This is a genomic window from Pseudomaricurvus alcaniphilus (genome assembly GCF_011440395.1).
Lineage (GTDB): Bacteria > Pseudomonadota > Gammaproteobacteria > Pseudomonadales > Cellvibrionaceae > Pseudomaricurvus > Pseudomaricurvus alcaniphilus.
Genome location: NZ_JAAOIX010000006.1, coordinates 230,686 through 288,356 on the forward strand (window position 1 = coordinate 230,686; position 57,671 = coordinate 288,356).

Annotated in this window: 41 protein-coding genes and 1 tRNA gene (2 of these 42 only partly in view); 28 read left to right on the plus strand and 14 right to left on the minus strand. The window is 56.6% G+C overall.

Annotated elements, in window-relative coordinates; genetic code table 11:
• The 4 genes from G8764_RS13675 to G8764_RS13690 form a co-directional block, all read left to right on the plus strand.
• Positions 1-360 carry the 3' portion of an aspartate kinase gene (locus G8764_RS13675; protein ID WP_166165208.1) on the plus strand. It extends 864 nt beyond the left edge of the window, so only the last 360 of its 1,224 coding nucleotides appear in the window; the start codon falls outside the window, past its left edge; it ends in the stop codon at positions 358-360.
• A 133-nt stretch (positions 361-493) separates the two neighbouring features.
• A complete protein-coding gene (gene csrA / locus G8764_RS13680) occupies positions 494-682 on the plus strand; it encodes a carbon storage regulator CsrA (RefSeq protein ID WP_166165209.1) in 189 nt (62 codons plus the stop codon).
• 140 nt (positions 683-822) lie between these two features.
• Positions 823-912, plus strand: a tRNA-Ser gene (locus G8764_RS13685).
• Between the two features lie 279 nt (positions 913-1,191).
• Positions 1,192-1,899 (plus strand): alpha/beta fold hydrolase, encoded by a 708-nt coding sequence (locus tag G8764_RS13690; protein ID WP_207951886.1) that lies wholly within the window; start codon positions 1,192-1,194, stop codon positions 1,897-1,899.
• Between the two features lie 103 nt (positions 1,900-2,002).
• Here the strand turns inward: G8764_RS13690 and secD are convergent, their stop codons facing one another.
• The 5 genes from secD to G8764_RS13715 form a co-directional block, all read right to left on the minus strand.
• Positions 2,003-4,543, minus strand: coding sequence for a protein translocase subunit SecD (gene secD / locus G8764_RS13695; RefSeq protein WP_166165210.1), 2,541 nt, complete (start codon positions 4,541-4,543; stop codon positions 2,003-2,005).
• A gap of 77 nt (positions 4,544-4,620) precedes the next feature.
• Entirely contained in the window at positions 4,621-5,019 is a 399-nt protein-coding gene (locus G8764_RS13700) for a hypothetical protein (protein ID WP_166165211.1), read from the minus strand.
• A 174-nt stretch (positions 5,020-5,193) separates the two neighbouring features.
• A complete protein-coding gene (locus tag G8764_RS13705; RefSeq protein ID WP_166165212.1) occupies positions 5,194-6,369 on the minus strand; it encodes a hypothetical protein in 1,176 nt (391 codons plus the stop codon).
• A 497-nt stretch (positions 6,370-6,866) separates the two neighbouring features.
• On the minus strand, positions 6,867-7,208 hold the full coding sequence (locus G8764_RS13710) for a DMT family transporter (protein WP_166165213.1): 342 nt from the start codon (positions 7,206-7,208) through the stop codon (positions 6,867-6,869).
• Positions 7,209-7,272: 64 nt separating this feature from the next.
• Entirely contained in the window at positions 7,273-7,896 is a 624-nt protein-coding gene (locus G8764_RS13715) for a c-type cytochrome (protein ID WP_166165214.1), read from the minus strand.
• A 522-nt stretch (positions 7,897-8,418) separates the two neighbouring features.
• On the opposite strand from G8764_RS13715, the gene G8764_RS13720 reads away from it, so the two are divergent.
• A complete protein-coding gene (locus G8764_RS13720) occupies positions 8,419-9,450 on the plus strand; it encodes a tetratricopeptide repeat protein (RefSeq protein ID WP_166165215.1) in 1,032 nt (343 codons plus the stop codon).
• A 49-nt stretch (positions 9,451-9,499) separates the two neighbouring features.
• On the opposite strand, the gene G8764_RS13725 is transcribed toward G8764_RS13720, so the two are convergent.
• From G8764_RS13725 to G8764_RS13735, 3 genes are all read right to left on the minus strand, one after another.
• Positions 9,500-10,234 carry a glutamine amidotransferase-related protein gene (locus tag G8764_RS13725; RefSeq protein WP_166165216.1) on the minus strand — a complete coding sequence of 245 codons (735 nt, stop codon included), beginning with the start codon at positions 10,232-10,234 and terminating at the stop codon, positions 9,500-9,502.
• 112 nt (positions 10,235-10,346) lie between these two features.
• Positions 10,347-11,744, minus strand: coding sequence for an aminotransferase (locus tag G8764_RS13730; RefSeq protein WP_166165217.1), 1,398 nt, complete (start codon positions 11,742-11,744; stop codon positions 10,347-10,349).
• Between the two features lie 10 nt (positions 11,745-11,754).
• The gene (locus G8764_RS13735) at positions 11,755-13,176 is read right to left on the minus strand and encodes an aldehyde dehydrogenase family protein (RefSeq protein ID WP_166165218.1); all 1,422 of its coding nucleotides are present in this window, start codon (positions 13,174-13,176) and stop codon (positions 11,755-11,757) included.
• 235 nt (positions 13,177-13,411) lie between these two features.
• Here G8764_RS13735 and G8764_RS13740 point away from each other — a divergent pair, with 235 nt between their 5' ends.
• The 3 genes from G8764_RS13740 (at position 13,412) to G8764_RS13750 (ending at position 20,003) form a co-directional block, all read left to right on the plus strand.
• The gene (locus G8764_RS13740) at positions 13,412-14,776 is read left to right on the plus strand and encodes a glutamine synthetase family protein (protein ID WP_166165219.1); all 1,365 of its coding nucleotides are present in this window, start codon (positions 13,412-13,414) and stop codon (positions 14,774-14,776) included.
• A gap of 275 nt (positions 14,777-15,051) precedes the next feature.
• A complete protein-coding gene (locus tag G8764_RS13745; RefSeq protein WP_166165220.1) occupies positions 15,052-16,308 on the plus strand; it encodes an exonuclease SbcCD subunit D C-terminal domain-containing protein in 1,257 nt (418 codons plus the stop codon).
• Between the two features lie 11 nt (positions 16,309-16,319).
• Positions 16,320-20,003, plus strand: a complete 3,684-nt coding sequence (locus G8764_RS13750) for an AAA family ATPase (protein ID WP_166165221.1) — start codon at positions 16,320-16,322, stop codon at positions 20,001-20,003.
• Positions 20,004-20,016: 13 nt separating this feature from the next.
• On the opposite strand, the gene G8764_RS13755 is transcribed toward G8764_RS13750, so the two are convergent.
• Complete coding sequence (locus tag G8764_RS13755) at positions 20,017-20,472, minus strand: Fic family protein (protein ID WP_207951887.1); 456 nt, start codon at positions 20,470-20,472, stop codon at positions 20,017-20,019.
• Between the two features lie 190 nt (positions 20,473-20,662).
• Entirely contained in the window at positions 20,663-21,196 is a 534-nt protein-coding gene (locus tag G8764_RS13760) for a hypothetical protein (protein WP_166165222.1), read from the minus strand.
• 691 nt (positions 21,197-21,887) lie between these two features.
• Here G8764_RS13760 and G8764_RS13765 point away from each other — a divergent pair.
• From G8764_RS13765 to aldA, 4 genes are read left to right on the plus strand one after another with little or no spacing between them, the layout of a single operon-like run.
• Complete coding sequence (locus G8764_RS13765) at positions 21,888-23,027, plus strand: mandelate racemase/muconate lactonizing enzyme family protein (protein ID WP_243748799.1); 1,140 nt, start codon at positions 21,888-21,890, stop codon at positions 23,025-23,027.
• Between the two features lie 13 nt (positions 23,028-23,040).
• Complete coding sequence (locus G8764_RS13770) at positions 23,041-24,066, plus strand: zinc-dependent alcohol dehydrogenase (protein WP_166165223.1); 1,026 nt, start codon at positions 23,041-23,043, stop codon at positions 24,064-24,066.
• Positions 24,067-24,078: 12 nt separating this feature from the next.
• A complete protein-coding gene (locus tag G8764_RS13775) occupies positions 24,079-24,843 on the plus strand; it encodes an SDR family oxidoreductase (RefSeq protein WP_166165224.1) in 765 nt (254 codons plus the stop codon).
• Positions 24,844-24,845: 2 nt separating this feature from the next.
• The gene (gene aldA, locus G8764_RS13780) at positions 24,846-26,294 is read left to right on the plus strand and encodes an aldehyde dehydrogenase (protein WP_166165225.1); all 1,449 of its coding nucleotides are present in this window, start codon (positions 24,846-24,848) and stop codon (positions 26,292-26,294) included.
• Positions 26,295-26,410: 116 nt separating this feature from the next.
• Here aldA and G8764_RS13785 read toward each other — a convergent pair whose 3' ends face one another.
• Complete coding sequence (locus G8764_RS13785) at positions 26,411-27,019, minus strand: GntR family transcriptional regulator (protein ID WP_166165226.1); 609 nt, start codon at positions 27,017-27,019, stop codon at positions 26,411-26,413.
• Positions 27,020-27,155: 136 nt separating this feature from the next.
• On the opposite strand from G8764_RS13785, the gene G8764_RS13790 reads away from it, so the two are divergent.
• The gene (locus tag G8764_RS13790; RefSeq protein ID WP_166165227.1) at positions 27,156-28,082 is read left to right on the plus strand and encodes a 2-dehydro-3-deoxygalactonokinase; all 927 of its coding nucleotides are present in this window, start codon (positions 27,156-27,158) and stop codon (positions 28,080-28,082) included.
• Here G8764_RS13790 and G8764_RS13795 read toward each other — a convergent pair.
• Positions 28,079-28,981 (minus strand): SMP-30/gluconolactonase/LRE family protein, encoded by a 903-nt coding sequence (locus G8764_RS13795; protein WP_166165228.1) that lies wholly within the window; start codon positions 28,979-28,981, stop codon positions 28,079-28,081. The genes G8764_RS13790 and G8764_RS13795 overlap by 4 nt on opposite strands.
• Positions 28,982-29,288: 307 nt before the next feature.
• On the opposite strand from G8764_RS13795, the gene G8764_RS13800 reads away from it, so the two are divergent.
• From G8764_RS13800 to G8764_RS13835, 8 genes are all read left to right on the plus strand, one after another.
• Complete coding sequence (locus tag G8764_RS13800; protein WP_166165229.1) at positions 29,289-32,069, plus strand: TonB-dependent receptor; 2,781 nt, start codon at positions 29,289-29,291, stop codon at positions 32,067-32,069.
• A gap of 73 nt (positions 32,070-32,142) precedes the next feature.
• On the plus strand, positions 32,143-33,696 hold the full coding sequence (locus G8764_RS13805; RefSeq protein ID WP_166165230.1) for a tryptophan halogenase family protein: 1,554 nt from the start codon (positions 32,143-32,145) through the stop codon (positions 33,694-33,696).
• Positions 33,697-33,755: 59 nt separating this feature from the next.
• Entirely contained in the window at positions 33,756-34,469 is a 714-nt protein-coding gene (locus G8764_RS13810) for a SapC family protein (protein WP_166165231.1), read from the plus strand.
• 671 nt (positions 34,470-35,140) lie between these two features.
• Positions 35,141-36,517 (plus strand): MFS transporter, encoded by a 1,377-nt coding sequence (locus G8764_RS13815; RefSeq protein WP_207951888.1) that lies wholly within the window; start codon positions 35,141-35,143, stop codon positions 36,515-36,517.
• A gap of 189 nt (positions 36,518-36,706) precedes the next feature.
• Positions 36,707-38,311, plus strand: a complete 1,605-nt coding sequence (locus G8764_RS13820; RefSeq protein WP_166165233.1) for a sugar porter family MFS transporter — start codon at positions 36,707-36,709, stop codon at positions 38,309-38,311.
• Positions 38,308-39,087 carry an SDR family NAD(P)-dependent oxidoreductase gene (locus tag G8764_RS13825; protein WP_166165234.1) on the plus strand — a complete coding sequence of 260 codons (780 nt, stop codon included), beginning with the start codon at positions 38,308-38,310 and terminating at the stop codon, positions 39,085-39,087. The genes G8764_RS13820 and G8764_RS13825 overlap by 4 nt, the downstream gene beginning before the upstream one ends.
• A 15-nt stretch (positions 39,088-39,102) precedes the next feature.
• Complete coding sequence (locus G8764_RS13830) at positions 39,103-40,257, plus strand: mandelate racemase/muconate lactonizing enzyme family protein (protein ID WP_166165235.1); 1,155 nt, start codon at positions 39,103-39,105, stop codon at positions 40,255-40,257.
• A 45-nt stretch (positions 40,258-40,302) separates the two neighbouring features.
• The gene (locus tag G8764_RS13835) at positions 40,303-42,660 is read left to right on the plus strand and encodes an alkaline phosphatase D family protein (RefSeq protein ID WP_166165236.1); all 2,358 of its coding nucleotides are present in this window, start codon (positions 40,303-40,305) and stop codon (positions 42,658-42,660) included.
• Between the two features lie 63 nt (positions 42,661-42,723).
• Here G8764_RS13835 and G8764_RS13840 read toward each other — a convergent pair whose 3' ends face one another.
• Both G8764_RS13840 and G8764_RS22800 read right to left on the minus strand, forming a co-directional pair.
• Positions 42,724-43,152, minus strand: coding sequence for a helix-turn-helix domain-containing protein (locus G8764_RS13840; RefSeq protein ID WP_166165237.1), 429 nt, complete (start codon positions 43,150-43,152; stop codon positions 42,724-42,726).
• Positions 43,149-43,463 carry a type II toxin-antitoxin system HigB family toxin gene (locus tag G8764_RS22800; RefSeq protein ID WP_166165238.1) on the minus strand — a complete coding sequence of 105 codons (315 nt, stop codon included), beginning with the start codon at positions 43,461-43,463 and terminating at the stop codon, positions 43,149-43,151. Before G8764_RS22800 ends, G8764_RS13840 begins: the two co-directional genes overlap by 4 nt.
• A gap of 410 nt (positions 43,464-43,873) precedes the next feature.
• Here G8764_RS22800 and G8764_RS13850 point away from each other — a divergent pair, with 410 nt between their 5' ends.
• The 7 genes from G8764_RS13850 to G8764_RS13875 all read left to right on the plus strand — a co-directional run.
• The gene (locus G8764_RS13850) at positions 43,874-46,264 is read left to right on the plus strand and encodes an agarase (protein ID WP_166165239.1); all 2,391 of its coding nucleotides are present in this window, start codon (positions 43,874-43,876) and stop codon (positions 46,262-46,264) included.
• A 53-nt stretch (positions 46,265-46,317) separates the two neighbouring features.
• Complete coding sequence (locus tag G8764_RS13855) at positions 46,318-47,814, plus strand: tryptophan halogenase family protein (RefSeq protein ID WP_166165240.1); 1,497 nt, start codon at positions 46,318-46,320, stop codon at positions 47,812-47,814.
• Between the two features lie 322 nt (positions 47,815-48,136).
• Positions 48,137-51,652, plus strand: a complete 3,516-nt coding sequence (locus tag G8764_RS13860; protein WP_166165241.1) for a TonB-dependent receptor — start codon at positions 48,137-48,139, stop codon at positions 51,650-51,652.
• A 334-nt stretch (positions 51,653-51,986) separates the two neighbouring features.
• Positions 51,987-54,215: an agarase gene (locus G8764_RS13865; protein ID WP_243748800.1), complete on the plus strand. Its 2,229-nt coding sequence runs from the start codon at positions 51,987-51,989 to the stop codon at positions 54,213-54,215.
• 35 nt (positions 54,216-54,250) lie between these two features.
• On the plus strand, positions 54,251-54,379 hold the full coding sequence (locus G8764_RS22805; protein WP_279538454.1) for a hypothetical protein: 129 nt from the start codon (positions 54,251-54,253) through the stop codon (positions 54,377-54,379).
• Positions 54,380-54,401: 22 nt separating this feature from the next.
• Positions 54,402-55,868: a sulfatase family protein gene (locus tag G8764_RS13870; RefSeq protein ID WP_243748801.1), complete on the plus strand. Its 1,467-nt coding sequence runs from the start codon at positions 54,402-54,404 to the stop codon at positions 55,866-55,868.
• Between the two features lie 170 nt (positions 55,869-56,038).
• A protein-coding gene (locus G8764_RS13875; protein ID WP_166165243.1) for a beta-galactosidase crosses the window boundary here: on the plus strand, positions 56,039-57,671 show its 5' portion. Its footprint extends 683 nt past the window's final position; only the first 1,633 of its 2,316 coding nucleotides appear in the window; it begins with the start codon at positions 56,039-56,041; its stop codon lies off the right edge, out of view.

Genomic DNA, 57,671 nt, shown 5'->3' on the forward strand with positions numbered 1-57,671 from the left:
AATATTGAAATCGATGTTATTGTGCAGAACGTCGCGGCAGATGCCACCACTGACATGACCTTTACCGTTCATCGCAACGATATGGAAAAGGCCAAAAAGGTGCTGGAGAAGGTCGCCAGGGAAATCGGCGCTCGTGAAGTGCTCACTGACGACAAAATCGCCAAGGTCTCTATTGTCGGCGTAGGTATGCGTTCCCACGCAGGTGTGGCATCAAAAATGTTCACCGCTTTGGCGGAAGACAATATCAATATTCAAATGATTACCACCAGTGAAATTAAAATTGCGGTAATCATTGAAGAGCGTTATCTGGAGCTGGCGGTACGCAGCTTGCACAAAGCGTTTGGCCTGGACAAGGTCTAAAACAAACCGGGGCCGGGGCTACATTGATAGCGCCGGTCTATTAAACAGCGCAACGAATATTGATCAGGTTCAGTAACTACGACGCTATCCTGGTGTCTATGTTGTTGAAGGGATGCTCCAAGGAGATATAAAAATGTTAATCTTAACTCGTCGCATAGGTGAGACCCTGATGGTCGGGGATGATGTCACGGTAACCGTGCTGGGTGTCAAGGGCAACCAGGTGCGCATAGGCGTCAATGCCCCCAAAGAAATAGCGGTGCACCGGGAAGAAATTTACCAGCGCATTCAGCGGGAAAAGGACGACGACGAAGAGACCAAATAACAAAGTCTCCAAACTCTCATCTTTATCGCGATTCCAGGCAATTTATTTTTATCCAAGTCTTTGATTATCAGAAGAATATGGTATTATGCCGCTCCGTTACCGAAGGGCATTTAAAGTCCTGAGCAAGCTGGTAACAACCGGGAGAAGTGGCCGAGTGGCTGAAGGCGTGCCCCTGCTAAGGGTATATATCTTAACGGGTATCGAGGGTTCGAATCCCTCCTTCTCCGCCATATAGCGAAAAGGGTCTACCTGCGAGGGTAGGCCCTTTTTTCGTTGTGCGCCAAACATGGCGCGTAGCGCCGACTCTACCCCATTTCGGGCCATGCCAAGAGCGTTCGTCAAGCAGTAACCTCAGATATCCGCGCAACAGTTGATTAATAGTAGAGAGTAAAAAAGTAAAAGCGGGCGCTTCTTCCACCTACACCCACCCGTCATTGACACTCGAGTAGCGGGGTCTACTATTAACCATAGCTCCAGATTCCATAAAAACTAATAAAGGAATGACCGCTATGCCAAGTCAATATCGAGTCTTGCGTGTTTTTCTATTATTCATTGTTACTGCATTGATGGGGCAGAAAGTTGTCGCCCAATATTGCGTCGACAACGTTGTGCTTGTGCATGGCAACGGATCTTCACCGTCAAGTTGGGATAATACTGTCGACAAGTTGTTGTGGAGCGGCTACCAGCAAGCACAAATTTTCGCGCCAGCCTGGGGCGTGTCCAATCCGGCGATCAATAATCACTACGGCCGGGAAGAGGTGCCAGTGCGGGAGGCAATCGTTGCTGCGATCGAAAGTTCTTGCACCGGTAAAATCGACATTATCGCCCATTCCATGGGCGTGACCCTCGCTGCTCAGCAGGTGATAAAGCTTGGCGCTGACGATCTGGTGGAGAGCTTTGTGGGTATCGCCGGGGCTTACCGGGGCGTTTGGACTTGCGGGGTATACCCCTTTAACGTGTGGACTTCTACCTGCGGCAAGTGGGGTTCTTCCATCGGCAGTCCGTTCCTGCAATGGCTGTACGGTAAGCCCATAGCGCAGCGGGTGTTCAGCATGAAAAGCTGGATCGACCAGGTTGTCTGTGCCTGGGGCACCTGCATGGTCAATGGCAGGCACACCAGCCAGATTGAGGGTGAACAAGACAGCTACACCTACTACTACGGTCACTTTGGATTGCAGAAATACACCGCGGATGACCAACTGATGCTGATTTACTGAGGTGCAAACCAGCAACTTGATCGCCTTGGTGCATTGAGTTTGTGCGGATAACAGTCCAGCGCCAGTAGCAATGGTAAACACCCCCGGCGAGGCCGGGGGGATATTACGGGAGCTGAGCCAGTTGACTGTCGATTTCGGCAGCCGTTGGTCTCAACTGCGCCAGGCCTCTGTCTCGCCGCCGCTGCCCCAGGTAATAGATAATGGGTGCGGCGATAAACACCGACGAACTGGTGCCAATAACAATGCCAAACAGCATCGGCAGCGCGAAGCTGGAAACCGCCATGCCCCCGGCAATTGCCATCGGCAGTAGCGCCAGGAACGAGGTAAAGGACGTAAACAGTGTGCGCGACAGGGTCGCGGTGATGCTGTCGTTGAGCAGTTCCAGCAGGGGTTGCTCGGGGGTTGCACGCAGGTTCTCCCGGATGCGGTCGAACACCACCACCTTGTCGTTGATCGAATAGCCGATCAATGCCAGCAATGCCGCCACTGCGGTGAGATTGAATTCGACGCCGGCGAGCACAAAGAAGCCGATGGTCTTGGTCAGGTCCAGGGCAATGGTAAGGGCGGCGGCCAGGGCAAAATGGGTCTCAAAGCGGATCCACAGGTAAGCCACCAGGCCAGCGGCCGCCAGCAGCAGCGCCAGTATGGTGTCGTCACTGAATTGACCGCTGACTTTAGGGCCCACCAGGTCAACCCGTTCAAATTGTGCCTGCGGCGACAATTGCAACACCGCTAGCTTGACCGTTTGCAGCACCGTGCCCGAGGCTACGTCCTGGTTGCCCTGTTCGCCGGACGCAACCGGAACGCGCAGCAAATACTCGTCGCTGCCACCGAACTCCTGCAGCGCGATGTCCGCCAGGCCCTGCTGTGCCAGTCCGGTTCGCAAGGCCTCGAGGGACACGCCTGGCGCCCTGACTTCTGCGACTACGCCACCGCTGAAATCGACGCCATATTGCAGCCCCGGTTGGATAAACAGCGCAATCGAGGCGAGCGACAGCAGCGCCGATACCCCCAGCCCGATGACCCGCCCGCGCATGACGTTGAGAGGCTGGTGCCAGAGTGCGTCGAGCCAGCGTGGCCGGGCAAGGCGCAAGGGCTTCTGCTCGCCGCGGCCGCGCTGTTGCACCCGCCACTCCATAATCAGGCGAGTGACCGCAACCGCCGTAAACAGCGAGGTCAGGAGTCCGATGCCGATGGTGACGGCAAAGCCGCGCACGGGACCACTGCCAAACAGGAACAACAGGCTGACGGTAATCAGGGTGGTGGCGTTGGCGTCGAGAATGGTGCCGTAGGCGCGACTGAAGCCCTCCTGCACCGCCAGGCGCGCCGATCGGCCCCGGCGCAGTTCCTCGCGAATGCGCTCGTTGATAAGAATATTGGCGTCGACCGCCATGCCCAGGGTGAGGATGATGCCGGCGATTCCCGGCAAGGTCAGTGTGGCGCCGAGCAGGCTCAGTACGCCAAACACCAGGGTCACGTTGATGGCCAGCCCGAAGCAGGCGATTAAACCCCAGCTACCATAGGCTGCCACCATAAAGGCCAGTACCAGCAGCGCACCCAGCACACCGGTGACAAGGCCCATTTGGATCGAGTCGTTGCCGAGATCCGGTCCCACGGTGCGTTCTTCAATTACTTGCAGTTTTGCCGGCAGGGCGCCGGCACGCAGCAACAGTGCCAGGTTGCTCGCTTCAGATACACTGAACGCACCGCTGATCTCGCCGCTGCCACCGCCAATCACGCTGCGAATGACCGGCGCCGTAATGACGCGGCCGTCGAGCACCACCGCCAGCGGACGACCTATATTATTGCGCGTCATCTCGGCAAACTGGCGGGCACCGGCAGTGTCGAGCCGAAACGTAACCACCGGCTCACCGGTTTGTTGTTGAAAGGCAAGCTGGGCATCGTGAATGTGGGTGCCGCTGAGTGCCACCCGTTGCTCCAGGCGAAAGGTCTCGCCGAGGTCATCTTTGCGTACCATGGCAGGCCCAGCGGCGCGGTGCTGGGCGGAGACAACCCAGTGAAAGGTCATCTGCGCTGTAGTGCCGAGAATCTTGCGGATCGCCTGTGGATCCTCAACGCCCGGCAGTTGCACCAGGATGCCATCGCCACCCTGGCGGCTGATACTCGGTTCCACCAGCCCGGTTTCATTGAGGCGCTTGCGCAATACCTCGAGGCTGCGCTCGATGGCGTCGTCTGCCAGCGACTGTCGGGCATGGTCCTGCAGTTCGAGGCGCAACTCGGTACCCTGCTGTCGCAGCCGGTACTGGCTCGGGCTATCCCCGGTCTTCAGGGTTTGCCGTACAACCCCGGCTGCGGCGTCTGTGGTACTGGCAGCGCGCGTACTGAAACGTATGTCCGCCGCAGCCACTTGCGCTGGGCTGTGGGCCAAGCCAGCGCTGCGCAGGGCCTGGCTGATGTTGTCGGCAATCTGCTCATTGTGGGCGCTGAACAGTGCATCGCGATCGATTTCCAGCAGCAGGTGGGAACCACCGCGTAAATCCAGGCCGAGGCTAAACTGACTGTTGCTGTACCAGCCGGGCAGGGCCGCCGACATCGACGCAGGTAAAAAGCTGGGCAGTGCGCAGAGCACGCCCAGCACAACGACCAGGCTGTAGACCACAGCCCGGGACTTGAATGATTTCATGGCTAATCCTCTGCCGCCCGTACCCGCAGCCAGGGAGCGGCTAATTGATCCTAAAATGTGTTTGTAGAGTTACAGGATCAGGCGAGGGGTGGGGCGCGGGCCGGTGGCAGCCGGTAATGGCGCGCCAGCAGAGTTGCCGCTGTTGGCAGTGCCTGCAGTGGCGAAGTGGCGACCAGCGCGACGGGCAGCTGCGGCGCTGCGCCGAGCGCGTCTGGCGACGAAGGTTCGGAGGAATTATCGGCCCCGGGGTCTTGCTTTTGACCCGTCAACGCCGTGCGCAGGTGGTCGTAACCGCTGGCGAGACTGAGTCGCTCGCCCAGGGTTTGAGCCTGTGGCGCTGCCCCACTGGTGTGGGCCGACGACAGGGTCACCCCGTTCAGCACCACGCACAGCAGTAGCGCAAGCAGCTGCTGCCACGGCGCAATGGAGGCGCGCTGTGGTGCGGGGCTTAGCGGTCGGCTGTGAGCAAGGGGCATAGGAACCGTTATTGGGCAATGTGTTACTGCAGGAATAAGATGGGTTCGAATCCGAACCGGCGCCAGTTTATAGCGTTTACCGGGTACAGGCCACGGATTTTTTGACCTGTTGGTTGGCTCAACAGAAGGTGCAGAAGTGCTAAATCCTGGATCGTACTTTACTGCTCAACCCTATCACTCGATTGCCCACAAGCGTTTGTACAGCTTGTACAGCAGCCACCAGAACAGCAGTGGCAAAACCAGGGTTTTCAATAACATCAGCGCCATCAACTCGATCATTGTGCCAATTTTGTCTTCCGCCGCTTCCAGCGTGTTTTTCACATTGTCCGTTACCCGCTGTACAGCGCCCCCCAGCCCCACGTTCTTGTTGAACCAGTCCGAGATCGAACAGCTGCCGCCTTCAGCTTGGGTTTTGCGGCACTCAATTTCTTCGTTCAATGCGCTGCGCTGTTCTTCCAGGGATTCAATCCTGCTTAACCGTTGGTCGATGTCTTGTTGCAGGCTCGCCATTTTGCGTCGCGCACTGGCGATGGTTGGATTGTCGTCGCCAAAGACATTCAGTTTTTCCATCAGGCTGTATTTGTTGCGCTCTTGTTCGATGGATTCGGCATGGCCTTTTATTTGAGCGAGCCGTGCAGCAACCTCCGCGTTCAAGGCCAGAATGCGCGCGTTTATGGCATTGATTTCAGCCTGCAGTTGGTTGTTTTCCTCCTCGTTCAGGCGGTTTTTGTCCGCTTGTTTGATGGCGTCGGACGCCTGGCTAAGGTTGTCTTGCAAGCTTTGCAGTTGCCGTTGGTTGGCGCGGACTTGCTCGGCGAGGAACAGGTTGTCCACCAGGGTATTGCCGAGGATGATAAAGACGATGGAGGCGCGCAGAATAAGCAGGCTGAAAAACACCTTTTTACTCGTCTCTGAATACCGTTGCCATACAACCAGTGTGGCAACCGCGGCAGCGGCGGAAATGGTCAGCAAAATATTAAAGATGTTATTGCTGGTAATGTACAAGAGTATTTTTTGCAGTGCCAAAGAGCCCAGCGCGTAGGTCATGGCCGCTGAGAAGCGCTCGACAATATCGTTTAGCGGGTCGAGAATTTCAAAGGGTGAGGTGGTGGCAAAGACAATACTTATTTCGATTTCCTGCAACACGGAAATGGTGCCATTTAAAACCCGGGCAGTAGCGTAAATAATACCCGCCCCCAGCAGGGCGTCATCCACCATTTTTTCGGCTTGATGGTCCAGTACGCCGGACCAGAAGACAAATAAAGCGAGAATCACCAGTGCTACGAAACCGGCCTGACGTTGCTTGAGTGAAAACAGCCGGGCTTCGGCGGGGTGTTTGATCGCTGGCATGTCAGCTTTCCTGTCGGGCAATGAGATGAGTTTGGGGTAAGTGTGCTAAAGCGGTCGTTCACTTATTCTATCGCTATAACCTGGCGGAATAACGGGGTGGGGCTCTACCCCATGTTCCGGCCTGGGCATCAATATAACGGGTGTAGTTGATTCTACAGGTTTTGGCTCTAGTCCAGTGGTCGTAGTCGGGCATTTCTGCGGCATGCGCTATAATCTGGCAATAAATCGACAACCGGCAGGGATGTAGACGGTGGATTATTATGGCTATTTTCTTCCCTAACCTGTGGGTCGCAGTTGCGAGGGGGCGGTCTGGAGAACATTGCTCTTTATCGACATGATCCGGGCCATGCACAAGCTGCTGATTACCAGCTGCCGCAATGATTATCGTGCTGGGCAATTGCGCACTACCGCCAGGGCGCTGACGGGTTGATGTGACGGAAGTGCAGGCGCTATAGCCAGCTTCGCCCGGGGGCTACAGAGCACGTCACCTGACTAGGTTAGCCTCCGCTGGCGTCTGTAATTTTAGAAAACAGATTGATTACGGCCACTCCAGCCACGATCAGGCATATGCCCATAATGGCCGGCCAATCGAGTTTTTGCCCGAAAAATATATAACCTGCTAAGACTATCAGAGCGGTTCCGGCTCCAGCCCATACGGCGTAGGCGATACCCACCGGAATGGCTTTTAAGGAGATCGAGAGAAAATAGAATGATATGACATAGGAGACAATAACCACCGCAGATGGGACCAGTCGAGTTAAGCCTTCAGAGCTCTTTAGAAAAGAAGTGCCGATGACCTCTGTAACAATTGCAATGGACAGATAGAACCAATGTGACATGTGAGTTTCTCCATCGTATGGCTGGCCCCACACGCCATACGGCTCCGGGTTCTGGCATTTTAGATCAATGTTTGTTGCTATAGACGCCAAAGTGAATGTACATCTCCCGGGCCTTGCGGCCCTCGGCAACGTTAGCCGGAACCTGGTGTGACACCGGGTCCAGGCTGCGCAAGTAGGCGACGATAGCGCCGGCGTCAGCGTCCTTCAGCCGGGTGTAGGCGGGAAATGGCATAACCGCCAGGCCCCTGTTGCCGTGGCGGTCGACACCGTGGCGAATCATGTTCAGTAACTCGGTGTCACTCCATGCACCGATGCCGGTGTTAACGTCGGGAGTCAGGTTGGGCGCATATAATACGCCCGGGTTTTTTACCAGCAGGGGGTTGGAGTAGGCGATACCAACCCGGGAACCCGCCAGGCGGCGTGCGCTGTTGGGCATCCCGATAAGCGCGCCATCGGTATGGCAACTGCCACAGCCCAGTAATTCAACCAGGTATTTGCCTTGCTCGACCTGTGCCACAGGGTACGCCGCCAAAACCTTGTTGCCGGGTGCCGGCGCCTCCATGATCGTGGTGGGCGTGTGCGCTTTGAAATCTGCCAGTGGGTCGGGTGGGGTGGCACAGGATTGCAGTGCCAGAATGATTGCGGGGCACAAGAGTGGATGTAATAGTTTTATCTTTGTTTTCCACATCCGCGTGCACTCCATTATCTTTGAGTAACTCAATGATAATGATATCACTGGCTACTCTATACAAGTTGATTGACATCAAGAGGCGGTGCTGAATCCGGCTGCAGTGACAGCCACAGAGCCAATAGCCAGCGTCAAGCCGCGCTTTGTATTAGTCTGTTTATAATAAACCGTCCTAAACAGCTTGTTCTTTACTAACTTTTTGATCCTTGCCCTGGCACACTTTGGCAGTGTGGAGGTGGTATAGTGAAATCAGCCCCAAACTTTGAACAGTGACATAATAATCAAGGTGGGCATTATCAAGGAAGGACTGCAAGAACTGTGGATTGACGTGATATTAACCGCGGAGATTCAGGTGGTTGTCCTATGTACAGTTGTTCTATGTTCAGTTGCCCTACGTGGAATAGCCAGCAACTTAAAAGTATAGCTATTGCTGTCATCTTTCTTCTTGGCACGCTGCCAGCGCAGTCGGGTTTTGCCAAGGGGTTGGAGTCTGTCCCGAAGCAACTGCCGGTAGAGCCCCGGTTGGTCGACCCTCGGCAGATCGAGGATGTCGCACTGCTGGAGTTGGATCAAAACACCAAAGCCATCCTCGACAAGGCTCTGGGGCATGTCAAAGGTACTGAGACGCTGGCCAGGAGCCTGCACCTGTTTCTGTTTGGCAAGGGCTTTTACGATATCCGCTACAATTTTGCCGTCACCGGTTCAGCGCAACAGACATTCGATGCCGGTTACGGCAATTGCCTGTCCCTGGCCAGTCTCTATGTGGCATCTGCCCGTCACCTCGGGCTCGACGCACGCTTCCAAAGTGTTGAAGTGCCGCCGCAATGGTCGGACCTGGATGATTTTTATATGGTGGCGGGTCACCTCAATGTGATCGTCTGGCTGGGCCGCGGGCATGACAAATTGATTGTCGAATTCAGCAACGTTTATTCCGCTGCAAAAACCAGCCAGATGAAATCCGAAATCATTGCGGATGAGCGAGTTTTGGCAGAGTTTTACAGTAACCTGGCGATCGACAAGCTGCAGCAGCAGGCACTCGCGGAGGCCCGGGCTTACCTGCTGAAAGCCATCGACACCTACCCAAAAATTGATTTTGTCTGGTCGAACCTGGGTGTTGTCAACAAGAGGCTTGGCGATTTTGCTGCGGCCGAACAAGCCTACAAAACTGCATTGAAAGTCAATCGCAAACACATGTCCAGCCTGAACAATTTGTACGCGCTGTATTTACACCAGCAGCGTGACAAGGAAGCCGAAAAACTGGCCAAACGGGTCGAGCGTTACAGCCGCAAAAACCCTTACAACCTGGCCCGGTTGGCGCGGCTGGATATCGACAACGGCAACCTGGACCACGCCATCGGGTTGTACAAAAAAGCCATCAAAATAAAGGCAGATGAAGTGGATTTTTACCTGCAGTTGGCATCCCTGTATTACTCGCTGGGGGATTATGCCCGCAGCAGCGAGCAACTGCATCGGGCCACGGAGTTGGCCACCAATGCCGAGGAGTTGGCCCGCTATCAGGGCAAACTGGATTTCGTGCAGCAGGCCAGTTTGTAATGCACATCCGTTGTAGTGCTCACCGGGCCAGTTTGTAACCCTCGCCGTTTTAGTGCGCCCCGGCTTTGTATTTGAAGAACCGGCTAATCCAGTGCGCTATGCGTTCACCCTCGTTAACCGAGTCGTTACCCTCGAGCTGCTCCAGTGCAGCGTCGGCCAGGGCTTCAGGTATTACTGAGCGGCGACGCAAGGCAACCAGGGCCTTTTCATAGCTGTCGGAAAACTCCGGATGTGCCTGCAGCGAGATGGCCCAATTGCCGTAGGCGAGGCCCGCGTAGCGGCAGAAACTGGATGAGGCGATGGTCCTGCTGCCGGGTGGTGCTACCACAACCTGGTCCTGGTGCATGGCGTTGAGGGAGAAGTGTGTCGCCTGGAAGTCTGCAAGCATGGCGGGATCGTCAATGGTGTATTGCTGGGGGCCGACGGACCAGCCCTGGGCAAATTTTTCCACCTTGCCACCCATGGCGGCGGCGAGGATTTGATGACCAAAGCAAATCCCCACCACTTTCTTTTCCGCACTCTGGCACTGCTGCAGAAACTCTTGTAAGCGCAACATCCAGGGCAGGTTTTCATAGACGCCGTGTTTGGAGCCGGTAATTAACCAGCCGTCACAGGCGTCGATTGAATCGGGAAAGCGGTTTTCCCGCACCGGGTAGATGATAAAGTTCAGGCTGGAATCTGCGCCGCCCAGCAGGTCGACGAACATAGCGCCGTAGCCGCTGTACTGGTTGATCAATTCTGCTGGGGGAGTGCCGGTTTCCAGAATGCCAATGGTTAATGTCACTGTGGTTAATCCTGTCTGTTTAGTGAGTGTCTTGCCGGAAAAACACCAAATTTCATACCATCGTCCTCCTGGAGCCGGGCGTTAACCTCGATTGGCTGGTCTATTAATCCAGCTATTGCTCCAGCATTTGCGCCAGAATCTTGCCGGCCTCATCGAGCCCCTTAAGCGCCTTCTCAACCAGTTCGTCAACTTGCGCCCTGCTGATAATTAACGGCGGGGCCGAGATCATGGTGTCGCCGACGGCGCGCATCACCAGGCCGTGGCGAGTAACTGCATCGCGGACGATATTGCCGGCGTTAATGCCCTTGGGAAATCGCTGCCGGGTCGCCTTGTCCATAACGATTTCGATTGCGCCCAACATACCCAGCACCCGGGCTTCCCCCACCAGCGGGTGGGCGCCAAGGGTCAGGAAGCGCTGCTTGAACCAGGGGCCAATATCGTCGCGGACCCGCGCGAGAATGTTGTCCCGCTGAAACAGTTCGATGGTTTTTAGCGCCGCGGCACAGGCGGCGGGATGACCGTTGAAGGTGTAGCCGTGGGCAAACTCAGCTTCGTCGGCCAGCAGCACTTTGGCCACCTTGTCGGACACCAGCACGCCACCCAATTGCTGGTAGCCATTGGTGACCGCTTTGGCAAAGGTGATCAGGTCCGGCTGGATATTGTAGTACTCGCTGGCGAACCAGTGACCGGTGCGACCGAAGCCGGTAATCACTTCGTCGGCGATCAATAGCACATCGTACTGTTTGCATATATCTGCCACCAGCGTCCAGTAATTGGGTGGCGGTATGCGCACGCCACCGGCACCCATAATCGGCTCGCCAATCATGGCTGCGACATTCTCGGCACCCAGCTCGAGAATCTTCTCTTCCACCGACCGGGCCGCACGGCGACCGAACTCTTCTTCACTCTCGCCGGGCAGGCCCTCACCAAATTGATAGGGTTGCATGACGTGTTCAACGTAGGGAAGCGTATCGAACTGATCGTGCATAAACGCCATGCCGCCAAGGCTGGCCGAGGCAATGCTGCTGCCGTGATAGGCATTTTCCCGGGCGATAAAGTAGCGTTTTGTGGTCTTGCCCTGGATATCCCAGTAGCGGCGCACCAGGCGGATATTGGTGTCATTGGCTTCAGAGCCTGAGCCGGCAAAAAAGACATTGCTGATATGGGGCGGCGCAATCTCAACCAGGCGCCTGGCAGTTTCTATGGCCGTGGTATGGGCACACTGGAAAAAATTGTTGTAAAACGGCAGGTACTCTAGCTGCTGGTTAATCGCGGCACTGATTTCCGGGGTTGAATATCCCAGGTTACAGCACCAGAGCCCGGACATGCTGTCCAGCAGCTTGTCGCCATCGTTGGTGTAAACATAGATATCTTCCGCACGATCGATAATACGAGCACCGGCCTTGCGTATTTCACCGTGTTTGGTAAAGGGGTGCAGGAATACCGCACTATCCAGTTCTTGCCACTCGGTGGTGCTGCGGCTGGGCAAAAAGTCCGGTGTTTTTTTCATGGTTTGCTACTCAAGAGATAACCGCTTTGATTTCACAGTATTCGTGCAAACCTTCGTCACCCCACTCGCGGCCGTTGCCGGATTGCTTGTAGCCGCCAAAGGGGGCTTCGCCATTAAAGCTGCCGCCCTGGATAAAGCACTGGCCGGCCTTGATCTGTTTGGCAATCGCCAGTGCAGCGTCCTCGGTGGCGGCGAACACATTGGAAGACAGGCCGTAGCGACAGTGGTTGGCCATGGCGATCGCCTGGTCCAGGTCATCGTAGGCGATGATGCACAGAACCGGACCAAAAATTTCTTCCTGGGCGATGCTCATGTCATTGCGGACATCGGCAAACAGGGTGGGGGCTACATAGGCGCCGTGTTCCACTCCGGCTGGCATTTCCAGGCCGCCAGTCAGCAGTCGCGCACCTTCGGCGACACCTGTGCGAATATAGTCCAGAACCGTCTGGCGCTGGCGTTCAGAGCTCATGGGGCCGACTTTGGTTTTGGGGTCCGTAGGGGCTCCGACGGGCCATGCGGCACAAGCATTCCGGGCGATGTCCAACGCTTCTTCGTAGCGGCTGCGGGCAACAAACAGACGGGTAGGGGCATTACAGCTCTGGCCGCTATTGATCATCACCTTGTTGACGCAATCTTTGACTGCAGCCCGTTGGTCGGCGTCTTCGGTAACGATATAGGGTGATTTGCCGCCCAGCTCCAGGGTCACCCGCTTGACCGTTGGTGCTGCGTATTGGGACACCATTACCCCGGCTCGAGTTGAGCCGGTAAACGACACCATGTCCACCTCCGGGTGACTGCACAGTGTTGGGCCGAGGCTGGCCCCCTCGCCGAGCAGCAGGTTAAAGACGCCGGCGGGCAAGCCCACTTTATGGATAATCTCCGCCATAATCAGGTCTTGCAATGGCGTCTGCTCCGCCGGCTTGCACACCACGGTGCAGCCGGCGGCCAGGGCTGGCGCCAGCTTGCCGGTGAGCTGGCTGAGGGGATAATTCCACGGGTTGATCAGGGTGCACACACCCACCGGTTCTTTCAGCACCTTGAAGCCATTGCGCTGCTCTACCGCCTCCATCTGCAAGGCGCGCTCGGCAAAGCTGCGAAATGCAGCGGAATTACCGGACACCTGCAACCAGGGCACCACCTTTCTGGGGCAGCCCATGGTCAGGCTGAGCGCCGCGGCAAAGTCGGCAGCGCGATTATCCATCTCCTCGGCGATGGCCATAAGGTAGTCACGGCGCTCGCGCGCCGGGGTTTGCGACCAGGTCGGGAAGGCTGCCCGGGCAGCGCTGATGGCGCTCTCTGCATCGGCAGTATTGGCCAACGGGATGCGCACTGCCACCTCGGCGGTGGCCGGGTTAATGACATCGAAGGTGGCGTTGCTGAGGGGCTTTACCCAGCGCCCGTTGATGTAGAAGTGCTCATAGTCTGTGTTCATAATAAATCCGCAAACAGGCTTGATGACTGTTAATTTAGTATAGTGTCAAGCCTGCCAGTTCCCTATAGCCCGGATCGGGTATTTCAGAGGTTTCAGCAAAAATCGCGTGGTTAGCCGGCATCCACCCTTACGGCCGGGTATGGCAGTGTGAAAACGGCTGTTGTGACTTGCTGTGGCGAGCAGTAGTGTAGAGCTTTGGGTAATCAGCCGGCACCGGCTAAACAGGAAAAACTATATGCACGCTTCCAGCTTATCGGCTGCCGACCAGGCCAAACAGTTTCTGGACAAGTATCCGCAAGTGGATACCATCGAGATGATCCTGGCGGATATCAACGGGGTGCACCGGGGCAAATGGCTGCCCCGGGAGAGCCTGGTGAATGCCCTACAAGGCAGTATCAAACTTCCCATAACCACGCTCTGCCTGGATATCTGGGGCCGCGATGTCTATGAGTTGGTGTTTGAATCGGGCGATGCCGACGGCCTCTGTTTGCCCGTGGCGGACAGCCTGGCGCTGGTGCCCTGGGCCGAGCGGCCGGCGGCGCAAATGCTGGTGTCCATGGCGAACCTGGACGGCACGCCGTTTGCCGGCGACCCCAGGGTAGTGCTGCAACAGGTGTGCGATCGCTACCGGGGGTTGGGCTTGCGCCCGGTGGTGGCCATCGAGCTGGAATTTCATTTGTTGCAACAGCCGCGCGCTGCCGATGGCAGCCCCGCGCACACCGGGAACCAGGCGGAGCGGCCCCTGGGCGGAGAGACCTACAGCCTCGACCTGATGGAGAAGTACGCAGCGGTTTTTCACGAGATGCGCGACGCGGCGGCGCTGCTGGGGGTGGCGGTTGACACGCTGATCAAAGAGGGCGGCCCCTCGCAATACGAAATCAACCTCAACCATACCGACGACCCGCTGGTCGCGGCTGACCAGGCCCTGATGTTAAAGCGCCTGATCAAAAAGGTGGCGCAAAAGCATGACCTGGTGGCGTCATTTATGGCCAAGCCATTTGCCGACTCGGCGGGCAACGGCATGCACGTGCACTTCAGTTTACTCAACGACGCCGGCGCCAATGTCTACGACAATGGCAGCGAAGCGGGCAGTGCGACGTTGCGCCACGCCATCGCCGGTCTGGCTGACACCATGCCGGACTGCATGGCCATCTTTGCGCCCAACCAGAATTCCTATCGGCGCTTGCAACCGGGCAACCACGCGCCGCTGTCGCCGTGCTGGGGCTACGAAAACCGCACCGTTGCCCTGCGCGTGCCCGCAGGTGACACCAGCGCCATGCGCATTGAGCACCGAGTCGCCGGCGCCGACGCCAATGCCTACCTGACCCTGGCCGCCATCCTCGCCGGTGCCTATGTCGGTATCACCGAGAAGAGGGCGGCACCGGAGCCCACCGTCGGTGACGCCTACAGCACCCACAAGCCCAGCCTGCCCGCTTTTTGGCCGGAGGCGCTGCGGCGATTTGATGCATCCCGGTTTATTGCCCAGCAGTTGAACCCCACACTGCAGAAAATGTACAGTGCCAGCAAATGGCAGGAGCTCAACCAGTTCAACAACACCGTGACCTCAATGGAGTATGACGCCTACTTGAACACGGTTTGATCGATTGCAGGAATCTGCAGTAATCAATGACACAGCAATCTGGAATGGCAAAGAATTACTTAATGGGTACTGAGGTAGGGCTGGCTGCAGGGGCTTGTTTGCAAGACCCACGACAGCAAGGATGCTGTCGTGGAGCCTCCAGGGACGGATGCACGGCGAGTCTTGAAAGCAAGGCCCTGGAGCCAGACCGGGAGAAAGACTGATGCCCCTCGGGCTAAAAAGTTTATGTCCGCTATAGCCGATAGTTATTGAAAGTGGTAATCAGGAAGAAGTAAATGAACATACTGCACACCTCCGACTGGCATCTGGGCAAGACCCTGTACGGCAAAAAACGTTACGAGGAATTCGAGGCTTTTTTAAACTGGCTGGTGGATACCATTACCGAGCAGGCCATCGACGTCTTGTTGATTGCCGGCGATGTGTTCGATACCAGCGCCCCCAGCAATCGCGCCCAGGCCCTGTATTACCGCTTTCTCTGCCGAGTGGCGACGTCCACCTGCCGGCATGTGGTGGTGGTTGCCGGTAACCACGACTCGCCCACCTTTCTCAACGCACCCCGTGAACTGTTGCGAGCACTGGACGTGCACGTGATTGGCAGCGCCTGCGACAACCCCGCCGATGAAGTGCTGCTGCTGGCCGATGCCCGGGGTGAGGCGGAACTGCTTGTGTGTGCCGTGCCCTACCTGCGCGACCGGGATATCCGCGTCGCCGAAGCGGGGGAGAGCATTGAGGATAAGGAGCGCAAACTGGTGGACGGCATCCGCAATCACTACGCCGAGGTCGTGGCCGAGGCCGAGCGCCAGCGCACCGAGCTGGGACGTCATATCCCCATCGTTGCCCTTGGCCACTTGTTCACCGCCGGCGGCAAAACCGAGGAAGGGGACGGCGTACGCGAGCTCTACGTCGGCTCCCTGGCTCACGTCACTGCCAGCCTGTTTCCCGACGCCATCGATTACCTGGCGCTGGGGCACTTGCACGTACCGCAAAAAGTCGGCGGCTCCGAGTTGATGCGCTACAGCGGCTCGCCCATCGCCATGGGCTTCGGCGAGGCCAAACAGCAAAAAAGCGTCTGCAAGATCGTCTTTGATCGCACGCCGGGCGCAGCCGGTACTGAGCGCCAGGCCGCCGCAGTGCAACTTATCAACGTACCGGTAATCCAGCCGCTGGAGCGCATCAAGGGCAACTGGGAACAGTTGCAGGCGCGCTTGCTGGAGTTAGCCGTGCTTGAATCCAGCGCCTGGGTGGAAATCATTTACGAGGGCGAGGCGGTGATCAGCGACCTGCGCGAGCAACTGGATGCCGCCGTGGGCAGCTCCGCCATGGAAATTATCCGGGTCAAGAACAGCCGCATTGTGGAGCGGGTATTGGCCCAGCGCGGCGCCGATGAAACCCTGGACGACCTGGACATGAACGACGTGTTTGCCCGCTGCCTCGATGCCCACGAAGTACCGCAAGAGCAACGCGCCGAGTTACTGCACGCCTATCAGGAGACAGTAGTGTCCCTGCAGCACGACGATACCCGGGCGGAGTAATACACAGAGTTATGCGAATACTGCAAGTACGTTTTAAAAACCTCAACTCGCTGGTAGGCGAGTGGGAGATTGACCTGACCCGGCCGGCGTTTGTGGCCGACGGTATCTTCGCCATCACCGGCCCCACCGGCGCCGGCAAGACCACCATCCTCGATGCCATCTGCCTCGCTCTCTATGGGCGCACCCCACGCCTCAACAAGGTTACCAAGAGCAGCAACGAGATTATGTCGCGCCAGACCGGCGAGTGTTTTGCCGAGGTGACTTTTGCCACCCCCTCGGGGCGCTATCGTTGCCACTGGAGCCAGCACCGAGCGCGGCGTAAACCGGAAGGCGAGTTGCAGGCACCGAAACACGAAATTGCTGATGCGGACTCCGGCAAGATCGAGGAGAGCAAACTGCGTGGCGTGGCGGAGCAGATCGAAACCGTCACCGGCATGGACTTCGACCGCTTTACCCGCTCCATGCTGCTGGCCCAGGGCAGCTTTGCCGCCTTCCTGCAGGCCGCGCCGGACGATCGCGCGCCCATCCTCGAGCAGATCACCGGTACCGAGATCTACAGCCAGATTTCCATGCGGGTGCACGAGCGGCGCGGGGAGGAAAGGAAAAAGCTGGATGCTTTGGAGGCAGAACTGAAAGGCATGCAGCTGTTGGCGCCCGAGGAAGAGCAGCAACTCAGCAACAGCCTTGAGCAAAAAAGCGTTGCGGTTACCGAACTCAACCGGGAGCTTCAACAGCAGCAGAACCGCATCGCCTGGGCTGAAGGCATCGCCCGACTGGAGCGGGAACAAGCCCAACTGGCCAACGCAAAAATTGATCTCGATGCCCGTGCAGCCGACTTTCAAGCGCACGCTGAAAAACTCCACCAGGCCAACCGTGCGCTGGAGTTGGCCGGTGATTATTCCGCCCTTAAGGCCTTGCGCCAGGCCCAGAGTGAAGACCAGCGTCTGGCCGACGAAGGCAATAAAGCTCTGCCGCAACGGCGCGACGCCGCGGCTCAGGCGGAAGCGCAGCGGCTACAGGCAAGTGCCGCACTGGAAGCCAGCAAATCCGAACAGCTCACCCTGCAGCCTACACTGCGCCGGGTGCGGGAGCTGGACCTGAACCTTGCCAGCCAGGCTAAGACCCTGGGAGAGGCTGAGGAGGCTATTACAGCGGCTTCCTCTGCCCTTGAGGCCGACCGCACCCGGCACGGCAGGGACAACGCAGAGCTGCAACAGAAAAACCAGGCCCTGGAAAGCCTGCGGCAACAACAACTCGCCCACCAGGCGGATGCTCTGCTGGTGGAGCACTTCACCGGTCTGCAACAGCGCATGCAGGTGCTGCAGGGTATCCACCAGCAGCACAGTACCAGGCTCGACGCGACCATCCAGGCGCAGCAACAGTTGCAGGTGGCGGAGCACAATTGGCAGACGCAGGCGCAACAGCTGGAAGAAAAAAGCCGTCAACGGGATGAGGTACAGGCATCCCTCAGCGCCAAACAGGATGAACTGCAGCAACTGCTGCAACAGCAAACAGTGGCGCAATGGCGCCACGAGCAAGCGCAATTGGCCCAACAGAAAGAGCTGCTCGACAAGGCCGGCACGGCGCAACAAACCTTGCTGCGGTCGCGGCAAGCGCTTGAACAATATGAAAGCCAGCAGTCGGCCCTGTTGACCAGGGAGCAAGAGCTTGGCCAGCAGCGCGAGCGGCAGAGCGCGACCCAAGCCGGCCTCGAAAATGAACTGCAGTTGCTGGAAACCCAGTTGACCCTGTTGCAGCGCATCGAGAGTTATGAAGAGGCGCGCCACCAGTTGCAAGACGGCCAGGAGTGCCCCCTGTGCGGTGCCACCGAACACCCCTTCGCCCAGGGCAACGTGCCCAAGCCCGACACCACCCGCGAGCAACTGACGCGGGTCAGGGGTGACCTGAAAGCGGCGAGCGCTGCGCTCACTGACACCAACATCAACAGCGCCCGAGTGCAGAAGGATCTGGAGCAAGTGGCCGCGGGGCTGCAGCAACAGAGTGAAATCATTGCGGAGACCACGCAAGCGCTCGGCAGTCTGTGTGCGCAGCTGCCAGCGGAGTTTAACCTCAGCGCCACTGATGCCGAACTCGAAGCCAGGTTGCAGCGGCAACAAACAAGCAATACTGAAGCGCTGGCGCGAGTGGCTCATACTCTCTCCCGAGCAGAGCAAGTGGAGCAGGATCGGCAGCAATTACAGGCGGCGCTGGAGCAGGCGCGGGAGTCGTGTGTTGCCGCCGAGCGGGCAGTGCAAACTGCGGCGCACCAGCGGGATATGGCCAACCAGCAGTTGCTGCGGCTTAAAGGCGAAGCGGCCGGCCTGCAAGAGCAACAGCAGCAGGGCCTGGCGCAATTGCAACAGGAACTGCAGGCTTTCGGCATCGAAACTCTCGATGTGAATGCCTTGCAAACCGTGCAAGCGCAATTGGCGGCGCGACGCCAGCAGTGGTTAGCAAGGGAACAGAGCAAAGCGGAACTGGAGCGGGAGACCGGCAAGCTGGAGCAGCAAACCCGGCACCAGGCCACAGCCATCCAGGCCGCGGAGAGCGGGCTGGCGCAGCAGCAGGCACGGCGCGATACACTGCAGCAACTGCACAATAGTCTGCTCGCAGAACGCCGTGACCTGTTTGGTGAGCGCCGGCCGGACCAGGAAGAAGCAAAACTGGCCGAGGCCATCAACCAAGGGGAACAAGCGCTGGAGGCCGCCCGGCTGGCAGCGGTGGAGGCCAACCGGCTACTGGACCGACTGGAAACCAGAATTAAGGAATTACAGGCCGCTATTGCGACGCGCGCCACCCAGTTGGCCGAGGTGCAAGCGAGTTTTGAGATGCGGCTCACCAGCTCGGGCTTTGCTGACGAAGCCGATTACCTCAGCGCCTGCCTGCCGGAAAGCGAGCGCAGCAGTCTGGCTCGACAACAACAGCAGCTGACCGATGAGAAAATTCGGCTCGATGCGCGCACCCGGGAAAACAGCAACTCGTTGCAGGCAGAACAGGAAAAGCGCTTAACCGAACAACCGCTGGCGGAACTGCAAGCGGTTCACACCACACTGCTGGCGCAACAAAAAACCTTACAACAGGAGATCGGTGCGCTGCAGCAAAAACTGCAAGACAACGCCGACCTCAAGCAACGCCAGCACGACCGCGCCGCGGCCATCGAGGCGCAGAAAAAGGAGTGTGAACGCTGGAACCTGCTGCACGACCTGATCGGCTCCGCCGATGGCAAGAAGTACCGCAACTTTGCCCAGGGCCTGACCTTCGAAATGATGGTGGGGCACGCCAATCGCCAGTTGCAGAAAATGACCGATCGCTACCTGCTTATACGCGACACCAACCAGCCACTGGAGCTGAACGTGATCGACAACTACCAGGCCGGCGAGATCCGCTCCACCAAAAACCTCTCCGGCGGCGAAAGCTTTATTGTCAGCCTCGCTCTGGCCCTGGGCCTGTCGCAAATGGCAAGCCAGAAAGTGCGGGTGGATTCACTGTTCCTCGACGAAGGTTTCGGCACCCTTGACGAGGAGGCCCTGGAGGTGGCGTTAGACACTCTGTCGGAGTTACAGCACGAGGGCAAGATGATCGGCGTGATCTCCCACGTACCGGCCCTGAAAGAGCGCATCAGTACCCAGATCCAGATTACGCCGTCGGCGGGTGGGCGCAGTACCATTGCCTTTTCGTTTGCGGGGCAGGGGTAGGTGCAGGGGTCGGCTAGGTGAAAGTTGCCGCCAATTTGCTGCCATATTTCGTGAGGCGATATTGCTGTAAGCGGCTGTTGGGTTTGTCGGGAATGGTCATTTCAATCAAACCAGCCTGCAGGGCAGGTTTCAGGTAGCGCGCGCGGAAGGATTTGCGATCTAATAAGAATAATGATTGCTGCAGTTCATCTCGATAAGAGGGGCTGTTGAGGTTTATCATGACCCTGAGCAGGGCTTTTACTTGGGGGGTGACTTGGGGTGTGACTTGGGGGGTGTCGGTGCCTGTAGCACTTTCGACGGTCGCCAGGATCACGCCTAGCATAAATTCTATAAAAGGTGCCGAGTCGCTGTTTTTAGTGCTCTGGTTGAGGGCTTGATAGTACTCTTTTTGATGTTCGTGCACCATGCTCTCTACCGGCAGTTGCGCCAGTATCGGGTTCCATTGACTTAAAATCAGGGTTTGCCACAAGCGCCCATTCGCTCAATTACTTGGGTCAGGAGTAACTTGTTAAGGCAGGCGATAGATAAGGGTAGACTTTAACAACAAATAAATCCGGGCAAGCAGTCAGGCAAAAAACTGCCAAATTGCAGGCAAAAAAAGGGGGCTGCAAGCAGCCCCAAAAGTTCAATCGTTTTAGCTGACCAGAGCTAATATTCGGTTACGCAGCGGCTTCGGTTTTAGCAGCTGGAGCCTTCTTGGCAGCAGTTTTCTTTGCGGCCTTAGGGGCGGCTTTCTTGCCAGTCAGGGTGCTGTAAACTTCTTCAGCAGCAGACTTCAGGATCTTGGCGCTGTCTTCCAGCTTGGTGGTGCCAGCTTTTACGGCATCCTTAACATTGGCAGTTTGCTTTTCAGCTTCTGCTTTGGCGTCGGCGATGGACTTCTCTACCGCTGCTTTAACGTCGGCAGTGGCTTTTTCCACTTCGGCCTTGGAATCGTTAACAGCTTTCTCACCGGAAGAGCGTACCTTGGATACGAATTCCTTGTTGGCAGCGATGCCTTTTTCCAGGACCTTCTTGTTGACGTCAACAATGCCTTTCAGAGCGCCTTGCAGATCTTCAACGTAGGATTTAACAGGAGCGGTGAATTCTTCGGTAGTAGCAGAAGCCTTCTCGGAAACCTTCTTCAGGTTTTCTTCAAAGGATTTAGTCATGTCTTCAACGCCAGTGAAGATTTTGCTTGAGTAGGTAGCCATTGTAGCTTCTCCAATATGAGTAGGGTAAACCAGTTGAGCGGGTTGGTAGTGCTGTTTCCGCTTGTTGGAGCTAATGTATTCTTTTGAATTAGAAAGCACATACTAAAAACCAAAAGAAATTAGGCTTTACACATGTTTACATTGCCGTGGGTGTGGTCGGTGCCAATGTCGGCCTGGCTTTGGGCCCGCTCGCAGCGTGCCAGGTACTTGATTTACAAGGGCGGCACTTAAAGACGAGAGCAACCATAATAATTATTTACCTGCCAGGTCCAGGCGGCCCCCGAGGCAGCGCCCAGTCCCCCGGACCCCTGATCTGGGAGGCCACGATAAAGCTGGCAATGCCCGTTGCAACCCGCAGCAGATTCGGCCTTCGCTAAACATCATGTACTGCAGCAAATGCCACCGCGGGCAGATACTTTTGCCTGTTTGCGTTTTGCCACTTTACAGATTCTATTGATTAATGTAGATTGTTAACAATTGGCACCTGAATGTAGATATAGGACAACTGATTTTATCAATAGTCGTTGTCAGACGGGCTTCTTGCAGTTAAGGGGTTTCCGCGGCTGGTGTGGTTTTTATCATAGGTGACAGCGGCCTGGAGGCGCGGTTGCTGTGTCCGGGGTCGGGCGGCTAGCCCGGGGATACATGAGCAGGAATAGATTGGGTGGGTATAGACGTGACAAAAGCAAACATGGATTTAGAGGTTGGAATGACGGCGGTTTGTGGCGCAGGTGCGCGGACTATCAAGTCGGTCAAGGTGGAGTACTACCAGGTGCCGCTGGCGGAGGTGTTGTCCGACGCCAAGCACGGCGATCACACCCATTTTGAGCTGCTGTTGTGTCGCATCAGTTGCCAGGATGGTACTGAAGGGGTGGGCTACACCTATACCGGCGGCAAGGGTGGCCGGGCGATTTATTCACTGCTGGAAGACGAGCTGAAGCCGCTGCTGCTCGGCCGCGATGCCGCCGAAATCCGCGCGCTGTGGGAAGATATGGGCTGGCACCTGCACTACGTTGGCCGCGGCGGGCTGGTGAGTTTTGCCATATCCGCGGTGGATATCGCCCTGTGGGATATTCATTGCAAGCGGCAGCAGTTGCCGCTGTGGAAGGTTGCAGGCGGTGCCAGCAACCAGACCCGTTGCTACGCCGGTGGTATCGACCTGAACTTCAGTGAAGCGAAATTGTTGCACAACATCGAAGGCTACCTGGAGCGCGGCTTTAACGCGGTCAAGATCAAGGTGGGTAAAGAGGACCATAAAGAAGATGTGGCGCGGGTGGCGGCGGTGCGGCAATTGATCGGTGCCGAGCGTACCTTTATGGTCGATGCCAACTACTCCATGAGCGTGGAGCAGGCCATTCGCTTTGGCCGTGCCATCGACGACTATGACATTACCTGGTTTGAAGAGCCTACCATCCCCGACGATTACGAGGGCTATGGCCGCATTGCCGACGGCATCAATATCGCCCTGGCCATGGGCGAAAACCTGCACACCATCCACGAATTCACCTACGCCATCAAGCACGCCAAGCTCGGCTTTTTACAGCCGGATGCGTCCAATATCGGCGGTATTACCGGCTGGCTGCAGGTGGCGAACCTGGCCTATGCCCACAACTTGCCGGTCTGCAGCCACGGCATGCACGAGTTGCATGTTTCGCTGATGGCATCGCAGCCCCACGCCGGTTACCTGGAGGTGCATTCGTTCCCTATTGATGCCTATACCACCCAGCCGTTTGCGCTGACGGATGGTAAGGCGCAAGCCCCAAATGTGCCGGGTACGGGCGTCTGCTTTGCGGACGACTTGCTGCGTGGCCACCTTATTAAACATTCCTGAGAGGACAGTTCTCATGCAAGCTGCACAGTATATTGGCAATAAAAGTTTCCAGATCGTTGAAGGTAAAAGCATTGCGCCCGCCGCCGGGGAAGTGCGCCTGAGAGTGAGTTTCGTCGGCATTTGCGGAACTGACATGCATATCTACCACGGCGTGATGGACCAGCGGGTAAAGATGCCGCAGACCATCGGCCACGAAATGTCCGGTGTGATCGAAGAGGTGGGTGAGGGTGTCACTGACTATAAGGTGGGTGACCGGGTAGTGGTGCGGCCGCTGGATTACTGTGGCGACTGCCCGGCCTGCAACGCCGGCCACAGCCATGTGTGTCACAACCTGAAGTTTATGGGCATCGACTCCCCCGGTGCCTTCCAGAATTCCTGGACGGTGAAGGCGCGCACCCTGCACCGGCTGCCGGACAATGTCAGCCTCAAGGAAGGCGCCCTGATCGAGCCACTGTCGGTGGCCTGCCACGATATTTCCCGCTCGCGCTTGCAAGCCGGTGAGAAGGCAGTGGTTATTGGCGGCGGTCCCATCGGCCAGCTGGTGGCACTGGTGGCGAAGAGTGTGGGCGCCGAGGTAATGTTGTCGGAGGTAAATGCCACACGGCGGGAATTTGCCAGCAAAAATGGCGTGCTGGCGGTTAATCCGCTGGAGCAGGACATTGAGGCCAGCGTCAAGGAGTGGACGGGCGGCAAGGGCGCCGACGTAGTGTTCGAGGTGTCCGGAGTGCAGGCCGCTATCGATGCTATGACCAAAATTGCCGCGGTGCGCGGGCGCATCTGCATGGTGGCGATTCACTCCACCAAACCGGCGGTGGATCTGTTCCAGTTTTTCTGGAAGGAGCTGGAGCTACTGGGCGCGCGGGTCTATGAAAGCGCCGACTTTGATATGGCCATCGACCTGGTCGCCAGTGGCAAGATCGATCTGCAAGCGTTTATCAGCTCCATCTCACCGCTGAGTGATATCGGTGGTGCCTTCGCCAGTATGGATAACAATCCGGCTGGTATGAAGGCGCTGGTCTCCTGCAATCTTGAGCAATAAAGGGTAATGACTATGTTGGAACAATTCAGTCTGGCGGGGAAAACCGCACTGGTCACCGGCTGCAGCCGCGGCATCGGCAAAGCCATGGCCGAAGCCCTGGCCGAGGCAGGGGCCGACGTGATTGGCGTCTCCGCCAGTTTGCCAAGTGCGGGCTCCGCGGTTGAGCAAGCGGTGTTGGCCACCGGCCGCAAGTTTTCCGCCTACCAGTGCGACTTTTCCAGTCGCGATAGTGTGTACGCATTTATCGAGCAGGTTAAACAGGATCACCCGGTGATCGATATCCTGGTCAACAATGCCGGTACCATTTTACGCGCGCCAGCGGTGGAACACAGCGACGAATACTGGGACAAGGTGATCGACGTCAACCTCAACTCCCAGTTTATCCTCAGCCGCGAGATCGGCAAGGAGATGGTGGCCCGGGGCAGTGGCAAGATTATTTTTACCGCCTCGCTGCTGACTTACCAGGGTGGGGTTACGGTACCCGGCTATGCCGCCAGCAAGGGTGCACTGGGGCAACTGGTGATGGCGTTGTCGAACGAGTGGGCGGGCAAGGGCGTTAATGTCAACGCGATTGCGCCGGGCTATATCGCCACTGACAACACCGAGGCCTTGCGTAACGACGAGGCTCGCGCGAGTTCCATTCTCGCGCGCATTCCCCAGGGGCGCTGGGGCACGCCGGAGGACTTCAAGGGGCCGGTGGTGTTCCTGGCGTCCAGGGCCTCCGACTATATGAACGGCAGCACCGTGCTGGTCGACGGCGGCTGGATGGGGAGATAGGCATGACCACTTACAACAACGTCAATTTTATTAACGGCGAATACATTGCCTCGGCGGCGCCGGGCACAATCTCCGTATACAGCCCCAGCACCGGCGAGGTGGTGGGGGAGATTCCGGAGGGCTGCGCTGAAGACGCACAGCGAGCGCTGGAGGTTGCCCAGGCGGCACAGAAAGGCTGGGCCAAACTGACGGCACGCACCCGACAGGGCCTGCTGCGCCAGTTCGCCGCGGCCATTCGCGCCGAAACCGAAAAGCTGGCGACGCTGCTGGTACAGGAGCAGGGCAAGCTGATCGATGTGGCGCGGGGTGAAGTCAATGCCACCGCTACGTTTATCGAGTACGCCTGCGACAATGCCCTGACCATGGAGGGCGACATCCTGCCATCCGATAATGCCGGCGAAAAGATTTACATCCACAAGGTACCGCGCGGCGTGGTAGTGGCCATCACAGCCTGGAACTTTCCCCTGGCCCTGGCCGGTCGCAAGATCGGTCCGGCCCTGATTACCGGCAATACCATTGTGATCAAGCCGACCCAGGAAACACCCTTGACCACTATGGAGCTGGGCCGTATCGCCAACCAGGTGGGCATTCCTCCCGGCGTGCTCAATATTGTCAACGGCACCGGCCAGGTGGTGGGGCAACACCTGTGCGAGAGCCCTATCACCCGTTTGATCACCATGACCGGCAGCACCCGCGCCGGCCAGATCATCTACAACACCAGCGCCAAACACCTGACCCCGGTCATGCTGGAGCTGGGCGGCAAGGCGCCGCTGATTGTGATGGATGACGCCGATATCGACCTGGCGGTGGAGCAGGCCCTGTGGGCACGCTTTTCCAACTGCGGCCAGGTCTGTACCTGTGCCGAGCGTTTGTACGTGCACGACTCGGTGTACGACGTGTTCGTGGAAAAATTTGTCGCCAAGGTCAAGGCGCTCAAGGTTGGCGACCCCATGGACCCGGCAACCCAGATGGGCCCGAAGGTGAACCAGCAGGAGATCCGGAATATCGACAAGCTGGTGCAACAGGGCGTGGCCGAAGGTGCAAAACTGGTGTGTGGCGGTCGCCCCGCTGCAGTGCCGGGCTTCGAGGGTGGCAATTGGTACGAGCCCACAGTGCTGGTGGATGTCAAACAGGACAACGTGCTGGTGCACGAAGAAACCTTTGGGCCGGTGTTGCCTATCGTCCGCATTAACAGCATGGATGAGGCCATTGCCTATACCAACGACAGCGAATACGGCTTGTCCGCCTATTTGTTCACCAACAACCTGCGCAATGTAGAGCGTGCTATCGATGAGATGGAAGTGGGTGAGGTGTATGTCAACCGCGGCCTGGGCGAGCAGCACCAGGGTTTTCACAATGGCTGGAAAATGAGCGGTGCCGGCGGTGAAGATGGCAAGTACGGGTTGGAACAGTACCTGGAGAAGAAGACCGTCTACCTGGGGGCAAATTGACCGCAGGCCCGGACAACAGACAAATTAAAGCCCGGCTGGCCCGGGCTTTTTTGCGGTTTGATTTTTTCAGCGCGGCTGATTGCGCTGTTTTTGCCAACGCTGGCGCACGGCCAGGGCTAGCGAATATTGGCTTTCAGGGCCGCAGTGGCTTCGCGGGTGTTGTCGTTGCGCAGTGCCTCGGCAATGGCCCGATGCTCGTTGACGCACTCCGCCGATTGGCGAATACGCTGGTAGTTGAGGCGCATGCGCATAACGATGGGGTGCCAGAGGTTGACCAGTTCATCGCCGCCGGCCTTGAACACCAGGTAGCGGTGGAAGTCGATATCGGCCTTGGTGACTTCGGTAAAATCGCCGTCGTCGAAGGCGTCTTGCAGGCGCTGCAGGATGTCGTCAAGGGCAGCAAAATCCTCGTCAGTGAGTTTGCCTTTGAGGTTTTTGATGGCAAAGAACTCGATCTTGCGACGAATATCGATCATCAGTTCTTGCAGTTCCGGGTCCAGCACACTGTTGACCGAGGCGCCGACATTGCTTTTGCTGACCAGCAACCCCTCCTTGGTCAGTTGCAGCAGCACGTCGCGGATGGGACCGCGCGACACTCCGAAACGCGAGGCCAGTGCCTGCTCGTTGAGTTTCTCGTTGGGGGCCAGGTCGCCGGCAATGATGTCGGAGCGGATCTGGTCGGCGATTTGTTCCCTGACCGGGATGATTTTGTTGGCTGTACGCATAGTCTTCTACGCTTGCTTGGTGAAAGTTGGATGGGATCTGCTGTTAAACAGAATAAATTAATTGTCAACATTGGACAATAAGGCGGAGTTAAGTTCCGCGCCTTTTACAAAAATATAGTAAAAAACAGGAGTTTTTATGTCAGCAACACTCGCCATGTCTTCTATCCTTGCGGTCGACTGGGGCACCAGCAGTTTTCGCCTGATGCATATTGGCCCGGGAGGAGAACTGCTGGGTATTCTCAACGCCGATAAAGGAGTTTCCCGGCTGACCCCCGCTGAAATGGAACCGTTTCTGCAGCAGCAGATTACCACAATGGGCCCGGATGTGTCCGGCTTGCCGGTTATCCTCTGCGGCATGGTCGGCTCGGCGATTGGCTGGCGGGAAGCGCCCTATGTGGACTGCCCGGTGGATCCGGCCCGGCTCGCCAGCAACCTGTTGCGGGTGCCGTCCGAGCGTTTGCAGGCCTGTATAGTACCCGGCCTCAGGACCTTATCTGAGCTCGGCCAGCCGGATGTGATGCGCGGTGAGGAAACCCAGGTGGTGGGTTGGCTGGCGGGTGCCAGTGCCGCGCAAAAAGCCAGCGCCGTTTTGTGCCTGCCGGGCACTCACTCCAAGTGGGTGCGTATCGAAAACGGCGAGGTGCGCAATTTCAACACGGCGCTTACCGGCGAGCTCTACGCGGTGCTGCAACAGCACAGCATTCTCGCTCGCGGGGAGCAGCAGGAGGACCCCGCGGCCTTTGCTGCCGGCCTCGCCGCCAGTGCCGCGTCGCCGTCGCTGTTGCATCTGTTGTTCAGCACCCGCAGCCGCATGCTGGCGGGTCTGCACCCGGTCAGCGCCTGTGCCTCTTACCTGTCCGGTTTGTTGATCGGTGCCGAAGTCGGCGCTGCCCTGGCCCAGGCCCAAACGCTGGAAGAAGTGCACCTGATTGGCGGCAAGGGCCTGCTGCAGCGCTATGAGGCGGCGCTGGCCCACTACCAGGTGCGCGCCATCAGTCACGAGGGGGATGCCTGTTCGGCCCGGGGGTTGTGGCAGTTGTATCGGGCCAGTCAAGCGGCCTAGGGCAGCCGGTCGATAAAGCGGTTCTCCGCCAGGCCCCGTGCCGAGGTCTGGTAGATAAAGACATCGCCCGCTTGCGGCTGGGCTGCCAGTTCCGCTGCGCTGAGACCAAAGTTGGCGCTGGTGACGAACAGCCAGCTGAAGTCCTCGCCGCCGAAAGTGAGGCAGGTGACTTGCTTCACCGGCAGCTGGATCACCGTGTCGATAACGCCACTAGGGCTGTAGCGGATGACCTTGCCGTTACCCCACTGGGCGTTCCAGAGATAGCCGTCGGCGTCGACGATGGAGCCATCCGGATGGATGCCGGCGTCGGTGCGGGCCAGCACTGTGCGGTTGGCAAGGGTGCCGTTTTGCCCATAGAAATCGAAGCGCTCGATCTGGTTGCTGGGCGAGTCGGCGAAGTACATGGTGCGGCCGTCGGGGGACCAGCAGAGGCTGTTGGAGATACGGATGCCGCCGAGGTGTTCGCTGATGCTGCCGTCGTGATCAAAGCGGTACAGCTTGCCCTGCCTGGCGGGGTCGTCGCTGCTGTTGCCTTGGTTGTCGATCAGGGAGCCGACCCAGAAGCGCCCCTGGCGGTCGACCCGGCCGTCGTTAAGGCGCAGGCCCTCGGGGTCGGGCAGGCGGTAGAGCCAGTGCAGCTCGCGGCTGTCGGGGTGGAAGCGGGCAATGCCGCTCTGGAAGGCGCAGAGTAACCAATCGCTGTGTTCGATAAAGCCGAACGAGCAGAGGTTCTCCGGGGTGGGTATGCGTTCGATGTGGTCGTCGGCCGGGCGGTAGCGCAACAATTGGTTGCCCGGCATATCGGTCCAGTAGAGTCGCTGTTCGCTTTCGTTCCAAAGTATGCATTCGCCCAGGCCATTGGCGACGGGCAGGGTTTTAAGCAAATTACAGGTGATCATAGGGTTGGCCCTGTGGTGGTTCCCATAGATGGGAGTGAAAGATAGGTTGAATAAAATTTTATGTAAATTGTTAACAATTGTCTATTGACAAATTACATGTTTGAGTGGATTATGAGCATCAGCTAGCGGATATCAATACACGCAGTTGTGTATCCGATGCAAACCAGCCAGTAGGTGTCAATCTGGCAAGGTTAGAGAAACCAGCCAGTGGCTTAGGTTTCCAGGTTATAAAAAATAAGCCCTTATAAAGGGAAAGAATTCCAGAGCATCACGTTAAATAACAAGTCAAGGTGTGGGAGTAAAAGCAATGTCCAGTTTTTCAAACAATTTTAAACTCAGCGCATTATCGGCAGCGATTATCGCGGCGTCCAGCGCCTCATTTTGCGCTCAGGCTGCGGATGGCAAGAGTGCCGCCGTGCTGGAGGAAGTCGTGGTCAGTGGTATCCGCCGCTCCCTGACCAACGCCATGGATATCAAGCGCGACTCCTACGGAGTGGTGGATGCCATTTCCGCTGAAGATATCGGCAAGTTCCCCGATACCAACCTGGCGGAATCGCTGCAGCGCATTACTGGCGTGTCCATTGATCGCTCCAATAATGAGGGCAACCAGGTCACCGTGCGTGGTTTTGGCCCCAGTTTTAACCTGGTCACGCTGAACAATCGGCAGATGCCGAATTCTTCCGCCCTGCAGTCCGCGGGTATTTCCCGCAGTTTCAACTTCCGTGAGATTGCCGCGGAAACGGTTTCCGGGGTTGAGGTTTATAAAACCGGTAAAGCCAATATCAGTTCCGGTGGCCTGGGTGCAACGATAAACATCAAGACGGCCAAGCCGTTTGATTTTGACGAGTTTACCGCCCAGGGCAGTGTCAAGGCGGTTATGGATACCAGCGTTGATAAAGGCGATGACGTGACCCCGGAAATTTCCGGTATGGTCAGCAATACCTTTGCCGACGGCAAAGTGGGCGTGCTGGCCTCGTTCTCCCACGCCGAACGTGATTACCATGTGGACCGTATCGGCACCTCGGGTAACTGGGGGCGTGGCTATCCAGGCCAGGCCAACCCCGATACCAGTGCCATAGATACCTCACGCAACCCGACCCTGGCGACCTGGCGGATACCCACGGTGGATGTCGACCTGGCCGACTATCAGCGCGAGCGCCAGAACGGCCAGCTGGTGTTGCAGTTTGCCCCCACGGACAAGCTCACCGCGACCCTGGACTATACCGCGTCCCGGCTCGAAGAGCGCGGTGCCATGAACCGCATGAGCTTCTGGTTCGATAACGTTGAAAGCGGTGCGGCCGATGTCAACGGCACCATTATCAATCCCTCGCGGACTAATGACGAGTTGAACTTCTGGGCCTGGGAATACGGCTTTGAAACAGAAAATGATTCTTTTGGTTTGAATCTCGAGTGGCAAGCGACGGATAACTTGAGCTTTACCCTCGACGCCCATGACTCTACCTCCCACGCCAACCCGGGAGCGCTGCCCGCGGAGCGGTTAGCCAACCTGAAAAACCCTTTTGGTAGCGCGGCACCAGTCACTATCGCGGCGGATTTTTCCGGCAATACCCCCTCCGTCTCCTACGATGATTCCGCCTTGCCCGGTGGTGCTTATGATCCGGCCAATATCGAGGCGGATTTGTACCAGCAGCGTGGCTATGAGATCGAAAATAATATCCAGCAGATCCAGCTGGGTGGGCGCTGGGAAAATACCGATGAAGGCGCCCTGAAGGCGATTAATTTTGGCTTCGCGCAAACCAGTTACGATGTGGATTCAACCGAGATTACCAGCGCCAACTTTGCCCTGGGCGGCGGCGCCATGGATCTTTCCGACCTCGACCTGAGTTTTGTTGCGGGTGATATCGGGTTTGAGTTTATTCCCCAGTTCAGTGCCTTGCAGTTTATTGATCTCGCTGCCAGCCAGGGGCTGCTGAATCCAATTAACAAGCGACGCAATGGCATCAGTGAAGACACAGATTCAATCTATCTGTCGTTTGATTTTGAGACCACCTTCAATGGCATGGCCGTGAACGCTAATATTGGCTTGCGCTATGAAGAAACGGATGTCACCTCCTACTCACTGACCAATCCGGTTATCGGTTTCAATTGGATTACGCCGCTGGAGATGTCGAAAATTTTTGCCGATAGCGAAGCTGCCGATACCCTTACCGGTGCCTACGATCACTTCTTGCCCAATATGGACTTCAGCCTGGACATCCGCGAAGACCTGGTGGCTCGCGTCTCCTACAGCAAGACCATAGCGCGCAGTAATATCGGCGCGATGTTCCCGGCTACCAGCCTCAATAACCACTTTGCCACTGGCCCCTTCAGGGCATCCCAGGGCAACCCGAACCTGTTACCCTTTGAGTCGGAAAACCTGGATTTCTCGCTGGAGTGGTATTACGCCGAGGGCAGCTATGTTTCGGCCGGCTATTTCCGCAAAAAAGTGGATAATTATATCGCCACTGCCGAAGAGGAACGGATTATCGAAGGTCCCAACGGCCCGCTCACTAACCCCAGCGCCAACCCTCGCCCGGGTTGTCCGGATGGCAGCGTAGCGATACCGGTGGCGGCGTGTACTTCACAGCCCGGCGACCCGGCGATTACCTGGACGGTGAACACACCGCTAAACCTGAATGACACCAAAGTGGACGGTTGGGAGTTCAATGTCCAGCATATGTTCGGCGAGACGGGCTTTGGTGCGATCTTCAACTACACCATGGTAAACAGTGACGATGAATTTGACATCTACAGCCTCGACAATGATTTTGCCTTGCAGGGTTTGAGTGATTCGTACAATATCATTGCCTTTTACGAGAAAGATGCTTTCCAGGCGCGCATTGCCTATAACTGGCGTGATGACTTCCTGCTCAATGGTGGCGGTGGTGGTGAGCCGACCTTTACCGAAGAGTACAACCAGCTGGATATCTCCGCCAGTTACGACTTCAGCGATAATTTGTCGGTGTTTGTCGAAGGCATTAACGTGACTGACGAATCCACCCGTCGTCACGGCCGCTTTACCAACCAGATCAAGGACTATGAAGAGTATGGTCCGCGCTTTAACCTTGGTCTGCGCGCCAAGTTCTGATAGCGTGTTAAACGCAGTAAAAGACCACCTGCGGGTGGTCTTTTTTTAACGGATGCTTGACGAGGTGGCAGTGATGTCTTCTATTATTGCTCGGGTCGTAATTGTGGGTGGTGGCACCGCTGGCTGGATCACCGCTGGTACCATCGCCGCACAGCACCAACGGGAAAATGGCCAGGGTTTGGAGATCACCCTGGTGGAATCTCCCAATGTGCCGATTATCGGCGTGGGGGAGGGCACCTGGCCTACCATGCGCAATACCCTGAAAAAAATGGGGGTGCGGGAAACGGATTTTATCCGCGAGTGCAATGTGGCGTTCAAGCAGGGCGCCAGGTTTTCCCGCTGGCACACCGGCAAGCCCGACGATTATTACTACCATCCACTGGTTTTGCCCCAGGGGTTTCACACCGCCAACCTGGCACCGCAGTGGCTTGAAGACAGCGCTGGCCTGTCCTTTTCCAAGGCAGTGTGCCCGCAGGAATACCTCTGTGAGCGGGGCCTGGCCCCCAAGCAAATTACCACCCCGGAATATGCCGCGCTGGCCAATTACGCCTATCACTTGAACGCCGGCACGTTTTCCAAATTCTTGCAGAAGCACTGCACGGAAAAACTGGGGGTACGGCATGTGCTGGATGATGTCACCCAGGTGAATTCCGCCGCCAATGGCGATATCGCTTCCGTCTCTACCAAGGCGCATGGCGACCTGGCCGGCGACCTGTTTATCGATTGCACCGGGTTCAAGTCATTGCTGCTGGGTGAACACTTGGGCGTGCCGTTTCGCTCCTGCAAGGATGTGTTGTTTGTGGATACCGCGCTGGCGGTGCAGGTGCCCTATGCCAGCGAAGACAGCCCCATCGCCTCGCACACCATTTCCACCGCGCAGGATGCCGGCTGGATTTGGGATATTGGACTGTCGACCCGGCGCGGGGTCGGGCATGTGTACTCCAGCGCCCACACCACGGAGGAGCGGGCCCGGGAGCAATTATCGGCCTACTTGCGGCCGGAGGTGGAGAATCCGGATCTGCTCTCAACTCGTAAGATACCCATCAATCCCGGCCACAGAACCCGGTTCTGGGAGAAGAATTGTGTCGCGGTGGGCTTGTCGGCGGGCTTCCTGGAGCCGCTGGAGGCCTCGGCCTTGCTGCTGGTGGAGATCTCGGCGGCGATGATTGCCGAGCAGTTCCCGGTCAATCGCCAGGCTATGGATATTATCGCGCGCCGTTTCAATGATACCTTTCTCTACCGCTGGGATCGCATTATCGATTTTCTCAAGTTGCACTATCTGCTCAGTGAGCGCACGGATAATGCCTTTTGGGTGGATAACCGGGATCCCGCCAGTGTGCCAGACAGTTTGCAGGAGCTGATGACACTGTGGCAATATCACCACCCTTGGCACGACGACTTTGATCGCGCCGTGGAGGTGTTCCCCGCGGCCAGCTATCAATACGTGCTCTACGGGATGGGGTTCAAAACTGAACCCGGTCACCTGGGGATGTCAGGGCGCAGCCGGGAAGTGGCGCGGCAGTACTTGCAAAGGAATGAGGCGCAGACGCGACAATTGTTAGACAGCCTCCCCGGCAATCGAGAGTTGTTAAATAAAATTCATAAATACGGACTGCAGCAGATCTAGCTTGATTGCCGAGGGGCATGACTGGCAGGTTTGTGGCGTCTTTTTTGCTGGAGACCATAATGGCCAGACCCGAAATGCTAAGCCTGGAAGCACACAAAAATACCAGGATCATTACTGCCCGTGGGGCAGCTTACGGCGATAACGTGCATATGGTGCCGGTGACGGCCCGGGAGCTGCCGCGGTTGGTGGTGGATTTTCCGGTGGTTATGATTAAGAACAATGAGACCGGTCAGTTTGAGCTGACGGTGTTACTGGGGTTTGAGCCCGGTGAGAATTTGTATCTGGAAGATGATAAGTGGACTACGCGTTATATTCCGCTGCATTTGCAGCGGCAGCCGTTTATGGTGGGTTTCCAGACCCGCAAGGGCGATGATCCGGGGGCGAAGAATGCGGTGATGAGTCTGGATATGGACAGTAACCGGGTTAGCACAACGGAGGGTGAGCCGTTGTTTTTGGAGGATGGCAAGAAGAGTCCGTTGCTGGAGCGTATGGATGGTATCTTGTCGGAGTTGATGTCGGGTACTGAGCTTACCAAGGTGTTTTTGGCGAAAATTCTGGAGCTGGAGTTGATTGAGCCGGCGCAGATGGATGTGACTTTTCCCAGCGGCAAGAAGATGCGTTATGACGGTGTTTATACGGTTAACGCGGAGAAATTGGCGGCGCTGGAGGGGGAGCAGTTGCAAGAGTTACATAAGCGTGGTTTTCTTCAGGCTTGTCATATTATGATGGCTTCGTTGGGGCAATTTAATAAGTTGATTGCTCGTAAAAAGTAATTCTGGGAGTTAGCTTTTTTAAGTTATATGGTGCTGGGGTTGAAGGATCGGCTTTGCGCGTTGTGGTTTGTAGGTTCTGCGCGTTGTGGCTTGTAGGTTCTGTGTGTTGTGGCTTGTAGGTTCTGTGAGTTGTGGCTTATAAGTTCTGCGCGTTGTGGCGATGGCCGAGGTCGCGCAGCTGACGCGCTCAAGCCCATCCCTGGGTCGCTCGACTGCCGACGTCCCTGTCGGCAGACGGTCAGCTGCGCAACCTCGGCCCTCGCCACCCCAACCTTTGCTGCGGTAATCGAGTAAAAACCCAAAAGCCTAAAACCAAAAACCTAAAACCTAAAACCAAAAGCCAATACCCCTGCATTCCCGTATTCCCGTATCCCGGTGTTCCAGCATCCCAATAATCCAAGAATCCAAGAATCCAAGAATCCAAGAATCCGAAATTTAAAATTTAAAATCTTTAAATGTGCAGATTGGCTTGATCGTGCCGTTGGTAACGCGGGCAGCTAATCGGATTTGATATTTTTCTGTGGATCTACTCTTAATCCAGTCTGTAGGTGATCATTTCTTAAAAATATATTGTTAACAATTAATTGTATCCATATAATGATGGCGAATTAAAGATAATTACTGGTGGCCAGCTTGAGTTCAGTGGTTACGCCAAAAAAATGGAATTACTAATGTCCTCGAATAATGTTGAACGTCCCACCCGTAAACGTTTTCAAATTCTTACGCTTATTTTTATCAGTGTGGTTATTAACTATATGGACAGAAGTAATATGTCCGTTGCAGCGACTGCATTGAGTGAGGATCTGGAGTTGAGTGCGGTGCAGATAGGGTTGATTTTTTCTGCGTTTGCCTGGACTTATTCGGCGTTGCAAATTCCGGGTGGGATTTTTGTTGATGTGGTGCGCCCGCGTATTCTCTATCCGATTATTTTGACGGCGTGGTCTTGTGCGACGTTGTTGCAGGGTTTTGCCAATTCGTTTTTGGCATTGTTGGGTTGCAGGATGAGTATCGGGTTGTTTGAGGCTCCCAGTTATCCGGTCAATAACAAGATTGTTACCAGTTGGTTTCCGGAGCAGGAGCGGGCCTCGGCGATCGCGGTGTATACCTCGGGGCAGTTTATTGGTTTGGCCTTCTTGATGCCGGTATTGGTGACTATCCAGGCTTATTTTGGTTGGCGCGGTTTGTTTATTGTGTCCGGTGTGATTGGTATCGTCTGGGCAGTGGTTTGGTATGTGTTGTATCGGGATCCGGATGAGCACGGTTCGATAAATCAAGCGGAGTTGGAGCATATTGGTGCCGGTGGTGGGGCGTCTGCAGGGAATGTTGCAGAATCGCAAGCAGGGGGTGGGAAGAGCAAGCCTGAGCGGCAGCCGTTTCAGTGGTCGGAGTTGAAGCAGGCTTTTGTGCACCGGAAGTTGTGGGGCATTTATATTGGTCAGTTTTGTTTGGGGGGCTTGCTGATTTTCTTTTTGACCTGGTTTCCTACTTATCTGGTCAAGTATCGGGGGCTGGACTTCATCCAGTCCGGTTTTATGGCGTCTATTCCATTTCTGGCGGCGTTTTGTGGGGTGTTGATTTCCGGTTTTACGTCTGATTTTCTGGTGCGCAGCGGTGTCTCCAAGGAGATTTCCCGTAAGGCTCCGGTCATTCTGGGTATGTTGTTGTCTATGGCGATTATTGGGGCCAACTATACCGACAGTACTTTCTGGATTATTACGTTTCTTTCTATTGCTTTTTTTGGCAACGGGCTTTCGTCTATTGCCTGGGTGTTTGTTTCCCTGCTGGCGCCGCGCAAGATGGTCGGCCTGGTGGGCGGTTGTTTTAATTTTGTCGGCGGTTTGTCGGCGGTGGTGGTGCCGACGGTTATTGGCTTTCTGGTCAATGACGGTGATTTCCGGCCGGCGTTGTTTTTTGTTGGCGGCCTCGCCCTGGTGGGGCTGTGTTCTTATCTCTTTTTGGTCGGCAAGATTGAGCCGATTGTATTGCCCGAGCGCCGTGCGGCTGGCGGTATTGGAACGCGGGTAGACGCACACGTCGAATCGCACTGACCGCGGCTGGTTTAATGGGCGGTTTGTTCTGCGGACGCTTGTGAGTACTTGGTGTTTGTCACTATGCGGAATTTCTCCATATCAAAATAAATATAGTAAATTGTTAACAATGTGCGGGCAATGGGTTATGATGTGCCGTAGATTAATGGCAGGCAGTTACCCCTAAATACATAATACGGTGTGCAACCTATGAATTCCTATCAACTCACGGCGTTCCGCTACGCCCTTATCGTCGCCCTGGGCGGGTTTATTTTTGGTTTGGATGCGGCCCTGATTTCCGGTACCGTGCGCTTTATCTCCACCGAATTTGGCCTCTCAGACCTGCAGGTGGGGGCTGTGGTCAGCGCGCCGGGATTTGGGGTGATCTTTGCCCTGCTGGTTACCGGGCAGATCTGTAACCGGCTCGGTCGCAAGAATGCGCTGTTGATTATTGCTGCGCTTTACCTGGTGTCGGCGCTGACATCGGTGGTCGCGCCCAACTTCGAGCTGCTAGTGGCGGCCCGGTTCCTCGGGGGGCTGGCGTTTACCTCCCTGTCGGTGGCGTCCATGTATATCGGCGAGGTGTCACCTCCGGAGATGCGCGGCAAGCTGGTGTCCATGAACCAGATCAATATTGTCTTCGGTCTGTCGGCCGCGTATTTCGCCAATTACGCCATTTTACAAGCCTCCAATTCCGGTGCCGATTGGGTCGATTCGGTGGGTATTACCGCTTATACCTGGCGCTGGATGCTGGCGGTCGAGGTGGTGCCGGCCGCCATTTGGCTGGGGCTGTTACTGACCATTCCGGAGAGCCCCCGTTGGCTGATCCTGAAGGGCCGCCTCGACGATGCGCGCCGGGTGATGGCGCGGATCATGCCGCTGGCCACTATAGAACAGCATATTAGTGAAATTCGCGAGAGTGCCAGCCACGGCCATGCCGACAAAAACCTGCGCGCGCAGATCGCCGACCTGTTCGACCCCCGTATTCGCACGGCCATGATCATTGGCTTGACCGTGGCCATAGTCCAGCCGATTACCGGTATTAATGCCATCATGTTTTACGCGCCCACGGTGTTTGAGCAAGTGGGTATTGGTACCGATGCGGCCTTTATGCAGTCGGTGATTGTCGGCCTGGTAAGTGTGGTGTTTACCCTGATCGCGCTGGTATTGATCGATCGGCTGGGGCGGCGGCCGCTGATGATGTTCGGCCTGGCCTGGGCAGCGCTGAGCCTGTTCGCCTGTTCCTGGGGCTTCGCCGACGCGGTCTACTTGCTCGACGCCGAGGCGTTGGCGCAACTGGCGGATAAAGTCGACGTCTCCCTGTTGCAAGGTGCCTTGGGGATTGAATACAGCAGCGATGTCATGTTCAAGGAGGCCCTGCGCGGGTTACTGGGCGATACGGCGGCGCGGGCCTATGAGAGTGACTTGCTGCAGAGCGCCATCCATATCAATACCACCCTGGTGCTGCTGGGTATCACCGGATTTATTGCCGCCTTTCACATTTCCGTTGGCCCCATTATGTGGGTACTGTTCTCGGAAATTTTCCCGATCCATGTGCGCGGTATTGCCATTCCCTGTTTCGCCCTGTTGACTGCCGTGGTTAACTACTTCGTGCAACAGTTTTTCCCCTGGCAGTTGACCAATATGGGCGCGGCGGAGATTTTCCTGTTTTACGCGGTGGCAGTGACCATCGGCCTGGTGGCCCTGTTCAAGTTGCTGCCGGAAACCAAGAACAAATCCATTGAAGAGATCGAGATAGCGCTGGGCAGCGCCAGCGCGAGCCCGGTAGCAGCACACAGTGTGGTGATGAAATGACACAATCGTTAACGGACAAGATCGTGCTGGTAACCGGTGCCGGTGCCGGTATTGGCTGGGGTATTACACGGGCCTGTGTTGAGGCCGGGGCAACGGTGGTGATGGCGGAATTGAACGCCGGCGCCGAGTCACGGGCGCTGGAATTGCGCCAGCAGGGCGCCAGCGTACATTTCGTCCAGACCGACGTCAGCGATCCGGACAGCATCGCTGCGACCATCGCTGAGGCAAAGCAACAGTTCGGTCGTATCGACGGCCTGGTGAATAACGCCGGGGTTACCCTCGAAGGCGATTTCCTCGATTTTTCCATGGAGCAACTGGAGCGCTTGTGGACCACTAACCTGCGCTCGGTATTCCTGATGTGCCAGGGCGTTGCCCGCATTATGAAAGAGCAGGGCAGTGGTGCCATCGTCAACGTCTCTTCCAATCACGCCCTCTCCAGTGTGCCGGACTACGAAATGTACGCCGCCACCAAGGGCGGCATCTCCGCCATGAGCCGCTCCATGTGCTGGAGTTTGGGTCGCCACGGCATTCGGGTGAATACCCTGTGCCCCGGATTGACCCAGACCGAAGCGGTGGCCGCGGTGGTGCAGGCGCAGCCACACCTGGCGACGGCCTTTGCCAGTATGCACGCCGACGGTCGCTACTGTACGGTGGGCGAGCTGGGCGCCATTGCGGTGTTCCTGCTGTCGGAGGCGTCGGCGGCATTGACAGGGGCGGAACTGGTGGCGGATCACGGCTTGACCGCCAATTTGTGTAAAGTGGACGATTTAAAATAAGGCAGAGGTGTGCGCATGAAAATTACGGATATCAAGGCCTACCCGGTGTGGGTGGGGCATCGCAACCTGTGCCTGGTCAAGGTTGAGACCGACGCCGGAATCTACGGCTGGGGCGAGTCCGGCCTGTCCAGTCGCGAGATGGCGGTGGTGGGTGCCATCCAGCACTACCGCGAATTTTTGCTCGGCCGCGACCCGAGCCAGATCGGGGCGCTGTGGCAGGAAATGTACCGCAGCCAGTACTTTGAGGGCGGGCGGGTGCTGACCGCCGCTATTTCCGCCATTGATATCGCCCTCTGGGATATCGCCGGCAAGGCCCTCGGGGTGCCGGTTTACACCCTGCTGGGCGGCAAGCAGCGCCACGAAATCCCCTGTTTTGTGACCACCACCAAAGCCATGGGCAAGGGCTTGATCGACGACGCCAGGGCCATGGCGGCCGCGGGCTGGACAGTGATTCGCGCCACCACCGGCGAACACGGTTCGCCCTCGGCGCCCACCACCTTCGAGGTGCGCAAGTCCATCGCCAATGCAGCGGGCTGTCTGCGCGAACTGCGCCAGGAGCTGGGGGAGGAAATTGTTCTCGGCATCGATTATCACCACCGCCTGTCGGTGGCGGAAGCGGCGTCTTTCTGCCAGAAAATGCCCACCGGCACCCTGGATTTTATCGAGGAGCCGATTCGCGACCAGACGCCGGGGGCCTATCAGTCCCTGCGCGGCATGGTGGATGTACCTTTTGCCATCGGTGAAGAGTTTGCCAGCAAGTGGGACTTCAGGCCCTACCTGGAGGCGGGGATTACCAGCTTTGCCCGTATCGATGTCTGCAACGTCGGCGGCCTGACCGAGGCCATGAAAGTGGCAGCGCTGGCGGAATCTCACTATATCGACCTGATGCCCCACGACCCGCTGGGGCCGGTGTGCACGGCGGCCACAATCCAGATGGCAGCCGCGGTCCCCAATTTCGCCTGGTGCGAGGTGGCTCCCTATGACAGCGATCGCAGCGACCACGACCGCTTCTTTATCAATCGTCCGCAAGATGTCAATTGTGTCTACCCGGTGGGCGACGCCCCGGGTCTTGGAATCGACGTCAATGAGGAGCTGATCAAGGAGCAGTCGTTTAAATTCTGGGAGGCGCCGCGGCTCTACAAGCCGGACGGTTCCTACACCAACTGGTAGCGCTGTTGCGCAGAAACCTGGCATAAATAACCGAGCGATTGGGCGATGAAAAGACGACACTTTCTGAAAGCGGGAGCCACGGCTCTCGGCGCAACTCTTTTGCCGAGCGCGGCCGCCACAGCGGCGGCGGCCAGGCCCAACCTGACCCAGGTGACACCCCTGTCGCCCCTGCCGGGCAACACCACCTGCAACTGGTTGGGCGGAGATTTCTGGGGCAACCGGCTGCAGGACTGGCGTATGCATAACGGCCGTATTGAGTGCTTGCGTGGCGAGGCAAGTTTCGAGGTGCGCACCTGCGCCTTGCTCACCCGCAGTTTGACGGCGCGCCACCAGCCGGCGCGATTGCGCGCCCGGGTGGGCAACCTGACCCCGGGCCAGGACGGTTTTTGCGGCTTTCTGCTGGGTGTTGGTGGCGGCCAGCTCGACTATCGCGGCAGCGCCCTGGCGCAGCGTGCGGCCGGTGAAGGCGGTGGCTTTATGGCGGTGATGGATAATCGTGGAGAGCTGGGCTTTCGCGATTTTTCCAATGCCGGGCAGCCGCTGGCGTTTGAAAAAATACAGCGCAGCAGCGGCGTCGACATCGGTGACCTCGGCGAGCGGGAAATCCTGCTCGATTGTCACATCGACCCGCTCGCCGACGGCAAGTTTGACGTGCGCCTGGTGGCGGTTGAGGCCGGTTCCGGCCGCGAGCTGGGGTTCGCGGTGCGCACCGGTGTACCCGCCCGGGAATTACAGGGCGGCATGTCGCTGGTGTCTTCACCGCCGACGAAAGCCGCAGGTGCGCGCTGGTGGTTCGCGGATATCGCCAGCGGCGGCGGCAAGATCGAGGTCAAGCCGGAGCATGGTCTCGGGGCTGTGATGGGCTGCCTGTACAGCCTCAACCGCAGGGTGCTCAAGTTGACCGCGCAGTTTGTGCCGATTGACCTGGGCCAGCACCAGCAGGCGCGTTTCGATTATCGCCAACAGGGCACTCGCGCCTGGACCCGCGGGCCGGCCAGCGCCATCGAAGACGGCTTTGTCGCCCTGTTCAGGGTTGATGGATGGGATTCGGCTCACGCCTTTGACTATCGCATCGTATTTCCTGAGCGCGGCGACGCAGCGCTGTTTGAGGGCCAGGTGGTAGCAGACCCCGGCCAGGGTAAAAAACTGAAGATCGCCCTGTATTCCTGCATCATTCCCACCTCCCGCAGTCTCGACGAACCCTTCCACACACCCATAGTGCCGGAAGAACGGATTGCCGGGCGTTACACGGCGGGAAATATCCTGTTTCCCCACTCGGAACTGGTGCAACACTGCGACTACCACCGCCCCGACTTGTACGTGTTCTGTGGTGACCAGTACTACGAAACCTATCCCACCCGGGCGGGCCGGGATACTCCTGACGCCAAACTGGATACGCTCTATCGCTGGTATCTGTGGTACTGGACGTTTCGCGACTCGGTGCGCAACCGGCCGGCGATCATTCTCGCCGACGATCACGATGTGCTGCAGGGCAACCTGTGGGGGCAGGGCGGTGCCGATTCGGATAAACCCAGGGAAGAAGACGGTGGATTTAAATGGGACAAGGAACTGGTGCGGATGGTGTATCGGATCCAGCACGGGCACAACCCGGACGCCTATGATCCCACGCCCATTGCCTACGATATCCCGGTGACCTACGGTCACTTCGTTTACGGCGGCGTCAGCTTTGCGGTGATCGAAGATCGCAAGTTCAAGACCGCGCCGGATTACCAGGGCGACCCGACCAGCAAGCGTGGCGAATTGCTGGGCCCTCGCCAGGAGCAATTCCTGCAGGCCTGGGCCGGCATGGACAAGGGCCTGCCGAAAGTGTGCCTGACCGCGTCTATCTGGGGTTCACCCCAGACCAAGGGCGAAGGGCTTCCGCTGCTGGACTACGATGCCAACGGTTACCCGCCCGACGGCCGTACCCGTGCAGTAAAGTTGGTGCAGGCGGCCGGGGCGCTGGTATTGGCCGGCGACCAGCATTTGGGCATGGTGGCTCGCCAGGGTATAGACGGTTACGAGGATGGCCCGCTGTTTTTTGCCGGCCCCGCTGCTGCCGCCTTTTGGCAGCGCTGGTTCGAGGGCGGTGGCAAGCTGGCAAACCAGCGTAACGGCGACCCCAATACCGGCAATTTTGTCGATACCTTTGGCAACAGGATGCGGGTATTGGCAGTGGCCAATCCCAAATTGACCTACAGCGATTTTATGGATGACAAAACGCGCTGGGGCATGTTTCTCGGCGATCGCGACCTGAAAAGCGAGGGCTATGGTATTGTCGAGGTGGATCACCAGGCGCAACAGTTCGAGTTGCAGTGCTGGTCCTGGGATGCAAATCCGGCGACCGATAGCCAGTTCAAGGGCTGGCCGGTGGTGGCACCGTTTGAGAAGCCGGTTGCCTAGACACTGTAAACAGGAAACGGCACTGAAAGTTGCGGTGTAAGGCCACCTTGCCCCCAAAACTGTTTACTGGGGCATGGGAAAGAAAACCGATGGCGATACTTTAAATCGATTGGATAATGCCTGAATGTGGTCCAGGGTCAGGTTTCTGGAGCCGTTCAGGATCATGGATACCAGGCTTTTACCGCCGATCTCTTGCCTTAGGTCTTCCGCTTTTAAATTATATTGGTCCATCAAGGTTTTCAGGGCTGCTACGCCATTATTCAACTCACTGATTCTTTGGTTAAACTCGGAAAAACAGGCTGATTCGTTTTCCCACTTTTCAATGGAGTTTGCCAGCACTTCAATCAGCGGGAGATAGGTGTCGTAGTCCTCAATCAGTTCATCCATCAACTCCAGGGCCTTTTCATAGTCAGTCTCACTGTGGATATGACTCACAAAGCCGGCTTCGTTGAAGAAGTCCAGGGCCTTGGCCTTTACGGTTGCGAAATTCATGATTTAACCTCCTTTGCATACTTCTTGCAGAGCTTGTCGTAGGCCGAATGATTGACGATGTGTTTCACATACAGGCGCTGATCGCGGAACTCGATAAAAGCAATCAGTCTGAGATTGTTGCCGCCAATATCTATCACCCACCATTTGTTTTTGTACCTGAAGTTGTCGAGGCTCGGGTACATAGCTCGCAACTTCTCCGGTGTTGTATAAGTGCCATTTCTCAGTGTCTTGTAGAGAGCATCTATGGCCCCGGCATCATTGGGGTATTGCTTTGCCGCATCGTTGAACGGCTTTCTGGAGATGACGTGCACAAACAGCCCCTTGGTTCACTATTTGTGAACTATAGCATTCAGGAGTTGCGCTTCACAAGTTGTAAATTTGAACAATCAGTGTGCTCGCCCTGTGGAAAGTTGTAGTAACTCGTAGTGGGGTACCACGGCCGCTTTCACCGCTTTGTCCAGCTCAGCATTTTGCTATACCACCATAGACGCCTTACCGCCCGACTCCGACACCAGCACCGCCAAATTGTCGGTGCAGCACTGGTAGATCGCCTGGCCTTAGCAAGTTCTGCCAACAATAGATTGTTGACATTATACAATATGTAGGTATGCTGGGGTTGTTTATGCGGGCATTGGCAAAGCGTGAGCTTGCGCCGCCAGCGGGCCCGTTCAGCAATAACGAATAACAAACGACATATATTGAAAATAAAGGAGGCCGTTTCATGCCCAGTAAAAATTTTCCAGCGCCAAGGCTGCGGATTGCCAGTGTGTTGTCACTGCTGGCACTGGTTGCCTGTTCCGACAAACAGAATGATGCAACCACGGTTGCGCCAGCGCAGAGTGAAGCGGTGCAGCAGCAGTTTGAGGTCATTCGCACTCTGATCGACTTTGACAGTGGCAGTATGCCCGAGGGCCTGGAAACCGACAGTGCGGTGGTCAGCCTGGCGCCGGCTGCGGATTTCGGTACGGGCAGTGCTCTGAAAGTCAAGTTCCTGGCGGATGACTACCGACCCACAGTGCGCTTTCGCCCGCAACAGCCCTGGGACCTGAGCGCAGAAAGCGACTTTCACATTGCCTTCGATGCGAAGAATATCGGCAGTGAATCAGTGCAGTTGTATCTCTCCATAACCGACGCCGAAGGTGGCAAGCAGGGCATAAAGGTCACCGGCAATCGCAATCTCACCGCCAATCGCAGCGCCAACATAGCAGCCGGCGAATCCGGTACTTATTTTGCGGTATTAAATGGCCCGTCATTGCAGGCCGACAGCGGCCTGCGCCAGAGCCCGCCGCCCTGGGAGAGCGGTGATGAAATGATGTACTGGCGCTATGGTAACAAGGGCATCAACCTGGCTGCCATTACCGAGATCTCCCTGTTTGTGCGCGGTACCCTGGCGGAGAAACAAGTGCTGGTGGACAACATTCGGGTGCGTCGCAACCCGCCTTATAATGAACACTATCTGCAGGCGTTTGTGGATCGCTTTGGGCAAAACGCGAAACAGGATTTCCCCATAAAAGTGCATTCGGAGGCCGAGTTGAAGCAGGCCGCTGACGCCGAGTTGGCGGCACTGGCGGCTTCAGGGCCCATGGCCGATCGCTCCCGTTTTGGCGGCTGGAAGGACGGCCCGCGGCTGGAGGGCAGCGGCTATTTCCGCACCGCAAAAGTCGACGGCAAATGGTGGCTGGTGGACCCGGATGGCTACCTGTTTTTCTCCCACGGCGTGGCCAACGTGCGCATGGCCAACCTGACCACCTTGACCGGGGTGGACTTTCGCGATCCGTCCATTCGCGAGGTGGATCCCGGCGAGGTCACACCGGAGGACTCCATTGGTATAGTCCAGGTACCAGCCGAAGTGCGCGAGAGTCATTACGTGGCCTCCGCTATGCGCCACAATATGTTTACCTGGCTGCCCGAATACGACGATGAACTGGCGGATCACTACAGCTATCGTCGCTCGGTATTGCACGGCCCGCTGAAATCCGGCGAAACCTTCAGCTTTTACCGGGCTAACCTGGAGCGACGCTACGGCGAAACTGCGCCCCAGTCCTACGTCAGGAAGTGGGAGGAGGTGACCCTGGCGCGGATGCTCGACTGGGGCTTTACCTCTATGGGCAACTGGGTGGATCCTGCGTTCTACCCGAACCAGAAAGTGCCCTATTTTGCCAACGGCTGGATCATCGGCGACTACCAGACCCTGTCATCGCCGTTCGACGTTTGGGCGCCCATGCCGGACCCGTTTGACCCGGAGTTTGTGCGCCGCGCCAAGATCACCATCGATGTTATTGCCGAGGAAATCAAGGGCACCCCCTGGTGTGTGGGGGTGTTTATCGACAACGAGAAAAGCTGGGGTCACCCCGACGGTTCGGTGGAACAGCGCTACGGGGTGATTGTTGATGCGCTGTCGAAATCGGCGGCAGAAAGCCCGGCCAAGCGCGCCTTCAGCGATTACCTGCGCCAGCAGTACGGCACTATTGCCCGGTTGAATGAGCGCTGGGAAACGCAGCTGGCGTCCTGGGATGAATTGGCCGCTGGCGTCACCCTGGCGGAGTACACCGCGGCGGCCGAGGCGGACCTCTCCAGCTTGCTGGAGTTGTTGTCCGAAGAGTACTTCCGTGTTGTCCACGATACGCTCGAGCAGGCTTTGCCCAATCATCTCTATATGGGGGCACGCATGGCCAACTGGGGTATGCCTCCAGAGACTATCAAGGCGTCGGTGAAGTATTCTGATGTGCTCAGTTTCAATATCTACGAAGAAGGTATCCAGCCACACGCCTGGTCATTTCTGAACGAGATTGATCTGCCCACAGTGATCGGCGAGTTTCATATTGGCGCCTCCCGCGAGACCGGGCTCTACCATCCGGGGCTGGTGCAGGCAGACGGCCAGGCCGATCGGGCCGCCATGTATAAAGCCTATATGGAAAGCGTGATCGCCCACGACAATATGGTCGGCGCCCACTGGTTCCAGTACGTGGATTCCCCCATCACCGGGCGCGCGTTTGACGGCGAGAACTACAACGTCGGTTTTGTCTCTGCCACCGACATTCCCTACCCGGAAATGGTTAAGGCGGCGCGCGAGTTCAATGCCGCGCTCTATGCAAAGCGCTACGGTCTTTAATTGCAACAGCTGGCGGGTGGAGTAAGTGCAGACGCTTTTAATGCGGTGATGTCATGATAAAAAGAATAGTGATTCTGGGGGGCGGCACAGCCGGTTGGATGGCCGCTGCACAAATGGCAAAAAGCTGGGCTGGCAAGGGCATCGAGGTGACTGTCATCGACTCCAGTGCCATTGGTACCGTCGGGGTGGGCGAGGGCTCGACCCCGAATATGGTGCAGTTTCTTGCAGAGCTTGGCGTCGCCGAAAGCGACTGGATGAGTGCCTGTAATGCCACCTATAAAAATGGCATCACCTTTCGCAACTGGTCCTCAGTGCCGGGCTATGCAAGTTATTTTCACCCGTTCTATTCAGACTTCGATACCGAAGTGGAGGCCCGTTTTTGTTGCAACACCCGGTTGCGTCGCAACGGGGTTGCGGTGGAGGCACACCCGGATCGCTTTTTTATGACCGGCGAGTTGGCCAGGCGGCGGCTATCGCCCAAGGCGCGCGTCGCTATGACGCAGAGCACCAATTACTCCTATCACTTCGACGCCACGCTGTTCGGTCAATTTCTCAAGCGCAAGGCTTTGGGCTTCGGGGCACGGCATATGGATGCCCGGGTTGAGCAAGTGCTGTTGAATGCCCGCGGAGAAATCGGCTCGCTGCTGCTGGCCGGTGGCGAGCAGATCATTGCCGACCTGTTTGTGGATTGCTCCGGCTTTCGCTCCCTGTTAATGCGCCAGGCACTCAAGGTTCCTTACCAGAGCTTTGCTGACCACCTGCTCAACGATGCCGCGGTGACTCTGGCGACCCCCATGGATAGAGGGGATATTCCCTCGGAAACCGTCAGCACGGCGCTGAAGCACGGCTGGGCCTGGCGGATTCCTCTGGTCAGCCGGTTCGGTAATGGTTATGTCTACAGTTCCGCCCACAGCAGCGCCGAGCAGGCCGAGGAGGAGTTGCGCGGCCACCTGGGCATAGGTGTTGACGCCGAGGTCAAGGTTAATCACCTGAAAATGGAGCTGGGCCGGCTGCAGCAAAACTGGGTGAAGAACTGCGTCGCCATCGGCCTGGCACAGGGTTTTGTCGAACCGCTGGAAGCGACCGCGTTGCACTTTGTCGGCAAGTCGGTGCTGGATTTTATCGATGCCTTCGAACAGGCGGATTTCACTGACCGGTTTCGCGCTATCTATAACGACAGGACAGCGTCGGCGTTTGATCGTATTCGCGACTATATTCTGCTGCACTATCGCAGCAATTCACGCAGCGATAGCGACTACTGGCGCGACGCACGGGACGCTGGAAGTAGCAGTGACTCACTGCGCCGCATAATTGCTTGCTGGATGCGGGGCGGGGACCTGGAGCAGGAGGTGGCAGAGCAGGATATTGGCAAGTACTACAGTGCCACCTCCTGGCATTGCCTGTTGGCCGGGGTGGGGGTGTTACCCGAGAGGACGCGTTGCCGGACACCGCGGCCAGAGGAGCAAGTCATCGACCTGGCACTGCGACGGCGGCAGATAGAGCAGAGTGCGGCGCTGTTCAAAACCCACCGGGAAAGCCTTGGGGTTTGATCGGCAGGAGTGAGCGCTGCAGTGCCCTGGAAACTCGTTTCCCCGGATTTCAATATCATTATTCTTATGGCCCCCGGGGCTGTAGCCGTCATTCACGGCTACTTCAGTAGCTCCTTGCGAGAGCGGTTCAGGACTGCAGGGCGGCCCGCCACACAGTTACTTATCGCGCATTAAAACCCGATCAAACTAGATCTGTAGTTAAACGTTTAAAGTTAATTGTTGACAATCTGGATGGGTGGGGATAGTCTGTCACCATGTAAGGTTAAAAGTTCCCGAGCAACAATTTAAATTATTACTAATAATCATAGAGTGAGGTTGTAAAATGACCCAGTCCGCCAGGTTTCGCAAATCAATACTATCCGTGGCAATTTGTTCCGCTATCTTCGGGCACTATGCCAATGGCCAAGAGGCTGAAGAAAAAAAGCAACAGGTGGCGCCGCAGGCCAGCGGTAAAATCCAGGAAGAAGTGGTGGTGTACGGGGTTAGCAGCGCCATCGAGAAATCGATAAACGACAAGCGATTCTCCGAGAATATTGCCGATACCATCAACGCCGAAGATATCGGTAAATCAGCGGACCAGAATGTCGCGGATGCGCTTTCGCGGGTCACTGGGGTTACTACCCAGCAGGTGGACGGCGAGGGCACCAAGATTTCCATTCGCGGCGCCAACCCCCAGCAAAACGTCATCGTTATGAATGGTGTGGAGATGAGTACCACTGACTTCAGTCAGGGTGTTGACCTCTCGGCCTATTCCTCCGATGTGATCTCCAAGATTGTGGTGATCAAGTCACCCAGTGCCAACCATCACGAAGGCGCATTGGGCGGTATTGTCTATATGCAGTCACCAAAGCCGCTGGAATTGAAGGAAGACGTGCGGGTAATCACCTTGCAAGGGCGCTACGGTGAGCTTTCCGAAAAAGACGATTACAAGATTTCAGGCAGTTTCTCGGAAACCTTCTTTAACGACAAGCTCGGCATGCTGGTAACGGCTTTCGACGAGACCAATTCGGTGCGGCGCGACCAGTTCAGTGTTGACCGCTACGTGCCCTTTACCTCCCGTATTGCCCGCGATCCGGACGGCAATATCCTGGAGGATGTCACCGGTCTGGCAGCCAACGCCAGTGAGTATCGTCTGTACCAGAACGACCGCAACCGCCAGGGCGTCGACCTGGCCCTGCAGTGGGATGTGTCCGACAAAACTACACTCAACCTCAATGCCAGCTATAACCAGCAGGAAGTCAAGGAGTCCATGCACATGGCGGTAACCCGCCTGGGCAACGTCACCGAAAATATGGTCGAAGGCGTTGAGCCTGATCTTGGTGGTGTTCACATAGGTCCGTCGCAGTGGACCGACCCCCAGGAGGATTGGCACACCTTTGATCCGGAAACCCGCACCTTTACCAAATTGCTAAACCGTTTCAATCTGGGTGATTTGCGCCAGTCGGAAAATCATTACGACAATGAAAATACCATTGTCAAGTTGCAGCTGGCCCATACCTTTAGCGATGATTTCAGAATGTACGCCAACCTCAGTAGCTCCAAGTCAGAACGCATTCCCGTGCAGGGTGTGTTTGTGGGCACCCAAAACTGGGACAATATCGCGCCCAGGGTATTGGCGAAGACGGCTCCGGGCGATCTGGAGCCAGTGGGCTACGATTGCACCAGCGGCGAATGTCGTTTGGTAGCGGGTAGGGGCTTTGTGGATCTCGGCGACATCATTGATACTCCCGGGCAGGATGACGTACTGGACAATACCTCCACTACCGGTTTTAACCCCGATGACCTGGGGGCGCAGCACCTGTCTTTTATGAGCCGTAACGTCACTCATGTGGAAGACGAGCGGGCCGACTTTAACGTTGATTTCCACTGGAACGTCGATCTGCCCGGGGTTAGAAAGGTACAGTTCGGCTACCGTTACAATACCATTGACAAGTTTGTGGACGATCAAACCGGCAGCTTTAGCAGTGTCAACGAAGGCCAGGTACTTATCAACCCGGATACCGGTCAACCGATCGTGGTCTTCGACGGACTGCAAGACCTGGATGCCACGCTGTTTTTTGAGGGGAATCTGGACGCCAGCGATTTTATGGATTCATTGGGTTATGGCCGCGACAATGTCACCGATGGCTGGTTGACTTTTTCTGCATTCGATGTGTTCGAGCAAACCCAGGGCGCTGCCGATACCCTGGCCTTTGTACCTGATAATACCCAGACGCGCTCGGCTGAACTCGACAATCAGGCGGCTTATGTCAAGTTTGATTTTGCCTTCCTGGATGAGCGCCTGAGCGGTGACATTGGCCTGCGCTACGTGAAAACCGATGTCCAGACCGCTGGCTACTCCGGGGTCAATTTCTTTTCTGATCCGGCCAACCTCGCGCGGGTATTTGATCCCTTTGTGATTCGTGCTCACAGCGATCCGAGTCAGCCCGCCTGCAGTGACATCAAATTCTACGGTGTAAATGCAGCATTGGAGAATCGCTGGTCGCGGGTGGACGGCCAGGGCTGGGATACCAACGGCACTCCCAACGATTTTACCGACGACATTCAACTTCCCGATGAGGGCAATTGTTACTACTTCCGTACCGATCCAAACCAGCCCGAAAACGGTTGGTGGTGGAACTGGCGTCTCTCGGATGTGTCCACTGAGTCACGCTATATCTACGGTGATCGACCGCTGGATGAAAACGGCGAGCCCATTGTTGAAGACCGCAGCTTGCGCTCGTTCGGGGTAGAAGGCGAGCACACTTACAGTATGCTGTTGCCAAGCCTCAACCTGAATTACGCCTTGAAAGATGACATGATGCTGCGCTTCGCCGCGTCCAAAACCATGTCGCGGCCGCAAATCGATTCCCTGCGCCCAGGGTTCCGGGTGAATGAGACGGTATGGGGCAATACCCAACCGCGAGCTGGAAACACCATCACCCTGTTCAATTCGACCCTGGATCCGCTGGAATCCAAAAACCTGGATCTGTCGTTTGAGTGGTACTTTGCTGAAAGCAGTATTGCCTCTATTGGCCTGTTCTCCAAGGAGATGACCAACTTTGAGGAGTCTGAGCAGGTGGTGACCTATATGGATGATTTGCGTGGCCTGGGGCTGGACCCCAATGAGCCGGCTTACGATCCCACCAATCTGGTCAAATTCAAGGACGATCTGGATAACTGTATGCCGCGACGCCTGCTGACGGTGGGTTGGCAGGACGACTGGTTTAACAACGGTGGCCCGGAGGAGTTGTGTGCCCAGTTCACCACCACACGCATCAAGAACGGTAAGGGTGCCAGCATTAAAGGGCTCGAAATGCAGTACGTGCAGCAGTACCACAATCTGCCGGGACTGCTGGCCGGGTTGGGGCTGGCATTGAACTACACCTACCAGGACAGCCAGTTTGACCAGGAGGTGTCCTCGATTGATTCCTCCGTCAAGTTACCCGCCTTACCGGTCACCTTTACTCCGGAGCACAGTTATAACGCCAGCATGTTCTGGACCTGGGGTGGTCACCAGGTACGCCTGTCCTACCAGGCCCAGTCGGATGTACTGGTAGATCGTTCCTGGAACAACGGCTCGCTGTGGCAGGAGGGGCGTAACACCCTGGACTTGTCAGCCACCTACGCCATCAACGACAACATGTCGCTGACCTTTGATGCGGTCAACCTGACCGACGAAGAGACCCGGACCTATTTTACCAGCCGCTTCCTGGATCTGGGTGATGTGGACGGGGAGGGCAATGCGGTGCTGTTTGATGAGGGCAATCCGCTGGATGGCGATGGTACCCAAGGCCGCACCATCAGCCGTTACAAGACCGGACCGGTCTATCGCCTTGGCTTCCGTATGAACTTCTAAACCGGGGGGAAATAGAGCAACCGGTCAACGCGAGCGCCGCAATCATCGCTATTTGATGACTGCGGCGCTTTTTTTGCATTTGTTGGCTTATTGCAATAGTTGCCGGCAACATTGAGGCTTCATTCATCAATGTTGTGACCCGCTGCTCAACTGAACTCGGCAATCTGATCTCGCATAAAGAATAGGGAAGAAAACAATGCTTATCCAATCCTGTCGTAGAGTGCTGGCCCTTGCTGTTGTCGGGGCATCGCTATCGGTGCTCGCTGGCTGTCTGTCCGAGGGGCCTGGCGGCCCAGCTCATAGCAGCCAGCATAGCCTTGCGGATGGCCCCGAGTTGATTGCACAGCTATTGGATTTTGACCTGACTCCCCCGCCCGGGTCTATACAGGAAGAGGGTGCCTTTGCCACCCAGGTGGCAGCGGCGGCCCCTCACAATGGCAAGGCGTTGGCGATTCGTTTTTCGCCGGAAGGGGAGCATTCAGCAATTCATTTCCGGCCAGCCGCCGCCTGGGACTGGAGTAATCTCGAGGAGTTTCATATTGCCCTGGACGCCAGCAACCCAGGCCCGGAACCCATGCAGTTGTTCCTCACTCTTACCGATAGCCATGGCACCAGTTTAAACCGAGCGGTAAACATCGCGGCGGGGGAACAGGGTACTTACTACGCGGTGATTGCCGGGCAGTTTGTGGACAAAGAGGTCGAGGCAATATCCAGCAAGACTTCGACGGCACCGCCCTGGGCCTCAGATGAGGAGATGTTTGTATTCCGCTTTGGCAGCAGGGATATTGATCTGTCCGCCATTACCGAGTTGTCCCTGTGGGTGAGAGGCACGCTGGAGGAAAAGCAACTGCTGGTCGATAATATCCGGCTGCGTCGCAATCTGGCCTATGACCCGTCGTACCTGCAAAAATTTGTCGATCAGTTTGGCCAGAATGCCAAGGCTGATTATCCCTTGAAAGTGCATTCCCAGCAGGAGTTGCAGGACGCAGCCAATGCCGAACTCGCTGCCCTGGCAGCATCCGGCGCACTGCCTGACCGCTCTCGCTTTGGTGGCTGGAAGGACGGCCCGCGGCGCCAGGCAAGCGGATATTTTCGCACTGAAAAGGTCAACGACAAGTGGTGGCTGGTGGATCCGGACGGCTACCTGTTTTTCTCCAACGGACTGGCCAATGTGCGCATGGCCAATATGACTACCCTCACCGGGGTGGAGTACCGGGACCCATCGGTGCGCTACGTGGATCCTGGGGAAGTGACACCCGAAGATTCAATCGGCATTGTCACCGTCTCCGATGAGGTGCTACAGACGGCCTACGTGGCGGCGCCGTTACGCCGGGATATGTTTACCTGGTTGCCCGACTACGACGACGAGTTGGCTGATCACTACAGCTATCGACGTTCGGTGCACAAGGGGCCCCTGCCATCCGGTGAAACCTTCAGTTTCTATCGCGCCAACCTGGAGCGTCGCTACGGCCAGAGTTCGGAAGAATCCTACATTCGCAAATGGGAGGAGGTGACCCTGGAGCGGATGCTTGACTGGGGTTTCACTTCTATGGGCAACTGGGTGGACCCGGCGTTCTACCCCAACCAGCAGGTACCCTATTTTGCCAACGGCTGGATTATTGGCGACTTTAAAACCCTCTCCTCAGGCCACGACGAATGGTCGCCGATGCCCGACTCATTTGACCCGGAGTTTGTGCGTCGCGCCAGGATTACTGTTGGTGTCATCGCTGAAGAGATTCAGGGGTCGCCATGGTGTGTGGGTGTCTTCGTCGATAATGAAAAGAGTTGGGGCCACCCGTCTGGCAGCGTCTCGGAGCGCTTTGGATTGATTCTCGACGCATTGTCCAAAAATGCCAGCGAGAGTCCGGCCAAACAGGCGTTTACCAAGCGCTTGCGGGACAAGTACGGCGCCATCGCCAACTTGAACAAACAATGGCGAACTGACGTGCAGTCCTGGGAGGCGTTTGCCGCTGGTGTTACGCTGAACGAATTCCCCCAGCCGGCCCTGGATGATTTTTCCACTCTGTTGGCCATGCTCTCAGAGCAGTACTTCCGCGTCGTCCATGATGCCCTCGAAGAAGTGCTTCCCAATCATCTCTATATGGGCGTACGCATGGCCGGTTGGGGCATGCCCCAGGAAACCATCCGCGCGGCGGTAAAATATTCGGATGTACTGAGTTTCAATAGCTACAAAGAGGGCCTGCAGCCCAACGCCTGGTCCTTTCTGGACGAGATTGACATGCCCAGCTTGATCGGTGAGTTTCATATTGGCGCCACTGACGACTCGGGGCTGTTTCATCCCGGCCTGGTGAGCGCAGAAAACCAGCAGGAGCGCGCCACTATGTATCTGAACTACATGAACAGTGTCCTGGCCCAGGACACTATGGTCGGGGCTCACTGGTTTCAGTATATCGATTCACCCATAACCGGTCGCACCTACGACGGTGAAAACTACAACGTCGGCTTTGTCTCGGTAACCGACATCCCCTATCCGGAGATGGTGGAGGCGGCGCGCACATTCAACACCGCACTTTACCGTAAACGCTATGGTAAAAAGCCCTGATCTTTACCTCGGACCATGGAGAGGCAGCAGGTAGTATGGCAGCGCAATTAAAGGCAGCACAGGGCAATTCCCACTACCGCAAAAGTTGGGAGCCGTTGGTGTTTGCGTTTGACAAGCAGTTCAAGCGCTATGCAGCGGCGACAAACTTTTTCTGGCATAACTGATATGCAACCCAGGGAGTTAAAGATGAGCACCGGTATTGCTGGCAGAGTGAGAAGTTACTTTCACCATTGTGCCTTGCTATTGATGTCTGCACTATTTATGAGTCATAGCCACGGCGACAGTCGACCCAATATCGTGGTGATCCTGGCTGATGATTTGGGTTACGGCGACTTGGGCTACACTGGCTCAACAGAAATATCGACACCGAACATTGATAGCCTGGCTAAAAACGGGGTTGTTTTTACCAATGGCTATGTGACACACCCCTATTGTGGCCCCTCTCGGGCAGGCTTGTTGACCGGACGCTACCAGGCCCGGTTCGGGATGGAAATCAATGCCGCCCATTCGCCCGACGATCCCTATATGGGCCTGCCTGTCGACCAAAAAACCTTCGCTACCCGATTACAACAAGTAGGCTACAGGACTGCAGTCGTGGGGAAGTGGCACTTGGGTTCACATCCGAACTTCCACCCCAACAACCGCGGCTTTGACTACTTCTTCGGCTTTCTGCCGGGTGGTCACGATTATTTTCCTGAATCCGTAAAAGTCAGTAGTGAGCCCTATAATGTGCCGCTTGCCCGCAACGGGAAACCGGCCCAGTTAAATGAATACCTGACCACGGCGCTAAGTCGGGACGCAGCCAATTTTGTCTTGTCTACGCAAGAGCCGTTTATGCTGTATGTGGCCTACAACGCGCCACACGAGCCATTGCAGGCCACGGAACAGGACCTTGCCAAATACCAGCATATAGAGGATGTAAATCGCCGCACCTACGCAGCTATGGTCGACTCCATGGATCAAGGGGTTGGCAGAATCATCGATGCGCTTAAACAGAGCGGAAAGTTTGAAAATACCCTGGTTTTTTTCCTGTCGGATAACGGTGGCGTCTATCCGGAGAGCTGGATGCCAAATTCCAATTGGGCCAGCAACAAGCCCTTTCGTCGAGGCAAGGTCAGTCTGACTGAGGGGGGAGTACACGTGCCTTTTATCGCCCATTGGCCGGCGGGAATCGGCAGTCAGGGTAATTTTGATGGCCTGGTTTCATCCCTGGACATAGCAGCCACCGCGCTCGCTTTGGCAGGCGCAGACGGTGACGATGCCAACCTCGACGGGGTCAACCTGGTGCCGTTTGTTACGGGGAAAAACCCGCAATCCCCACACCGTGCGTTGTTCTGGCGCCTGGAAGAAGCCAGCAATCTGTGGGCCGTGCGTACGCCGGACTACAAATATCTGCACCAGCCCCTGCCAGGAGTGGGAAAAAGTTTTTTTGACATGCGTGCTGATCCTTATGAAACCAACAATCTCAACGGCAGCATGCCAAAGCAGCAGGCTGAACTTGCCGCTTTATGGAATGAGTGGAACCGGGCCAACGCGCAAAATATCCTGTTGCAAAATGAACCCTATTTACAGCAACGAGACGCATTTTACGAAAATCTTTACCAGGATTTACTAAAACAGGCCAGAGAGCGCAAAAGCTTTATTGTTGAGTAGGCGCCGCTCCTGGATGACTTCGGGAGAGTGGAAAGTAAAAAACCTCAGAGATCGTGGCGGTATCAGCTGGCCGCTACCCGTTTTTGAGTACGTTAGTGAGTAGGTTGACGGGTTGCGCCAGGCAATTGCCTCAGTGTTCTCGACAGCAGCCATACGTGAAAGGAGTTAAAATGATCAGGGCACCTTACCTTTTCTTTGTTGTTTCATTTTTGCTGGTGGCGTGTAAGCCAGAAACAGCCAATGTTGCTGCGGTTAAGGTAACCGACACGCCAGTGGTTGATCTCAAGGCAGCAGTAGCGACCGGGGTTTTATCCGGACAGAATACGTCACTGGATTGGGTGTCAGGCCCCTCAGAAGGCTTGCATGTTAGGTTTAACGCTCGGGAGAATGCGCATGCGGGCTTGGTAATCCAGCCCCGGCAGGCCTGGGATTGGAGCGCTTATGAAAGCTTTAATGTTGCATTCGAAATCTCCAACCCCGGCGAGCACTCGGTCCAACTGTTCCTGACGATCACGGATCAAAGTGGTGCCAGTTACACCCGGTCAGCAAGTATTGGCGTGGGACCAGCCCGTGTTTACTATGCCAAGCTGGCCGGGCATGACCTGCAGAAAGCCGATGATCGCCAGCATAATGACTATAACTTCGAATCTGGTTTGCGCTCCAATCCGGACTCGTGGCACTCCGACGAGATTCAATTCACCTCTATGTGGGGAAAACAGAATCTTGATACCTCCGCAATAACGAAAATTTCGGTATCCCTGAATCACGTCCTGCACGATAAGGAAATCATCGTTCACAAAATTGTACTTCGCCCCAATCCCCCCCTTGACGATGAATTTCTCACCAATATCGTCGATCAGTACGGTCAAAATGCCAAGCAGGACTTCGAGGGAAAAGTGCACAGCGACTCAGATCTAAAACAACAGCGAGACGCTGAGCGTGAAAGTTTACGGAAAACAGTTTCGGCGGACCGCTCCAAGTGGGGTGGCTGGTTATCAGGCCCCAGGCTTACAGCTAGCGGATACTTTCGGGCAGAAAAAGTCGATGGCAAGTGGTCGCTGGTCGACCCGGACGGCTATCTGTACTTTGCCACAGGTGTGGACATCATTCGGCTGGCAAATTCAACCACCATAACAGGGTATGACTTTCCCAACCCGGTTATCGCGGAGACGTCTGCCAATTCGACCACACCGGAAGATTCCAAGGGGCTGGCCCGGGTGGCGGATACGGTAGTGGCTGACCGGTTCGTGGCCTCCGAACTGCGCAAGAACATGTTTCGATGGTTACCGGAATACAGCGAACCCCTGGGCAAACACTATGGCTATCGACAGAGTACACACTCGGGTCCATTACCCAGAGGAGAAACCTACAGCTTCTATTCCGCCAACCTGGAGCGCAAGTACGCCGATATCAATCCGGACTTTATGGCGGCATGGCGGGAGACAACCGTTGACAGAATGTTAACCTGGGGCTTTACCTCACTGGGCAATTGGACCGACCCTGATTATTACGATAACAACAGAATTCCCTATTTTGCCAATGGCTGGATTATTGGTGATTTTAAAACCATCTCCAGTGGCAGTGATTTCTGGGCACCATTGCCCGATGTGTTTGATCCGGTTTTTGCTCAAAGAGCAGATGTCACTGCGCGGCAGATTGCCGCTGAAGTAAAAGACAGTCCCTGGTGTGTTGGTGTATTTGTTGATAACGAGAAGGGCTTTGGTCGCAGTGAGACCAACGAATTACGCTATGGCATAGTGATTAACGCCTTGGCTCGCGACGGCCAGGATGTACCCACCAAGG

Coding starts and splice junctions, on each gene's coding strand:
- csrA (WP_166165209.1), top strand. CDS start 494: ATGTTAATCTTAACTCGTCGCATAGGTGAGACCCTGATGGTCGGGGAT.
- G8764_RS13690 (WP_207951886.1), top strand. CDS start 1,192: ATGCCAAGTCAATATCGAGTCTTGCGTGTTTTTCTATTATTCATTGTT.
- secD (WP_166165210.1), bottom strand. CDS start 4,543: ATGAAATCATTCAAGTCCCGGGCTGTGGTCTACAGCCTGGTCGTTGTG.
- G8764_RS13700 (WP_166165211.1), bottom strand. CDS start 5,019: ATGCCCCTTGCTCACAGCCGACCGCTAAGCCCCGCACCACAGCGCGCC.
- G8764_RS13705 (WP_166165212.1), bottom strand. CDS start 6,369: ATGCCAGCGATCAAACACCCCGCCGAAGCCCGGCTGTTTTCACTCAAG.
- G8764_RS13710 (WP_166165213.1), bottom strand. CDS start 7,208: ATGTCACATTGGTTCTATCTGTCCATTGCAATTGTTACAGAGGTCATC.
- G8764_RS13715 (WP_166165214.1), bottom strand. CDS start 7,896: ATGTGGAAAACAAAGATAAAACTATTACATCCACTCTTGTGCCCCGCA.
- G8764_RS13730 (WP_166165217.1), bottom strand. CDS start 11,744: ATGAAAAAAACACCGGACTTTTTGCCCAGCCGCAGCACCACCGAGTGG.
- G8764_RS13735 (WP_166165218.1), bottom strand. CDS start 13,176: ATGAACACAGACTATGAGCACTTCTACATCAACGGGCGCTGGGTAAAG.
- G8764_RS13740 (WP_166165219.1), top strand. CDS start 13,412: ATGCACGCTTCCAGCTTATCGGCTGCCGACCAGGCCAAACAGTTTCTG.
- G8764_RS13745 (WP_166165220.1), top strand. CDS start 15,052: ATGAACATACTGCACACCTCCGACTGGCATCTGGGCAAGACCCTGTAC.
- G8764_RS13750 (WP_166165221.1), top strand. CDS start 16,320: ATGCGAATACTGCAAGTACGTTTTAAAAACCTCAACTCGCTGGTAGGC.
- G8764_RS13760 (WP_166165222.1), bottom strand. CDS start 21,196: ATGGCTACCTACTCAAGCAAAATCTTCACTGGCGTTGAAGACATGACT.
- G8764_RS13765 (WP_243748799.1), top strand. CDS start 21,888: ATGGATTTAGAGGTTGGAATGACGGCGGTTTGTGGCGCAGGTGCGCGG.
- G8764_RS13770 (WP_166165223.1), top strand. CDS start 23,041: ATGCAAGCTGCACAGTATATTGGCAATAAAAGTTTCCAGATCGTTGAA.
- G8764_RS13775 (WP_166165224.1), top strand. CDS start 24,079: ATGTTGGAACAATTCAGTCTGGCGGGGAAAACCGCACTGGTCACCGGC.
- aldA (WP_166165225.1), top strand. CDS start 24,846: ATGACCACTTACAACAACGTCAATTTTATTAACGGCGAATACATTGCC.
- G8764_RS13785 (WP_166165226.1), bottom strand. CDS start 27,019: ATGCGTACAGCCAACAAAATCATCCCGGTCAGGGAACAAATCGCCGAC.
- G8764_RS13790 (WP_166165227.1), top strand. CDS start 27,156: ATGTCAGCAACACTCGCCATGTCTTCTATCCTTGCGGTCGACTGGGGC.
- G8764_RS13795 (WP_166165228.1), bottom strand. CDS start 28,981: ATGATCACCTGTAATTTGCTTAAAACCCTGCCCGTCGCCAATGGCCTG.
- G8764_RS13800 (WP_166165229.1), top strand. CDS start 29,289: ATGTCCAGTTTTTCAAACAATTTTAAACTCAGCGCATTATCGGCAGCG.
- G8764_RS13805 (WP_166165230.1), top strand. CDS start 32,143: ATGTCTTCTATTATTGCTCGGGTCGTAATTGTGGGTGGTGGCACCGCT.
- G8764_RS13810 (WP_166165231.1), top strand. CDS start 33,756: ATGGCCAGACCCGAAATGCTAAGCCTGGAAGCACACAAAAATACCAGG.
- G8764_RS13815 (WP_207951888.1), top strand. CDS start 35,141: ATGTCCTCGAATAATGTTGAACGTCCCACCCGTAAACGTTTTCAAATT.
- G8764_RS13820 (WP_166165233.1), top strand. CDS start 36,707: ATGAATTCCTATCAACTCACGGCGTTCCGCTACGCCCTTATCGTCGCC.
- G8764_RS13825 (WP_166165234.1), top strand. CDS start 38,308: ATGACACAATCGTTAACGGACAAGATCGTGCTGGTAACCGGTGCCGGT.
- G8764_RS13830 (WP_166165235.1), top strand. CDS start 39,103: ATGAAAATTACGGATATCAAGGCCTACCCGGTGTGGGTGGGGCATCGC.
- G8764_RS13835 (WP_166165236.1), top strand. CDS start 40,303: ATGAAAAGACGACACTTTCTGAAAGCGGGAGCCACGGCTCTCGGCGCA.
- G8764_RS13840 (WP_166165237.1), bottom strand. CDS start 43,152: ATGAATTTCGCAACCGTAAAGGCCAAGGCCCTGGACTTCTTCAACGAA.
- G8764_RS13850 (WP_166165239.1), top strand. CDS start 43,874: ATGCCCAGTAAAAATTTTCCAGCGCCAAGGCTGCGGATTGCCAGTGTG.
- G8764_RS13855 (WP_166165240.1), top strand. CDS start 46,318: ATGATAAAAAGAATAGTGATTCTGGGGGGCGGCACAGCCGGTTGGATG.
- G8764_RS13860 (WP_166165241.1), top strand. CDS start 48,137: ATGACCCAGTCCGCCAGGTTTCGCAAATCAATACTATCCGTGGCAATT.
- G8764_RS22805 (WP_279538454.1), top strand. CDS start 54,251: ATGGCAGCGCAATTAAAGGCAGCACAGGGCAATTCCCACTACCGCAAA.
- G8764_RS13870 (WP_243748801.1), top strand. CDS start 54,402: ATGAGCACCGGTATTGCTGGCAGAGTGAGAAGTTACTTTCACCATTGT.